This window comes from Micromonospora sp. NPDC057141, assembly GCF_042670805.1.
GTDB lineage: Bacteria > Actinomycetota > Actinomycetes > Mycobacteriales > Micromonosporaceae > Micromonospora.
In genome coordinates, this window is record NZ_JBHUVA010000008.1 from 55,995 (window position 1) to 111,962 (window position 55,968).

Sequence of the window (55,968 nt, forward strand, 5' to 3'; positions counted from 1 at the left end):
GCCGCCGCCCGGATGGCGCGGTTGGTGCGGACCAGGTCGGCGCGGATCTCGGCGACCGGCCGCCGGCCGAGGTCGATGTCGTGCCGCCAGCTGTGGTTGCAGAGCTGGTGCCCCTCGCGGGCGATCCGGCCGACCAGCTGCGGGTGCTTGCGCACCTGCGTGCCGACCACGCAGAAGGTGGCCTTCGCCCCGGCCGCCCGGAGCTGGTCGAGGATCTTCGGCGTCCACGTCGGGTCGGGCCCGTCGTCGAAGGTCAACGCCACGGCCTTGCCGCCCGTGGTCCGGCGCAGCCCGGCCGGGAGCGTGGTGGGGCGCGGGCGCAGCCGGGGCGGGGCGGCGCGGGTCGGCTTGGGCGCGACGGTCGGCTTGGGCGTCGACTCCGCCGGGGGCGCGGTCGGTGTCGCTGGGGAGGCGGCGGCTCCCGGACGCCGGTCGGCCGTCCGCTCGCCGCAGCCGGCCAGGAACAACGCCAGGCAGAGGCCGAACGCCAGTGCTCTCCGTGTGCTCATCGTCGCTCCGAGGGGTCGGGGGCCGTGGGCCACTCGACCGTAGTGGACGAAACGCGAACGGCGGCAGGGCGGTCAGCCCCCCGTCGACTGGTTCAGCGAGTCCCGCACGGCCAGGGCGAGCGAGAGCGCCTCGGCCAGGTCGACCGGGCGGACCACGCCGGCCGGCAGCGAGTCGGCCCGCCAGCCGGGGCCGGCGGCCAGCACCAGCAGCGGCCGGCGCGGGCTGGCCAGCAGCACGGTGAGCTGGGCCGGGTCGGCGGTGGCCCGGGTGTGCGACCAGACCACCACGGCCGCCGGGCCGGTGCGGTTGACCGCCTCGACCAGGGCCACCGCCGGCACCCGGGCGCCGAGCATCCGGTACGCGACGCCGGCCTCGGCCAGCGCGGCGGCGAGCGCCTCCAGCGGCAGGGTGTGCTGTTCCTCGTCGGCGCAGGAGAGCAGGATCCGGGCCGGGCCGGCGGCCGAACCGGCCCGCGCGACGGTGGCGAAGGCCTCCGACACGCACCGCGACACCAGGTGCTCCACCTCGATGAGGCCGGCCGTGGCGGCGTGCCGCTCGCCGATGCCGGCGAGCACCGGGCGCAGCAGCCCCTCCCAGGTGGCCACGACGCCGTCGGCGGCCAGGGCGTGCGCGATCGTCTCCCCGATCGCCACCGAGTCCAGCCGCATCGCGGCCCGGGCCAGCCCCCGGGCCGCCGGTCCGGCCCGGCCGACCGGGATGGTCTGCCCGCCACCGTCCCGCCCGCCGTTCGGCCGGACCCGGTCGGCGACGGTGCCGGACGGGGCCACGGTCGGCACCTGCCGGGCCCAGCGGGCCGCCTCGGCCGGGGTGACCCCCTCGGCGGTGAGCTTGCGCATGATCTCCAGGCGCGCGAGATCGGCCGGCGTGTACCGCCGGTGGTGACCTGGCAGGTGCTGGCTGGGGCCCAGCCCGTACCGCTGGTGCCAGGTGCGCAGCGTGGTGACCGCGACACCCAGCCGGCGCGCCACGGCCCCCGCGCTCAGCGCCTCATCGCCCACCCGACCGCTCCGCCGCGTCATCCGCCGGAGGATCGGCCGGGGCCGCGCCGGGGTCGGCGGCGACCGCCGGCGCGGACGGGCGCAGCAGGCGGTTCACCACCCCGCCCAGCCAGGGCGCGTACGCGCGGGGGTCGACGTCGAGGTCGGCCTCCAGCGCCGTCGGGTCGACCCAGCGCAGCTCGGCCACCTCGTCCGGGGCCGGCCGCACGGGCAGGTCGGCCGGGACATCGGCGCGCAGCACGTGGTCGTACTCGAACTCGACGCGGCCGGTGGCCGGGTCCTCGGCGTGGTAGACGTACACGCCGGCTTCTGTCAGCTCGACGGGCCCGACGCCCAGCTCCTCGCCCAGCCGGCGGTTCGCGGCCGTGACCAGCGACTCGCCCGGCGCGGGGTGGCCGCAGCAGGAGTTGGCCCAGCGCAGCGGGAACCGGGTCTTCACGGCGGCCCGGCGCTGGAGCAGCACCCGGCCGTCCGGGTCGACCAGCAGCACGGAGAAGGCCCGGTGCAGCCGGCCGGGCGGCTGGTGGGCGGCGGACACCGTCGCCTCGCCGCGCGGGCGGCCGCTGTCGTCGACCAGCTCGACCAGGTGTTCCTCGCGCTCGCTCACCGGTTGCCTCCCGTCACTCGGGCCGCCGCCAGCTTGCCGGAGATCAGGACCATGGGCACGCCCACGCCCGGCTGGGTGCCGGAGCCGACGAACACCACGTTGTCGAGCGTCCGGTGCAGGTTCGACGGGCGGAACGGGCCGGTCTGGAAGAGGCTGTGCGCGGATGCGAACGGCGTGCCGGCGGCCATTCCCTGCTCCGCCCACTCGGCCGGGGTGACCGCGCGCAGCACCTCGATGCCGGCGCCGAAGCCGACGTACCCGCGCTCCTGGAGCGTCCCGACGAGCTGGTCGGCGTACCGGCGGGTGAGGTCGCCACGCCACTCGAACGGGGCCCGGTCGAGGTTCGGCACGGGGGCGAGCACGTAGTAGGTGTGCCCGCCGGCCGGGGCGACCGACGGGTCGGTGCGGCTGGGGTTGGTGACCAGCAGCGACGGGTCGGTCATCAGCTCCCCCCGCCGGATCACCTCGTCGAACGTGCCCTTCCAGGATCGTCCGAAGTGGATGTTGTGGTGGGCGATCTTCTCATAGCCCTGCCGCGAGCCGACGTGCAGCACCACGCACGACGGCGAGTAGGTCAGCCGGCGTCGCCGGGTCGGCGGGAGCAGATCCCGGTAGGCGACCGGCAGGTCCGGGTTGAGCACCACCACGTCGGCGCCGACGAACTCGCCGTCGGCGGTGACCACCCCGGTCGCCCGGCCGTTCGCGGTCTCCACCCGGGCCACCGTGGTGCCGTAGCGGATCTGCACGCCGTGCTTCTCCGCCGCGTCGGCCATCCCCCGGGAGACCGCGTGGATGCCGCCGCGCGGGAAGTAGACCCCGGCCACCGAGTCGAGGTACGCGATCACCGCGTAGATGGCCAGCGCGTCGTGCGGGGCGAGCCCGGCGTACATGGCCTGGAAGGAGAAGATCCGCTGGGTACGCGGGTCGCGGAAGAACTGCTCGATCTTCGTCTGGAGCCGGCGGAACGCGCCGCCCGCCAGCAACTTCAGCAGGTTGCCGGTGAACAGGTCGGTGGGGGCGTCGAGGTTGCGCTCGATGAAGTCGGCCCGCTCCAGCCGCCACAGCTCGCGCGCGTAGTCGACGAAGCGCAGGTAGCCGTCGGCCTCCCGGGGCCCGCAGACCGAGGCGATCTCAGCGGCCATCCGGGTGGTGTCGGTGATGACGTCCAGCGTCGAGCCGTCCGGGTAGTACGCCCGATACGCCGGGTCCAGCGGCATCAGCTCGACCCAGTCGCGCAGCTCCTCGCCGACCGCGCCGAGCGCCTCGGCGATCAGGTCCGGCATGGTGAGCACGGTAGGGCCGGTGTCGAACTCGTACCCGTCGACGCCGAGTCGGCCGGCCCGGCCGCCCGGCACCGCCTCGCGTTCGAGCACGGTCACCTGTCGCCCACTGCCGGCCAGGTGCAGGGCGCAGGCCAGCCCTCCGAGTCCCGCGCCGACGACCACCACCCGGTCCGTACGTCCGGTCACGGTGCGCACGCGACCACCTCCCTCACGAAGTTGCCCATCATGCCCGCCGCGCGGTGGCGGTGGTGGCGAGGCCCGTCAGCGCGGTGCGCGCGGTCTCGTCGAGCGACGCGGTGTCGAGCGCGGCCAGCGCCTCGGCGACCCGGTCGGAGATCATTCGCTCGACCCGGGCGACCGCGCCGGTGTCGGCGACCAGCTCGGCCAGCCGGGCCACCTCGCGGGCGCCGGTGACCGCGCCGGCCCGCTCCAGCGCCCGGCGCTGGGCTGCGGTGGCGAGCTGCCGGGCGATCATCAGCAGCGCGGTCGGCTTGCCGGTGCGCAGGTCGTCACCGGCCGGCTTGCCGGTGGTCGCCGGGTCGCCGTAGACGCCGAGCAGGTCGTCGCGGAGCTGGAACGCCTCGCCGACGGCCAGGCCGTAGCGGTTGTACGCGACGGTCAGCGGCGCGTCGGCGTCGGCGTCGGCCAGGGCCGCGCCGAACAGCAGCGGACGCTGGACGGTGTAGCTGGCGGTCTTGTAGCGGGCGACCCGCAGGGCCCGGTCCAGCGACCAGTTGGCCGCATCGTTCTCTCCCAGGACGTCGAGGTACTGCCCGGCGACCGCCTCGACCCGCATCTGGTCGTAGCAGCGCCGGACGTCGAGCAGGCGGGCCGGCGGCACGGTGGCGTGCGCGAGCAGCCGGTCGGCCCAGACCATGCAGAGGTCGCCGACGAGCACGGCCACCGCCTCGCCGAACCGGTCGGGGTCGCCTGCGTGTCCGGCGGCGACGTGCCGGGCGGCGGCGGCCCGGTGCGCCGTGGGTCGGCCGCGCCGGGTGTCGGAGGCGTCCATCACGTCGTCGTGCACGAGGGCGAAGGTGTGCAGCAGCTCCAGGGCCGCGAGCGCCGGCAGCACCCCCGGCAGCGGCTCGGCCCCGCCGGCGACGCCCCGCCAGCCCCAGTACGCGAAGGTGGGCCGCACCCGTTTGCCGCCGGCCAGCACGCAGTCGCGCGCCGTCGCGGCGAATTCGCCCATCGCCGTGTCGATCTCGGTGAGCGTGGCGACCTCGGCGGCGAGGAAGGTCGCGAGAGTGTCGTCGACTCCCCTGACCAGGTCCTTCGTGAACGCAACCAGTACGCCGCGGACCGCCGACGCCGTGGCCGCCCCGACCGCAGCATCCAACCCGGGATCCTCCGTCGCTTCCGGCTGTGCCGGCGCGACGCGGAGCGCATCACCCGCAACTGCGTCGTTGGCCATGTCGGCGAGCGTACCCTAGGGTTACGAGTTGCGTCGATTGCTGCGTCGATTTCGAGGGAGGGCCGGTGAACGTCGACCTCACCGCTGCCTATGACCGCTGCCGCGAGCTGCACAGACGTCACGGCCGCACCTACTATCTCGCCACCCGCCTGCTCCCCGCTTGGAAACGGCGGCATGTGCACGCCTTGTACGGCTTCACCCGGTATGCCGACGAAATCGTCGACCGCACCGAGGACCTGCCGCCCGCAGGCCGGGCCGCCCGGCTCGACGACTGGTCGAGTCGCTTCCTGGCCGGGCTGGGCGGGGCCCCGGTCGACGACCCGCTGCTGCCCGCCGTGCTGCACACCATCGCCGTCTTCGACCTGGACCGGGCCGACTTCGCGTCGTTCCTGCGCAGCATGGCGATGGACCTGACCGTCACCGCGTACCCCACCTACGACGACCTGCTCGACTACATGGAGGGCTCCGCCGCCGTCATCGGCACCATGATGCTGCCGATCCTCGGCAGCTCCGACCCCGCCGCCGCCCGCGAGCCCGCCCGGCAGCTCGGCCTCGCCTTCCAGCTCACCAACTTCATCCGGGACGTCGCCGAGGACCTGGCGCGCGGCCGGACGTACCTGCCCGACGAGGACCTCGCCAAGTTCGACGTCACCCGCGAGGACCTGCTCACCGCCGCCGCCCGGGGCCGGGCCACCCCGAGGATCCGCGACCTCGTCGAGTACGAGGTGGGCCGCGCCCAGGCGCACTACGAGGCCGCCGCGCCGGGCGTGACCCTGCTCGCGCCCGCCTCCCAGGCGTGCATGCGCACCGCGTACGCCCTCTACGGCGGCATCCTCGACGAGGTCGCCGCCCAGGACTACGACGTGTTCACCCGGCGGGCGCTCGTGCCCCGGCGGCGGCGGATGGCGGTGGCCGGGCGGGCCCTGCTCACCCCGACCGGCACCCCCGTCGTGGTGCCCGGCCCGGCCCTGGCGCACGCCTGCCGATGACGCGTACCGCGATCGTGCTTCATGCCGTTCGCTACTGGCGGATGTGTGGTCAGCGGCGCGGCAGGGTCGCGAGGATCAGGTTCGGGTCCGTGGCGGTCTGGTAGGCCGCGCTGGTCACATACACGGTCCTTCCGTGTACGGCGACCGACGTCGGGCTCTGCAGGCCGTCGGCGGCGGTCAGCAGGGTCGTCGACCGGCCGGCTCCGTCGATGCCGGCAACGGTGTTCCGGCCGACGAGGGCGGCGATCACGTGGTCGGTGCCGTTGCCGGCGAAGCTGAAGTCGTCGATGCCGGTCAGGCCGCAGGCCCGGACCTCGACCTTCGCCGGCCTACCGTGGTCCACCGGGATCCGCAGGAGAGTTCCCTGGTCCAGGTTGGTGGCCCACACCGCGCCGTTGCGGAACTTGATGCCGTTGACGCCCAGGAACCCGGTCGCGGCGAGCTCAGGCGCGGAGGACCACACGGTCACTCGCCCGCCGGCCTGCCGCACGGTGGAGATGGTGCCGAGCACCGAGTCGGTGATGTAGAAGGTCCCGCTGTCCTCGTCGAAGGCCAGGCCGTTGGGCAGGCCGGCTGCCGGCAGCGAGGCGATGCGCCGCGGGGTTCCGCCGCTCCTGAGCCGGTACAGGCCGGTGGAGGCGGCATCGCCGCTGGCGTACAGGAAGTACAGCGTGCCGTCCCGGTGCCGCACGATGCCCGTGGTCAGGGCGAACTTGAGCACTGGCGTGTTGACGCCGCCGTCGGCGGGAACGGCCAGGGTCGCCAGGGTGCGGATTCCCCCGTCCCGGTCGATCGACGCGACCTGGCGGGCACCGGCGAAGGTGACGTACGCCGTGCCGTCCGGCGCCAACGCGATGTTCTCCGGCGTCTGCCCCCTGGCCAGGTCGAAGTGCAGGGCGATCCGCGAACGGAGCGCCGCCGGCGTGGCCGACTGATCCCGTACGGACGCGGCCGGCACCTCGACGGCGGGCGGCCCGGAAACGGCAGCCGAACCCGTGCCGGTGTTCCACACCGTCACCGCGACCAATCCGGCGACAGCGGCAGCGATGGGGGCAGTGATCATCCTCTTACGCATGTCTTTCCTCTTTCCCTGGGTGCCAGCGGCATCTTTTGGGCGCACGGAACCGTCACGCCTTCTCTGGGGACGCGATGAATGGCGGTGGACGCCTGACCGTCGCGATGCGCCTGTTCGGCGTGGATCGACGACGGAATGGTCGACGTGAGCTACTTACCGGCCGCCGCGTCGACGGTCGTCGCCTGATCAGCAGGTGCTGTCCGGGCGGTTGCGGTGCCGTGCATCAGGAGCGTCATGGCCGCGTGTGACGGTGAACCGAGCTCCGTGGTGGCGACAACGACGTTCTGGCCCTGCTCGGTACGAAGGCTCTGCTGGGTGACGCTCATCGTGCCGACCAGCGGATGCCGCATCTCGTACACCGGCTCGCCGCCGGACTTCACGCGGTGATCGGCCCACATGCGACTGAATTCCGGGCTCTTGACCGACAGCTCACCGATCAGCGCGGCCAGGGCCGGATCATCGGGATGCTGCCCGGACGCCAGGCGTAGGGTGCCGACCACGGCGCGGGCCTTCTCCGGCCAGTCGACGTAGAGCTCGCGGGTGTGCGGGTCGAGGAACACCAGACGGGCCATGTTCGGCCGGCTCTCCGGCAGTTGCGGAGTCGTGAAATCGACGTGACCGGCGAACAAGGCGTTTCCCGCACGATTCCAGGCCAGCACGTCGCTACGCCGCCCCAGCACCAGCACGGGAACGTCACCCATCGCCGCCATGAGCTGGCGCACCGCTGGGGTGACCCGCTCCGGCGCCGTCCGCCGGCCGCTGCTGCGGCGACGGGTTCCGGTGGCCAGAACGTGCAGGTGCCGGCGCTCCGCCTCGTCGAGCCGCAAAGCCGCGGCGATGGCGTCCAGGACCTCCGTGGAGGCATTCGAAGACTGCCCCTGTTCGAGCCTCGAATAGTAGGAGGAGCTGACCCCGGCGAGCAGCGCCAACTCCTCCCGGCGGAGCCCGGTCACCCGCCGCCGACCGGCGTAGGTGGTCAGGCCCACGTCCTCCGGCCTCAGCTGTGAACGGCGGGTCTGCAGGAACTCGCCGAGCTGTCGTTTCGCGTTCACGTCATGAAGTATTCGGCCTGCCAGGGCCGGTAACCACACCTTGCCAGGGTGGGCCTGGCGGATGCTGATCGGTGGCGTGCTCAGAGGCAGGAGTGCAGGGCCTCGACCAACTCGTCGACGCGGTCGTGGTCGGCCAGCCGCGCGGTCGCGTACGCGAAGACGTAGCCCCGCTGCGGGTCGGCCCAGGCGCTGCTGCCGCCGATCCCGCCCATGCCCCAGCTGCCGTCCGGCTCCCGCTGCATGCCCAGCGTCCAGCACGCCCGGCGGTCCAGCACCAGGTCCGGGCCGTCGTACTGGGCCCGGGTCGCCTCGGCGACCAGCTCCGGGCGCAGCAGCCGCACCCCGTCCAGGGTGCCCCCGGCGAGTAGGCCGGCGTAGCAGCGGGCCAGCCCGGCGGCCGTGGCGTGCAGGTTCACCGCCGGCACCTGCGCGCCCCGCCACAGGGCACCGTTCAGCACCGCCACGTCCAGGCCGCCCGCCGGGTTGCCCAGCGCCGCTGCCCGCAGCGACCCCGGCTCGCCGAGCGTGCGGACCGGCCAGCCCGGATCGGCGTACGACAGGTCGGCGCACCGCCGCTGGTCGGCCGCACCGAGCCCGAGGCCCAGGTCGAGCCGCCACGGGCCGGCGATCTCCTCGGCCAGGAACCGGCCCACCGGCCGCCCGTCCACCCGCCGCACCAGCTCGCCCACCAGGTGCCCGTACGTCCAGGCGTGCTCGCCCGCGACGGTCCCCGGCGTCCACTGCGGCTCGGCGGCGGCCAGGTCGGCGCAGAGCAGGTCCCAGTCCGCGACCGCGTCGGCCGGCCGGGGCACCGGGAACGCCGGCAGCCCGGCCGTGTGGCTGAGCACCTGGCGGACCGTGGCCGGCGCGCGGAACCCCGGCCAGTGGTCGGCAACCAGGTCGTCGAGGTCGAGCCGCCCCCGGTCGACGAGCAGGAGCAGGCAGAGCGCGGCCACCGGCTTGCCCACCGAGTAGACGTCGACCAGCGTGTCCGGCCGCCACGGGTCGAAGGCCCCCGTCGCGGGGACCGCCGTGCCGGGCGGGACGGCGGCGCGGGAGCCGGCGACGAGGTCGACGACCGGTGCGCCGCCGTACCAGATGGCGAGGCCGGCCCCGGTTTCCCGGCCGGCGGCGAACAGGTCGTGGAAGCAGTCCCGGACGGGGGCGAAGCGTGCGCGCATCCGGTCACGGTAGGGGCCCGGCGGCCTGGAGGCGCGGGAATTCCGGGAGGCGCGGTGGCCGGCGGTCCCCGGGTGCGGAATGCTGGTCCGATGGCGGAACCGGAACTGGTGGACGTGGTCGTGCTCGGGCTCGGGGTCGGCGGCGAGGAGGTGGCCGGTCGGCTCGCCGAGGCCGGCCTGAGCGTCGTCGGGATCGAGCGGAGGCTGGTCGGCGGCGAGTGCCCGTACTGGGGGTGCATCCCGAGCAAGATGATGATCCGGGCGGCGAACGCCGTCGCCGAGGCCCGGCGGGTCAACGAGTTCGCCGGCGAGGCCGAGGTCCGCCCCGACTGGGCCCCGGTGGCGAAGCGGATCCGCGAGGAGGCCACCGACACCTGGGACGACCGGGTCGCGGTGGAGCGGTTCACCGGCAAGGGCGGCCGGTTCGTGCGGGGCAGCGGGTCGCTCGCCGGACCCGGCCGGGTGCGCGTCGGTGACCGGGTCTTCCAGGCCCGGCACGGCATCGTGCTCGGCACCGGCACCCGGCCCTTCGTGCCGCCGCTGCCCGGGCTGGCCGACACGCCGTACTGGACGAACCGGCAGGCCATCGAGGTCGAGGAGCTGCCGGGGAGCCTGCTGGTGCTCGGCGGCGGCGCGATCGGGCTGGAGCTGGCCCAGGTCTTCGCCCGGTTCGGCGTCGAGGTGACCGTGTTGGAGGCGTCGGGCCGGGTGCTCGCCGTCGAGGAGCCCGAGTCCTCCGAGGTGGCCGCCGCCGCCCTGCGCGCCGACGGGGTGCGGATCGCCACCGACGTACGGGCGGAGCGGGTCGACCACGACGGGCGGGCGTTCACGCTGCGCGCGGCGGGCGGCGCCGAGTTCACCGCCGAGCGGCTGCTGGTGGTCACCGGCCGCCGGGCGCACCTCGACGAGCTGGGGCTCGACACCGTCGGCGTCGACCCGGGCCAACGGTTCCTCGCCGTGGACGACCGGCTGCGCGCCGCCGACGGGATCTGGGCCGTCGGCGACCTGACCGGGGAGGGCGCGTTCACCCACATCGCCATGTACCAGGCGGCCATCGTGGTCGCCGACGTGCTCGACCACGTCCGGCGGGCGCAGGCCGGCCCGGATGCGAGCGGCACCGCCAGCGCGGTCGGCGGCGCGGCGCGCACGGAGGGCACCGGGATCGCCGGCGGGGTGCCGCACGCCGACTACCGGGCGCTGCCCCGGGTCACCTTCACCGACCCCGAGGTCGGCGCGGTCGGGCTCACCGAACGGCAGGCCCGCGAGCGGGGCATCAACGTGCAGGTCGGGGTGAGCCGGCTCGACTCGTCCACCCGGGGCTGGATCCACCGGGGCGACGGGTTCGTCAAGCTGGTCGCCGACGCCGACCGTGGGGTGCTGGTCGGGGCCACCTCGGTCGGCCCGGCCGGCGGAGAGGTGCTGTCGGGCCTGGTGGTGGCGGTGCACGCGGAGGTCCCGCTGAGCCGGCTCCGGCACATGATCTACGCGTACCCGACGTTCCACCGCGCCATCGAGACCGCGCTGCGCGAACTGAAGTAGCCGACCGACCCGTCAGGCGGGGGTGCCGTGGCGGCCCGCGCCGGCCGCGAACCGGGCCGCCCCCGCCGCCGCGTCGGCCGCGAGGGACGCCGCGCCGTAGGCCAGCTCCACCGCGAGGGCGTCCGGCTCGGGCAGGTTCGCGCCGGCCAGGACCGCCGCGCGGTCGTTGCGCAGGCACGCCTGCGGGTGCCGGGCGACCTCGGCGGCCAGCCGCTCGGCCTCCGCGCGGGCCGTGCCCGGCGCGACCAGCCGGTTCACCAGCCCCATCGCGTACGCCTCCTCGGCCGGCACCGGCCGGCCCGTGAGGATCAGGTCCATCGCCCGGCTCTCGCCGATCAGCCTCGGCAGCCGGACCGTGCCGCCGTCGACCAGTGGCACGCCCCAGCGCCGGCAGAACACCCCGAGCACCGCGTCGGACTCGGCGATCCGCAGGTCGCACCAGAGCGCCAGCTCCAGCCCTCCGGCCACGGCGTACCCGGAGATCGCCGCGATCACCGGCTTGGCCAGCCGCAGCCGCGTCGGGCCCATCGGGCCGTCGCCGTCCGGCTCGACCCGGTTTCCGCTCGGCGTGCCGATCGCCTTGAGGTCCGCGCCCGCGCAGAACGTGCCGCCGGCCCCCCACAGCACGGCCACCGCCGCCGCCGGGTCGGCCTCGAAGGCGCGGAACGCGTCGGCCAGAGCCCGGGCGGTGGGCCCGTCGACGGCGTTGCGGGACGCCGGCCGGTCCAGGATCACCGTGGTCACCGCAGCGGCGTGTTCGACCCGTACCCCCATCGGGCCAGCATGCCCTCCCCGGGCGCCGACGCGCCAGCGGACGTGACCCGGTCCGGACGTGGCCTGGTCTGGACGGCCATCGGGTGTTCGTACTCCGTACATCGGCTTCGCGTGGCGGACAGTCCGGCACGTGGCGACTTCTCTCAGCTCCCGTCGTTGGCCAGAATGCGCGCTGAAGGGACACCGAAAGTGGCGGTGCGACTCCGGGCGGTGCGCGGCGTGCGCCGCCGGGAGCCCCGAGCGAGGTGAGGCGAGGGACGCCGGTCGGCGTCCCCGGCGGCGATGCGGGAGAGGCCGTGACAGCACGTACCGGGGCGGGACCGCTCGCGACGAAGCGCGTCGACCGCGGCGACGAGGTGCCCGCCGACCCGCCGGGGCCCTGGTCGCGGCTCGTCACGAACGACCCGGACGAGGCGCACCGCTGGCTGCTGGCCGCCTACCCGGACCACCGCCTCCGCGCATCCGACCGCCGTGGGGAGTTCGCCTTCCACGCCACCCACGCGCGGTTCGGCTCGGCCAGCCTCGCCCGGGTGCGGTACCCGATGAACGCGGACAACGAGGTGTTCACCCGGGACGTCGTCGGGGTGGTGGAGGTGCTCTCCGGCGGCTGGGGGGTCGACGCCGGGGCCGGGGAGGTGATGGCCGGCGCGGGTGACCTGCTGCTGGTGCCGCCCCGGCGGACCAGGGCGATCCTGCACCGGGACATGGAGGTCGTCGCCGTGGAACTGCCCCTCGCCGACGTGCGGCGGGTGGCGCAGGAGCGGTGCGGCCTCGCCCCGGTCGACCTGCGGTTCCAGGGACTGTCGCCGGTGTCCCCGTCCGCCGCGGAGCTCTGGCGCAACACCACGCGTTATCTCACCCGGGTGGTGCTGCCGGACACCGCGTTCGGAGCGAGCGCCCTGGTGCAGGCGGAGGCGACGGGCCTGCTGGTGGCCGTCGCGCTGGCCACGTTCCCCAACACGACGATGACCGGGGCGCCGTCGCGCGGCGCCGGTGCCGTCGCGCCGGCCGCGGTCCGTCGCGCGGTCGCCTACATCGAGGAGTACGCGGGCCAACCCCTGACCGTGACCGATGTGGCGGTCGCGGCCGGGCTGGGCGCGCGGGCGCTCCAGCAGGCCTTCCGGCGATACCTCGACACCACCCCGACGCGCTACCTGCGGCGGGTGCGCCTGGAGCGGGTGCACACCGAGCTTCAGGCCGCCGAGCCCGGCGTGGGCCTCACCGTGGCCGCCGTCGCCGCCCGGTGGGGCTTCGTCCACCTGGGCCGGTTCGCCACGGAGTACCGCCGGGCCTACGGGCGGCCGCCCAGCCAGACCCTGCGCGACGCGGGTTAGCATCGCCGGCGGCACGATCATGCGAGGTGCCCCGCGTGCGCGGGGGGAATCGGGAAGCCGGTGTGGCTGACCGACCGAACAGCCAATTCAGGTACGTCGATGCGGCGGTTAGGCTGGCGATCGCACTGAGTCACCAGTCCGCTACGCAAAGAGGAGTTCCATGCGTACCACCGTCAAGGTCCTGGCCGCGTCCGCCCTCGCCACCCTGGGCCTGGTCGCCGTCGCCACCCCGGCCCTCGCCGCCGCCCCGGCACCCTTCTGCGAGTCCGGCGCGTCGCAGTTCTACTGCGACGCCAGCAGCACCGGCACGACGACCTGGAGCATCACCTGGTACTCCGGCAGCGTCGGCACCTTCACGACGGCGGGGGCGACCCTCTTCGCCGCCTGCCCGGCCAGCAACATCGGCCGCCCGGTGCGGGCCAGCTACAGCTACTTCGACGGCAGCACGACCCAGTACAGCGGCACCACGCAGTTCATCTGCCGCAGCGGCAACTGGCAGTAGAGCCGTCCCGCGTCCGGCGTACGCGTGCACCACGCGTACGCCGGACAAGCTCGTCACCGCCGCCCGGTTTGCGACCGCTTCTGCCGGGAAGCCGGACGGAATGCGGGCACTCTTGGCGAGAATCGAACAGGCCTCGACCCTGGACCGGGCCGGCGACCGGTTGCAGCGCGCCGTCCAGGCCACCCTGCGCCCGCAGCGGGTCCGCGACCTGCTGCACGGCGTCTTCCTCGGCCATCCGCTGCACCCGGCGCTGGTGCAGGTGCCGGTCGGCTCCTGGATCAGCGCCGCCGTGCTCGACCTGATGCCCGGCCAGCGCCGGGCGGCCACCGCCCTGGTCGGGCTGGGCACCGTCAGCGCCGTCCCGGCGGCGATCGCCGGCCTGAACGACTGGGCGGCCCTCTCCCGGGACCAGCGCCGCGTCGGGCTGGTGCACGCCGCCGCCAATGCCGCCGGTCTGACCCTGTACGCAGGCTCGCTGGCGGCCCGGCTGCGCGGGAGGCACGGCACGGGGCGGGCCCTGGCGTACCTCGGGCTGAGCGCGGCGAGCGCGGGGGCGTACCTCGGCGGGCACCTCGCGTACAAGCAGGGGGCGCAGGTCAACCAGAGCATCTCCGAGCTGCACCGGATCGGCGAGGGCTGGCACCCGCTGGCGGACGTGGCCACCCTGCCCCAGCGGAAGCTGGTCACCCGCGAGGTGGACGACGTCTCGGTGATCCTCTACCGGCACGGCGACGAGGTCACGGTGATGCTAGAGCGCTGCCCGCACCAGAGCGGCCCGCTCGGCGAGGGCGAGGTCACCGAGATCGACGGGCACGCCTGCGTCGTCTGCCCGTGGCACGGGAGCGCGTTCCGGCTCAACGGGGGCGAGGTCATGCACGGGCCGTCCGGGAACGACCAACAGATCCTACCGACCCGGACGGTCGACGGGGTCCTGGAGGCGAGGCTGCCCTGAGGCCGGGCCTTCCTCGGCCTTCCTCGGCCTTCCTCGGCCTTCCTCGGCCTTCCTCGGCCTTCCTCGGCCTTCCTCGGCCGGCGACGCCGCCGGCCCCGGGGCGCGTCGGGCTCCGCCCGGGGCGCGCCGCCATGTCGGCGACATGGCGGTTTCCCCGGCGCCGGATGCCCCCATGTCGGCGACATGGAGTCGATCATGGACCTCCGTCCCGTCCCGGCGACCGACCGCCCGCCCGCCCGGCCCGGCCCTGCGCTCGCGCGCTGCGGGTCAGTCCCGGCGGTGCCGGCCGGTGACGAGGGCCCGCGCGCCACTGGCGGCCCTGGCGATCGCCGGCCGGCGGCGCAGCCCGAGGACGGCCCCGATCTGCGCCCCGACGATGCTGGCGACGGCGAGCACCGCCGAGACGGCGAGCGGCCGGTTCACCTGATCGCCCGCGCCCGCCCGGGATGCCCCGGCGGCCATCGCCGGCTGCGGCCCGGAGGGCGGCTGCGCGACCTGCTGGGTGCCATGCGACGAATCGACCGACGACGAACCGGCCGGCGGCTGGGCGGCGGAGGGGCCGGGGGCGGGGCGGGTGGCCCGTGGCGACGTGGGTGAGGGCGGCGTGGGCGACGGCTGCGTCGCACCCGGTGCCGCCGGCGCGTCGGCGGCGGGCGGGGTGACCGTACCGCCGGGGGCGGGCATCGTGGGCCGGACCACCAGCTTTCCGGTCGCGTGCCGGCGGGCCCCGGCGTCGTGGATGCCGTCGGGCAGCGTGATCAGCTGCCCCGGGCGGATGCGGTCCGGGTCGCCCAGGCGGTTCAGCTTCGCCACGTCCCGGTAGCTGTCGAAGTCGTCGAGGTAGCGTTCGGCGACCTCGCCCAGGTAGTCGCCCTTGGCCACCCGGTACACCACCGGTTCCGCTTCCTGCGGCAGGCCGGCCGCGGTGGCGGCCGTCGGCGTCGCGGCCCGGGCGTCGACCACCGGCATTGCGGCGACCGGGCGGGCCGCCGGGGCCGCGACGGCGGCGGGGTACGGGCCGGACAGCACGGTGGCCGCGCTGGCGGCGGCAGGGCTCGCCGCGATGATCAGGGCCACCGAGCCGACCAGTGCTGCGGCGGCGCGCTGCTGCCGGCTGATCCCGGGCAGCCGGGGTGCCGGTCGGCGCAGCGACTGCGCGCCCAGCTCCACGAGCACGGAGAAGGCGAAGGTGGCCCAGCCGAACCAGCCGACCAGGGCCAGCGCCCGCAGGAAGAGCTGACCGTCGTCCCGGCTGGTCAGCGTCTCGCCGATCTCGGCGAGGGCGGGCACATGGTCGGGCAGCGGGTTCCCGGCGAACGCGATCAGCGCCACCGGCCCCCCGACCAGCACGGCGATCAGCACGACCAGCGCGCCGAACCCGGTGAATACCTGCCCGACCCGCCGTACGGCGGAGCGACCCGGTGCGGCCATGGCGTGCCTTCCCTTCCTAGGGGCCCTCGGTGAGGGCGCGTGCGGTGGCCTCGCCGGAGACGGTGACGGCGTCACCGAAGCCGAAGAGGCCGAGCAGGTAGCGGTCGTAGGTGACGGTGACCTGGACGCGGATGAGCTTCTCCCCGTCGACGACGGGGAACTCGACGCTGTGGTCGGTGGCACCGGCGGCGGCGAGGTAACTAGTCACCGCCGCCCTGGCCGCCGCCTCGTCGATCTCCTTGCGGCCGCCCTGGATGGCCTTCGCCCGGTCGATGGACTGGCCGCCGGTGCGGGCAGCCTCGGCGGCCAGGTTGTCGGCCAGTTGCCGGGAGCGGAGCTGCCCGGCGCCGTCGAAGGCCAGACCGATGATCGCGAGGACGCCGATCATCGCCGCCGCCAGGAACAGGCTGACCCGGCCCTCGTCGCCACGCCACCGTCGCCCCGGCCCGCCGTCGGGGCCGGTGCCCACGGCCCCACCGAGAGCGCGGGCGGTCACGGCGCTGCGCTGGGCGCGGGCGGTCACGACCGGCTCCGGTAGCGGTCCAGAGGGGAGGTGAAGCTGGCCGAGATCGTCCGGCTGCCCGTCATGTCGGGCAGCAGCGCCAGGTCGATGTCGGTGAAGATGACCGTGCAGCTGACCTGCACCGTCACGGCGGCCGACGTGCCGGGGCCGCTGTCGAACGCCTCGGCGAAGCTGACCGGCGTTCCGCCCACCGACCCGCGCAGGGTGAGGGTGGGCTGGCCGGCGCAGTTGGCCCGTTGCCAGTCGAGTTGGCCCTGCGCGGCGGCCAGGGCCTGTTGGTGGGCCGTCCCGGCGTTCCGGGAGATGGACGCGGCGCGGGCGGCGTCGTGGGCCGCCGACTGGACCGCCTCCTGCGCGATCGCGGTACGCCCGGCGACGCCGGCCAGCACGATCAGCCCGATGAACGCCGGGGCGAGGACGGCCACCTCGACGGCGACCGACCCGCGCTCGGCTGCGGGGCGACGGTCGCGGCTCATCCCGTCGTCCACCGTTCGGCCGTGCCGTGGGCGGTCTGGTGCACCGGGAAGCTGACGCCGGGGATGACCGACAACGAGTCCCCGCTGACCGTGCAGGTCACCTCGGCCGCAGTGGTGACGCAGGCGGGGCCCGGCTGGTCCCAGCCGACCAGCCAGTCCCCGGCGGCGGTGAGGAAGTCGACCGCCCGCGCCTCGCCGGCCCCGGCGGGGGCCTGGTGCAGGCGCTGGGCGTTGACCGCGCTCTGGGCGGCGTTCAGTGCGGTGGCGCGGGCGACGAACCAGGCGGCGACCTGGATCGAGGCGAAGAGCAGCACGAGGATCGCCGGCATCACCACCGCCAGCTCCACCGGGTTGGCCCCGCGCTCCGCCCCGCCCCCGGCGAGCCGCCGCCGGGCCCGCCGACCGACCCGTACGACGGCGGTGAGCAGCCGCCGGGCCGCCCGACCGAGCCGTACGTTGGCGCGGGGCCGCCCCGGGCAGCGCAGGTCGGCGGACCGGTCGGCGGGTGCCGATCGGCTCCGGTCCACGCGGGTGGGGCGGTTCGTCATTACGGGGCCGTCGGGGCCTGGTGGTTCGGGATGGAGCTCATCCAGTCGTTGGCCTTGGTCAGGGCGAGGGCGGTGACGGCCATCGCGACGGCGACCAGCCCGAAGATGATCACCGCAGTCGGGACGGGGCTGTCGCCGCGTTCGCCGTCGCGGCGCAGCTCGGCCAGCCGTGTCGTCAGCGCGATGTGCAGATAGGCGATGAGGTGCATGACGTGCTCCTTCGGAGGGGGAGGGGTTCACAACCGGGCGAGGAAGGGGTAGACGGCGAAGCCGAGCAGCACGAAGACCAGCAGGGAACCCGGAATGTCCAGCCGGCTGGTGACGCCCTCGGCGCGGGCCAGGTTGTCGGTGCGGATCTGGTCCCGCAGGGAGTCGGCCCGGCTGCGCAGCGTCTCGTGCACCTGCGCGCCCTCGCTGCCCGACGAGCGCATGATCGCCCCGACGTCGCCCAGCTCCGGGATGCCGATCCGGTCGGCCAGCTCGCGCAACTCGTCCCACGGCGAGTGCATCTGCATCTGGGCGATCCGCAGCGACTCCCGGATCCGGTCGAACACCCAGCCGTCGCAGACCGCCGCGGCCCGCTCCAGGGCCTGCACCGGGCCGTGCGCGGCCGAGAGCTGCAACGCCACCAGGTCCAGGTAGGTGCAGACCGCCTGGCGGAACTCGTCCCGGGCGGCGTCCGCGCGGGTCAGCACGCTGCGATGCGCCACCAGGGCGGCGGCGAACGCCATGCCGAGGCTGCCCAGCAGCGGCACGGCCAGCGGCACGGACACGCCGCCGAGGAAGAGCACCGCACCGACGAAGGTCGGGGTGACGAGCCCCACCAGGGCGGAGAGCAGCAGGGACAGGGCGTACTGCTCGGGGGTGCGGTCGAGCAGGGCGAGCTGCCGGTGCGGCGGGCGCAGCCAGCGGGCGAACCCGCCGATCCAGTCGAGCCTGCGCCCCGTGGTGGCCCGGCCGGTGCCCGGCGGCTGGTGCAGCCGGCGCAGCGCGGGGCCGAGCGCCGGGGCGGCCGGCAGCGCCTCCCGGACCACCAGGAACAGCCCGAGGCCCACCGCCGCGCCGCCGACGACGGCGAGGGTGAGGTGCCAGTTGAGGATCACCCGATCACCTCCGCCGGATCGGGGGCGGGCAGGAAACGCGCCGGCCGGGGCGGCTGGCTCATCGCCCGCACCCAGGCCAGCAGCCCGACGAACGCCGCGCCGAGCACGAGCATCACGAGCTGCCCGACCGGCGTCCCGTACGGGCGGACGTAGTCGGTGTTGACCAGCCCGTAGGCGACGGTCAGCAGGGTCATCCCGGTGAGGAAGCGCACCGCGAAGCGCGGCTGGGTGCGCTTGGCCTCGATCTCCCGCCGGGTGGCGACCTCCGCGGCGGCGGCGCCCGCGATCGAGCCGAGGACGTCGCCGAGCCGCTCGCCCCGGTCGGACAGGTGCAGGATCAGCGCCGCCACCACCTGGTCGCACACCGGGTCGCCGATCTCGGCGGCGAACGCGAGCAGGGCGGACTTCGCCAGCCAGCCGGCCTGGAGGCGGGCGGCGAGCAGGCGTACCTCCTCCTCGATCTCCTCGGGGGCGGTGGCCAGCGTGCCGAGGATGGCCTGCTGGAGGCCCTGGCCGGTGGACGAGACGTCCTTGAGTCGGCGGGTCCACTCGCCGACCGCTTCGATCCGGGCGATGGCCCGCTGCTCGGCCCGGCCCACGGCGAACAGCCACGGCGCGCCGGGCACCGCCACGGCGACCAGCAGGCCGACCACCGGCAGCCCGGTGAGCAGGAACGCCAGGGCACCGGCCAGCACCGCCCCGCCGAGCAGGAACTGGTGGTTGCGCCGCTGGCGGGGCGTGCCGGAGCCGAGCCAGAGCCGGCTCAGCCCGCCGCCGGGCCCCGCGCCCGGGGCCGGGCCGGCCGGCCGGGTGGTGCCGACCAGCGCCACGACCGCCAGCACCAGGCCGGCCACGCACGCCGCCCCGGAGACAACCGCGACCAGCTCGATGTTGGCGGTCACCGGGCCACCGCCCGCGCCCCCAGCCGGGTGTGTCGGGGCCGCCGCCAGGCCCCGGCGCCGGCCTCGATCCACCGGCCCAGCAGCCGGGCGTCGTAGCCGACCCGCAGCAACTGGCTGCGGACGCGTTCCGGCAGGTGCCGGGGGACCGCCCGGCCGTCCGGGCCGGGCCCGAAGACCGTGGTGGTGGTGATCCGGCTGCCCTCGCCGACCCCGATGACCTCCTCGACGTGGGAGACGAAGCGGTACTTGCGCCCGCCGATCGCGGTCTCGTCCTCCACGGTGACGTAGACGATCAGGTCGAGGGCGTTGCCGGCCATCCGGCGGGCCTGGTCGACGGTCATCTCCCGGCCGTGGGAGAGCGCCAGCTCGACGATCCGCTCGCCCACCCCGCCCGGCGAGCGGGCGTGGATGGTGCACATCGACCCCCGGCTGGTGGTCATCGCCTGGAGCATCGGCACGATCTCCCGGGACCGCACCTCGCCGACGATGATCCGCAGCACGCCCATCCGCAGCGAGACGGGGATCAGGTCGGCGATGCTCACCTCGCCGGCCGGGCGGCCGTCCAGCCCGCGCTCGCCGTGCCCCTCCCGGGCCTCGAAGCTCATCACCGCCCGGTGCTTGTGCCCCCGGCGGGTGGGCAGCAACTCCCGGCTCTCCTCCAGCAGCACGTACGGCTCGTCGGCCGGGATCTCGTCCATCAGCGCCCGGATGACGGTGGTCTTGCCCGCCCCGGCCAGGCCGGCGACCATGATGTTCAGCCCGGCCCGCATGGACGCCCGGAGGAAGTCGCGCAGCAGCGGGTCGATCATCTCGTCCAGGTCGCCCCGCCCGCCGGCGATGTCGTCGAGGCTCACCTCAAGGGTGTTGTGCTTGCGGATCACCGCGTACGGGCGGTGGCTGACCAGGAACACCGCGGCCAGCCGGCTGCCGTCGGGCAACTGCAGGTCGAGGGTCGGCTTCGAGGTGGACAGCGACCGCTCGGTCGCCCCGGCCCGGCGGGCCGCCGCCTGGAGGATCTCCACCAGCTCGTCGTCGCTGTCGGCGATCGGGTCGGCCCAGTCGACCCCGCCACCGTGCCGGGTGATGCGCACCTGGTCGCAGCCGAGGATGTGCACCTCCTCGATGGTGTCGTCGACCAGCAGCGTCTGGAGCCGCCCCAGGCCGACCAGCTCGGCGGTCACCTGGTCGAGCAGCAGCCGCTCCTCCCCGGCGGCCATCGGGGTGCCGGCCCGGCGGACCGCGTCCGCGTACTCGGCGACCACCGCGACGGCGAGCCGGGCCCGCTCGACGTCCTCGGCGTCGGCGTCGAACTCCCGACCGCGCTGCCACAGGGTGAGCCGCTCGCTGAGCTCGCGGCGCAGCTCGCGTACCACCGCGAAGTCGACCCGGGGCCTGGGCGGTGCCGGCGCGACGGGCGGTGCCGGCGCGGCGCCCACCGGCGGCGCGGGCTGCTGCTGGCCGCCGCTCGGCGGGGTGTGCGGGTGGCCGCCGCCCGGCGCGGGGGCCAGCGGGGGCGCGATGGAGGTCGCGGCGGGCTGCCGCACCACCCGGGGATCGTGTGACACCGGCTCAAACCGCACCCGGCACCCCCTGGATGACGGGCCAGGCCAGCCGGGCCCGGCGGCGGTCCAGCAGCGCCCGGACCGGCACCTCCAGGGCGCCGGCCGCGCGCATCAGTGGCCGCCCGGCCCGCACGGTGCCGCCGAGGGTCAACACCTCCGCGGTACGCGGGTCGTCCGGCAGCCGCGCGATCACCGGAAGCCGCAGCGCCTTGCTGATCTCGCCCTGCCCGTGGCCGTCGCCGACCGGCAGCAGCCGCAGCGTGCCCGGCGGGACCCGGTGCTCGGTGAAGTCCCGCTCGATCGCCCGGACCATGGCCTGGGTGGCGGAGAGGTCAGGCAGCCTCGCCCGGGTGACCAGGAGAACCACGGCGGCGGCGCGCAGGATCGGCCACGGCGGGCCGGCGACCTGGAGCCGACCGCAGTCGACCAGCACGTCGTACGGGGGGTCGCCGCGTTCCAGGTCGAGGAAGAAGTCGGTGAACCGCTGCCAGAGCGGGGCGACGCTGCCGGCCTGGGCCGGGTCCACGACGCCGGGCAGCAGCAGCCGCTCCCGGCGCGGCGCGTCCAGGTCGACCAGCTGCGACCAGAACGCCGTCTCCAGGCTGCCGTCGCGCAGCTCCCCGACGGCCAGCTCGCCGATGCCCCGGGGGCCGTCCAGCGCCCCGCCGAGATAGCCCGCGAGGATCGAGCCGCCGGCCGGGTCGCACTCGGCGAGGATCAGCCGCCGGTGCCAGGTCAGGGCGCACGCGAGCGCGGACGCGGTGACGCCCGGCGAACCCTTGGCCGAGACCAGCGCGATGATCGCCATGGTCAGGCCGCCCGGGTCAGCACGACCGCGATCCGGCCCTGGGCGGCGAGCGCCACCACGGCGGGCACGTCCCGGGCGGTGAGCGCGACGTAGACCACCACGCTGCTGGTGCTCGGGGTGGCCGTGTCGATGACGGTCGCCTCGAACCGGGTGCTGGAGGCGGGCTGCCCGCCGGAGCTGCGGTCCGGGATGCTGACCAGCAACACCCGGTCGCCGGGGTGCAGCCGCTTCGCCGGCACCCGGCCCGGGGCGAGGTCGAGCGCGAGCTGCTGCTGACCGGGGCCGAGCAGCGGGTCGTCGGTGAGCTGCCCGAGGGTCAGCAGGGTGCCCGGGGTGAGGGCGACGGCCGCCCGCATGCCGACCACGTCGTCGAGCTGGGCCGCCGGCACCGGCCGCAGCCCCTGACCGCCGGCCACCTGCACGGTGACCAGGTCGTCCGCGCCCAGCGTCCGGCCCACCTCGACCGGGCGGGCGACCGCCAGGTAGCTGCCGGTGGCCCGGACGGAGGTGACCGCGAACGCCGCGCCGAGGCCGCCGAGGGCGATCAGCAGCACGGCGAGGCCGAGCAGGCCGGGCCGGACCCGCCGCTGCCGGACGACCCGGGGCGGGGTGACCGGAGCGTCCACCGGTTGCCCGGTCCCGTTGCGCGTAGCGAGACTCACCGCGTCACCACCTGAAGTTCGTCGATCTGGATCTGGACGGTGCCGCTGGTCCGGGTCTGCGGGATCTCGCCGCTCACGTCGTTGCTGGCCGACCAGCGCACGGTCCAGTGGGTCGTGGCGAAGATCTCGTACGTGTCGGCCTTCGCATAGCCGCCGTCGTAGCCGCAGTCCGGCGAGGGGCCGCCGGCGTTCGGGCCCTGCGGGTCGTACGGGGTGCCGGGACCGTGGCAGGTGACCTTGTCGCCGTTGCCCATGTCCCACACGATCTTGTCGACCTTCGCGGTGATGTTCACCGTCAGGCCCCGGTCGGAGGCCGACGCCTCCAGCTGGCCGAAGTAGTTGTCGCCCGGGCTCGCCCACATCCACACCGGCAGGCCGACCAGCCCGGGGCCGATGCTCTTGCGGGGGGCGACGGTCGCCCGGGGCGGCAGCAGCGAGATCGAGGCGAGCGCCCGGCGGGCCAGCTCCTCCGGGTCGGGCGGGGCGCCGTAGCCGGGCGGCGGGGCGTCCAGCAGGACCTCGCGCACGCTGCCGAGGTCGCCGCCGTTGCAGGTGGCCGTGTACCACTGCATGCCCTCGGGAGTGTCCTCCGGCTGCGGCTCCGACAGCTTGTAGTAGCAGCCGTCGCCGTTGTTGAACCAGCCGAGATCCTCGTCATAGCAGGGGAGGACCTTGCCCTTCCACTGGCACTTGCCGTTGCCGCCGTTCGACCCGTCGCCGTCGCCGGGGTTTCCGCCACCGGGGTTTCCGCCGCCGGGGGTGCCCGGGTCGTCGTCCCAGACGTCGCAGTCGTTCTGCCCGATGGGGCACTCGATCCCGCCCTCCCGGGCCGCCGCGACGGTGGCGGTCGGCGGGGCCGCCGCGACGGCGAGAGCGAGGACCAGGCCGATCGTGGCCAGCAGCCGCCCGGGGCGGGTGGCGCGCAGTCCGGGGTGGGCGGCGCGCAGTCGTCCCGGGCGGCTGGCGGAACCGGCCGCGCGGCGACCCCACCGGGTCAGCACGGCTGGTCCTCGTGGCCGGCACCGTAGTTGATCAGCCAGCGGCCGTCGTACCGGGTGGCCGTCGCGGTGGCCAGGTGCCGACCGCCGCCCGAGCCGGGCACCACCCGTTTGGTCTTGGCGTAGACCAGCCGGTAGTCGGTGGTGTCCAGGCAGTCCTGGATCTCCACGGTGGCCGGGACGGAGTCCAGGCTCACCGAGGTGACGGTGGGGTCGGAAACGAACGTTCCGGTACGCACGGCACCGTGCTCCTTCGCATCGCGAATTGCCAGTCGAACCCTGGTCAACAACGGATCGGCCAGGAATCTGGCCAGTTCCGGGTGGCGCGGATCGCTGCGCCGGCTCGCCGCCCGCGATGCCACGAGATATCCGGAATAGGCGGCGAGCGCCGCTTTTCGGGCCGCCCGTTCCTCGGCGGCGGTCGGGGTGGCGGCGGCGCTGGACCGGGCCGCCGGGTGGGGCCGCGCGGCGGCCTCGGGCTCCGCGCCGCAGGCGGCCACGGGTGCGGCGGTCAGGGCCGTGACCAGTAAGATCATCCATCGGCCGGGATGCCGTGTTCGCAACGCCGCGCCTCCTCGCTGGCGACCCAGGCAGGCGGTGCACCGACCGTCTCCGGGCGTGCGGCAGCGTGGCCGGATCAACCTATCCGGGCCTTTCGGTTCACCGCCGCATTTACCTATGCTGATCTTCTAGGAGCCGTGCACCGATGTCTTCTGTGGCCTCCGACGCCTCATGCTGGGGTTGCGCCGTACTCAAGGGGCGAGCATAAGCTGACGCCTGGCGATGCAACAGAGGCAATCCGCTTGAATACTCTGAGTGACGGATGGCGGTGATCACGGATGGCGGGCGTCGATGCCCCGAGCTGCGCCCCGCTGCTGCACGATGCCCCCCGTCGCCGTGGCGAGACGTTGTCGGCGGTCGGCCCGTTCGGTTCGGATGCTGGTCCGCTCCAGGCTGGTAGGCCCGAATTGCCCCCCGGTCGGCGGGAGGTCGTCGCCGGGCGGGCACCCCACCCGGCTGGCGGCCCGGCGGAACGGCCAGCCGCCGGATTCCGCACCATCCGCTACACGGCGGCCAACCGAGAACTACTCACCGTATCGCCCCGACCAGGGGTGCCCGGGCCTCGGACCCGGGTATGACCGGGGAACGGCTCCGGCAGCCGCCCGTCCCGGCCCCCACGCCGCCCACTCCGGAGCGGCCTTCCCGCGTACGCCTGACGGCCCTCCTGGCCGGCACGCCGCTGCTCCGCCTCGCCGTCGCCCGCTACGCCGTACCACCGGGGGAGCCGGACCGGGTTGCCTGCCCGCGCTGCGGCACGCTGTTCGGCCTCGCCCGGCCCTGGCCTGCGCTGGGCCCGACGGCGCGCTGCGGCGGCTGCCGGGCCCGGGTCGGCGCACCGGCCGGCACGGTCGAGCTGGCCGCGCTCGCGGCGCTGGCGGCGCTCGTGGCGGTGCCCGGCGCGCCGGCCGAGCGGGCGGCTTTCGCCTGGTGGCTCTGCTGCGCGGTGCCCCTGACCCTGATCGACGCGGCCGTGCACCGGCTGCCCGACCGGCTCACCTGGCCGGCCGCGGCCGGAGTCCTGGCGCTCCACGGCGTGGCCGCCGCGACCTCGGCGGGGGCCGGCCCCTGGCTGCGCGCCGCCGTCGCCGGGGCCGGGCTGGCGCTGGCCTTCGCCGCCACCACCCTGCTGCTCGGGCGGCGCGGCTTCGGCCTCGGCGACGCCAAGCTGGCGCTCGGGGTGGGCGCGCTGCTCGGTTGGTACGGCTGGCCCGTGCTCGTCCTCGGCCTGCTGGTGACGTTCACGCTGTCCGCGCTGACCAGCCTGGCGCTGCTGCTGGCGCGCCGGGTCCGCTGGTCCAGCCACCTGCCGTTCGGCCCGTTCCTCGCCCTCGGCACGGTCGCTGCCCTGCTGCTCACCCGCTGACCGTCCCGCCTTGCCGGCTCCCCGCGCGCTCGCGGTTCCCTACCTGCGCCGGCTCCCCCCGCGCTCGCCGCCTGCGCGCCGCCGTGCTTGCTCGGCTCGTGAGAAGGGGACCCTTCTATGCCGTAGGAGTCAACAAGGGGCCCCGCCTTTCACTGGGCGGGCCAGGCGGCGCAGGCGCTCAGCCGCCGGCCGGGCCAGTAGCGGGGCGCCGACGCCGGTGACCAGCGCGCCGAGCAGCAGGCCGGCGAGCACGTCGTGCGGGTAGTGCACCCCGACGAAGACGCGGGAGAACGCGGCGAGCCCGGCCAGCGGGATCGCGTACCAGGCGAGTCGGGGCGAGAGCAGCACGATCGCCGCCGCCAGCGCCCCGGCGATCGTGGAATGGTTGCTCGGGAAGGACCAGTCGCCGACGGGCGGGCACCGTTCGGCGAGGATCAACAGGTCGGTCGGGATGCGGCAGGGCCGGTCCTGGTCCACGACGGTTTTGAGCAGCTCGCTGCCGCCGTACGCGAGGACCGCGGTGACCGGCGCGGCCACGGCGAGGGCCAGGTTGCGCGGCCCCGCGCCCAGCCTGGGCAGGGCGACCGCCACGAGGAGCAGCCCGAGCAGGACGATCGACCACTCGGTGAAGTGCGCGACGAACCACTGGACCGGCTCGGGCGTGCCGTCCGCGAAGCCGACGACATCATGGTACAGATCAACGCTGAACGGTGGAATCGGCGACAAACCAGCATTGATCATGACTTACTCTACCAAAAGTTCATCTGCTGTTTACCCGACCCGCGCTGGGGAAGCGCATACGGTAGAGAAGGGTCCCCTGCTTACGCCTGAGGCGAGCCCAGGTGGGGCACGGGCTGCTGCACCACGCCGGACATCCGCTCGACGACGTCCTCCAGCGCCTCGAAGGCGTACGCCCAGTTGTGGCACTTGAAACTGCGCAGCCCGTCGATCGGAGTCCGGCAGTCGACGCAGTGCACCCCGGGGATCGCGTCCGGGACCTCGGTGTTGACGTACCGGCGCTCGCCGAGGATCACCCGGGCGATCATCGCGGGGTCGTGCACCCCGTGCAGGGCCGATGAGACGATGTCCAGCCAGTTCATCCGCCGGCCGCACTTCGGGCAGTCGGGCTCGTCGCCGCTGACCCACAGCGGTGCGCCGATGCTGCGCGCCGGCATGCCGAGCAGCTTCTCGATCCGGCGTACGTCGTGCTCCGGGGTGACCCAGCGGTGTCGGCCGGGCAGCGAGGCCGGTGAGTCGTACACGGCGCGGAACAGGACCGGATCGACCTCGACGGTCTCCCGCTGACGGGTCATGGCGACCTCCTCGACCTCGCGACGCCGGCCCGGCCGACGCCCGCAGCCCACCGTCGCCCGGGTGGCCGACGGACACAACCAGATCAACGACACGGCGGGTCTGCGGGCAGTCGCGCGGGGTGCTAGACATTCAGGGCGCGCTCACCGCGGGCTGCCGCGCAGTCGGGGCGCAGACCCGCTCCCGTGGAGGACACCGTGACCAGCGAGCCGGCACCGACCGCGACGGCCTTCGCCCCGACGACCCCCGCTGCGGGCGTCGGGACCAGGCCGAACGTCGCCCGGATGTACGACTACTACCTCGGCGGCTGCCACAACTTCGCCGTCGACCGGGCTGCCGCCCGCCAGGTCCTGGAGATATTCCCCGACACCGGCGTCGCCGCCCAGACCAACCGCGCGTTCCTGCGCCGCGCCGTGCGGTACGCCGCCGAGCAGGGCGTACGGCAGTTCCTCGACATCGGCGCGGGGCTGCCCACCCAGGGCAACGTGCACGAGGTGGTGCAGTCCGTGGCCCCCGACTCCCGGGTCGTCTACGTCGACCACGACGAGGTCGCCGTCGCGTACGCCCGGGGGCTGCTCGGCGACGCGGCCCGCACGGTCGTCGTCGAGGGCGACGTGCGTCGGCCCGACGAGCTGCTGGCCCACCCCGGCGTGACGGCGGCGATCGACTTCACCCGGCCGGTCGCGGTGCTCCTGGTGGCGGTGCTGCACTTCGTGCCCGACGCAGAGGACCCGTACGTGGCCGTCGCCCGGCTGCGCGACGCCACCGCCCCCGGCAGCCAGCTGCTGTTGTCCCACCTGACCCTCGACGGCGCCCCGCCGCTGCCCGCCCAGCAGGGGCGGGCCGTCTACCAGCAGAGCACCGCCCCGCTGGTGCCCCGCACCCGCGCCGACATCCTGCGCTTCTTCGACGGGTACGAGCTGGTGGAGCCGGGTCTGGCCTGGCTGGCCGACTGGCGTCCGGACGGCGAGCCGCAGGCGGGGGTGTCGCACGGCTTCGGCGGGGTGGGCGTACGCCGCTGAGCCGCCCGGTCCGGCTGGAGCGCAGGTGTCGGGTGGGGCCCGGCTCGTCGTCGGGCCCCACCCGGGCTCTCACAGTTCGCGGGGGCAGGTGGTGCGGTTCGTGGTGGAGTAGGCGGTGCGGATGCCGTACTCGAAGTCCTCGAGGCAGTTGCCGTACACGAGCATTCCGACCTGCACGGTCCTGCTGGCGTCCGAGTAGTAGACGATGGTGATGCTCTCGTTGTCCTTCGGATACGGGATGGCCTGGGCCGGGCTGGCCACCACCGCCGTGGTGCCGGCGACCGTCAGCAGGGTGGCCACGACGGCGTTCCGCACGAGCTTCTTCACTGAGGCGCCTCTCGATCGAGCAGGTTGGATGCGTCGATGATAGTCGTCGGTCGATCAATGGCACAGGTGCTCCGGCCTGTGCGACGCCGTTGCCCCGTCAGGGCGCCTACCGACCGGTCCTGGTACGGCGACGGCGGCTATCGTGCGGGCATGCCCAGGAAGGTCGAGCCGGTGACCGGGCCGCCGGCCGCCGCAGGACACGGAGGGGGCGAGGTGGACCGGGTGCCATGAGCGACGCAGACGACGAAGCACCGCTGGTCGCGGCCCTGTCCGACCGGCTCGCCGCCCTCACCTTCGTCGACCTCACCACTGAGCGGGTCACCGAACTCATCGTCGACACGGTCGCCGGCTGGGGCGCGGCCCGGGGTTGGCGGGTCTACCGACGGGCGGCCAGCGTCGTGCCGCTGCCGCCGCCGATGTCCGGGCAGCAGTCGGTCGTGGACGTGGCCTGCGCCCGGCCGGCCGCGCCGCCGGTGGTGATCGAGGTCGACCACACCGACCGACGCCGTACGGTCGAGAAGCTCCTCGCCGAAGCCGCCGCCGGGCGGGTGCCGATCTGGGTGCGGTGGGGCTCCCGTGGCTTCGCCGCACCACCGGAGCCGGTGCGGATGGTCACCCTTCCTGTCACCGCACGGCGCGGGGAGGCGGGCGTACGCCTGCATTCCCGCCAGCCGACGCGGCAGCTCCCGCCGCCGCCGGCGCACCACGCCGAGCCGGTCACGACCGGCCCGCCGGCACCCCTGTTCGACCCCACGGGCGTGAGCTGAGGCGGCGGCGCCGGGCCGGGGCCGCCGGTGGCGGGCCGCCCCGCACGTGGATCCGTCCGGCCCGGCGGGCGCGTGTGTCCAGCGCTGAAGCGCTTCCTGCGCACCGGATCGGTCGTTGGTGAAAGAAGGTGGAACCGTCGACGCCCGGGTGTGCCGTCCGAGCCCCCGGACCGGTGGTGTCGGCGGGCGACACCGGGGCGGCCTGCCGGACGGAGAGTTGACATGGTGCGTCAGGTCCACCGCACGAGGCAGAGCGTCTGCCTCACGACACTGATCGCGTGCGGCGTGCTGCTCGCCGGATGCGACGGGCAGACCGGCGAGGGGCCCGGGGATTCGGGGCCGTCTCCGACGGCCACCCGGGACCCGCGACCGCTGAAGCCGGAGGGCCTGATCGGCAACTGGACGCTCGCCGACGTCGACGAGCCCGGCGCCGGCACGGTGCTGCGCCTCGCCCCCCAGGAGTTGGACGTGGTCGGCAGCCGGTGCGGCACCCTGGGCGGAGCCTGGCGGGCCGACCCCGACGGTCTCTTCCTGGCGAGCATCCACTCCGCCTTCACCTATGCCGTCGAGGGCATCCCGGGCTGCGCGAGGGCCAGCCAGGACACCCCCGACTGGCTGCGGCGCGTGACGGCGTACCGCTTCGACGACGGGGGACGGCCCGTGCTCCTGGACGACCTGGCGCAGCCGGTCGCCCGGCTGATCCCCGGCGCCACACCGACCGCCGGGCCGGACATGTTGGACTCCGCGCTTGCGCCGCCGGTGGTCACCGACGAGGCCCGGCGGGACCTCGCAGCGACCCCCGCCCTGCCGGCGACGCTGACTCCCGTCGACCCGCACCGGCTGGCCCGTCACTGGGTGCCGGTCAGCGGGCACCGGGCGGCGTACGTGAAGTTCACCGCGGGCGGCGGGTGGCACGGCTCTGACGGCTGCAACGACAGCAGAGGCCGGTGGCTCACCGCGCCGGGCGGCGCGCTGCTCGCCACCGTCGGGGCCGTCACGCTGGTGGGCTGCGAAAGTGTGCCGGTGGACCACTGGCTCTCGACGGCCCGGCGGGCCGGCTTCGACGGCGCGGACCTGGTGCTGCTCGACGTCCGGGGCAGGGAGACGGGTCGGCTACGCGCCACCGGCTGAGGACATCCGGGCGCATTGGGCAGCGTTGCGTCCCCGGGTCAGGCCGCGCCTCGGTCGACCAGGCTGAACGTGGTGCCGATCGGGGCGTCGCCGAGAAGCTCCACGTAAATCTCCTTCTGGCTCGGGCTCCACTGCACCATCCCGTACTTCTCGCTGGCGATGGAGTAGGAGGGGCGCCCCTTGTCGTCCTTGCCCTCGAGGGTGAGCCCGAACAGGGTGGCATCGGTCGGGTGGCACTCGGCTCCCACCAGCGACGCGTACCCCGCAGAATCGATCTTGACGCCGAGGCACGGTTGGTGTGCGATGTCCGGGTTCAATGATTTGATCATGTAGTCGACGCCGACCGGTTCGAGCACGAAGAGGGCGTCCCGGCCGGTTCCGTCGCCGACGTGGACCTTGCCGTCGTACGGCAGCGAAAGGTCGCGGTCGATCTCCACGACGTGCAGCAGGATGCGCCGCTGGCCGGCCAACATTGCCCGGGTGCGGTCGGCCTCGGCGGACGACGGCGACCCGGTCGGCGTACCCGATCCGGGTGCCGGCGCGGTAGAAGCCGGCCCGGTCGTCCCCGGCCCGCCGGCCGCTGTCGATCCGGTGGGGCCCGGGTCGGAGCGGCCCAGCAGTCGCGGGCCGAACAGGAAGGCAGCCGCCAGCACCGCGACCACCGCCACGGTCGCGCCCAACCCGGTGAGCCAACCACGCCTGCTTGAGCCCGTGCGGCCGGCCGTCCCCAGCCCCGGCGGCATCGACCGCCCGCCCTGGTCGCCGCCGGCCGCCGGCAGCGCACCCGACGCTGAAGCCCCACCGGGGGTCTGGACGCCCCCCGAGGCCACCCCGACCCCCGGGCCCGCTGCGGTCAGCAACCCGTCGAGCAGTTCCCGGGCGGTGGGCCGGGCGACGGGGTCCTTCTCGAGCGCCCGGGAGACCAACTCCCGCAGCGGCCCGCCGAGTCCGGCCAGGTCCGGCGGTTGGGTGAGGATCCGCATCGCGATGGAGGTGGCAGAGTCACCCCCGAACGGGTTGCGGCCGGTCGCTGCATGGGCGACCAGGGCGCCCCACGCGAAGATGTCCGCAGCCGGACCGACCGGCCGGCCGGACGAGGTGTCGAACCGCTCCGGAGCCATGTACGAGACGGTCCCGACCATCTGGTTGGTCCGGGTGTGCTGGCTCGTCGCCTCGAACGCGCGGGCGATGCCGAAGTCGATGACCTTGATCCCGCCCGGTGCGACCAGGACGTTCGCCGGCTTCAGGTCCCGGTGGATCACCCCGGCGCCGTGGATCGCGGTGAGCGCGGTGGCCACCCCGACCGCGATGCTGTGCAGTTGCGCCGCCCCCAGCGGCCCCTGTTCCCGCAGCACCTGGGCCAGGCTGGGCCCCTCGACGTACTCCACCACCAGGTACGGCGGGTCGTGGCCCGGGTCGGCGTCCAGGACCTCGGCGGTGCAGAACGGCGGGACCTGGCGGGCCCGGTTGACCTCACTGCGGAACCGGGCCCGGAACTCGTCGTCGTGCGAGAGCTCCGGGCGGACCACCTTGACCGCCACCCGCCGCCCCTGCGGCGACCTGGCGAGGAAGACACTGCCCATGCCACCGTCGCCGAGCCGGCCGAGCAGGTCGTAATCGCCGAGTCGGGTCGGGTCGCCGGGACGCAGCCCGTCGTTCACGCCGGATGCCCGCAGGCCGCGACCAATTCGCGAACCGTTCTGCCAACCACCCGTTCCCCTTAGATCACTCGGACGCCGCCCGCAGCCTATCGTTCGCCGACCCGGCCCCGTCGATGCCGCCCGCGGCCGGGTGAGCCGCAGCGATGGAGATCCGCGGGACTTGATGCCGCAGGCGACCGGCGCGCCGGTGGACGCCGTCGCTGAGGCCCGGAAGGCTGGACGCTCTCAGGCCCGACGGCTGCGATTGGCCTGCTCGAAGATGTCGAGCAGCTCCAACATCGTCTTGCGCTGCTGTGCGGTGTAGAGCGGGTCCCGCAGGATCGCCTCGCGGGCGCTCACCCGGGGCTCGCCTTCCTCGCCAGGGTGGGCGGCCGGCGGAGCCGGCGTGCGACCGGCGAGCCGGTGCGCCTCGGTGGGGTCGATGTCGAGGGCGTCGGCGAGGGCGTTGACGACGCGGGCGGTGGGTGGCCGCTTGCCGGCCTGGAGGCGGTCGACCGTTGTACGGGCGACGCCGGTGCGGGCGCGCAGCTCCTCGTCTGTCCACCCGCGTGTGTCCTGTTCGGTGCGTACGCGCCACCAGAAGTCGTACGCCACGCCCCTTTCAGGCCCCTGAGTCACGTGCATGTTGTAGCACGACTGCACGATCCGGACACAGGCTCGACCAGGTCGGCGCTTTCCGCCCTCTTCCTTCTCGTATCGTCTTGCAGCGTTAACGTGCGCGGTCTATCATCGATGGCGCGCGGATGTGCTGCGATTCGATGCAAGGTGGCTGCTGGTGACGGAGCTGGACCCGGACCGCTTCCTGACCGTCCAAGAGGTTGCGGACGTCCTTCGGGTCTCCCGGTGGAGCGTCGGGCGCTACATTGAGGCCGGCGCGTTGGAGGCGATCAAGGGTGACGGGCCCAACGGCAGCGTCCGCATCCCACTGCGGAGCCTCCACGCCTACATCGAAGCCCGCACCGTCGGCAGCCCGGAAGCCAAGACGCGATGACCCGCTCTCATGGTCGGGGGTTTGCTCTGCGTCGTGCCCAATCGTTGGGCGGCCATGTTGTTCACAGTCAGATGTTTTCGCACGTCAGCGCGCATTTATTGGAGTGCCGCGTCGTTATTGCACGGTCCTCGTTGGATGCTGAGAATGGTGCGGGGCCGGCATGCGCCGGCCCCGCACCAGGGGCGGCTACCTCTGATCGTTGAACTTTGCGAGCGTGGCGATCAGGTGTAGCAGATGGGCGGTGGCCCTGGCTGCGTCAGCAGGGCCACCGCTTCCGTCGGCATCCAGCGCTATTGCTGCAAGCTCGAATGCGGCGGCCAACGCCTCCACTGCCCGGACCGTGCCGTCTCGGGGCGCTGGCTGCCTCCCGGGACGAGCGGGGCTTGTTTCGTTGGGGCCGTCAGGCCCGTCTTCTTCAATCACCGGTGACCTGAAGAAGGTCTACGCACTCCCCTCGCGTTCGACTCAACGCTCAGCAGGGGCGGGAGTGACGGACGTTGTGGCGGAAAGGCAGCCGCAGTCGCAGGAACGGTGAGTGGCCGTGACTGTTGCCTCACGGTCTTGCCGCACAGTTTGTGCGTCGACATCGGGCCGGATCCTGCTTCTCGCCTCTACAAAACGTCTCATATTGCCTGTAGCGGACATGCTTATTGAAAAGCAGCGGCGTGCCTATCGCTGGTTGCAATTTGCAGGATGCAAAGCCGTGTGACGTTTCGCACGATCGGAACAGCGTGCAGTGGCGGCGACCTGGGCGGAGTTGGGCTGTCGGAGTCGTGACCTTCGCCCGCAGGTGGCTGGCGTCCGGCCATCGATCGTGGCCGGTGCTGCGCGGGCGTCCCGGTGGTTTCAGTAGTCGGACGCCGTCTCTGCCATCGATCGGAAAGTCGGCCACGTCTGCCCTCGGCTGATCCAGACGGTGGCAGGCCGCTCCCGCGACAACACGCCGCCGGCGTTCGGGTCGCATGTGGTGAAGAGCCGACCACCGCGCTCAGTCGGCCGGATGTCACTCTCGACCCCCAAGAGCCCAGCACGCGTACGGCCCCTGGCGGCACCAAGCCCGGCCCTGGCCGGCGGCGACCTACCGCGCGCCTGCTGCCATCACCGAGCGGGGTGCTCGCTGCTGCTCGCACACCAAGGCCCAGAATCCGACAATGCTCGCGCAGGGGGCGGCGATGTGAAGTGATGACGGGCTATTTTCCCAGCTCAACGGTGGGCCGCCTGGGACCTGCTGTGCTGTCCAACCGCGTTCGCGCTGTTTCACGCAAGAGGTGCGCGGCGAGCCGTGGTGAACGGCGGGTGGTCGAGGCCGAAGTCCAGGATTCGCGTCGTGAATCCGTCCACGTCGGGAACATGCGAGCACCCGCGGAGCACCCGCTGGCCCACCGATGGGGGTTCTGGTGGTCGCGGGGACGTCCCGGTAGTTTCGGTGGTCGAACGCCGTTTCTGTCTTCGATCGGAAAGTCGGCTCCGTGTCGCACATCGAGAAGATCACCGGTGAGTTGCGTGCGCTGACGGCGGGCGTCGAGCGCGCGCAGGGTCTGGTCGCTGCTGCCCGCAACCAGGCGCAGGAGGTGGCGCTGCGGGCGGCGGGTGCCGGCTTCGCCGCGGTGGCGGCGGGAATGACCCGGGCCGGCAGCGCCATCGCGGAGATCCAGGGCGGCCTGGGCAGCCTTTCCGGATCGCTCGGGGAGGCGACGAAGGCCACTGCGGCCGTGCCGCACGAAGCCACCCCTGAGGAGACGATCGCCGGGCTGACTCCCGTGCAGGCCGCTGTGGACAGCGTGCGCGATGCTACGACCGGTGCCATCACCCAGGTCGGTGAGACACAGCAACTCGTCGCCATGATCCTCCAGGGTGGGCAGCCCGGTCCGCTGCTCCAGGCCCTGGACGGCGTCAAACAGGTCCTGGTTTTGGTAGTCCAGCGCACTGGCGCTGCCCGGCAGCACGTCGAAGCGGCGATCGCCGAGGCACGACAGCTCGGATCCTCGGGCGGGTAGCCCCGGCGCATTGCTGCGCCGGGGCCCCCTCAGAACCGTGCGTGCGACTTTCGCCGCACACGGCTAAAGCAAGCCCCGAGGGTCGGTCTTCACTTGCCCATCGCGGCGACCTTCGTAGCGGACCCCTGCGGCCTGTTCCATCCCGTGCAGGGAAATATTGAGCAACAGCGGACTGATCACCCCGCCTTGAGGTGTTCCCTCGTCGGTCGGGGCGAATCGACCTTGGTCAACCACACCGGCCCGCAGCCACCGCGGCGATCCGCGCCCGCGCCGGGAAGGTACCCAGCGCTGCCAGAAGGTGATCGTGGTTGATGCGGTCGAACGCCGCCGCCAAGTCCGCGTCGAGGGAAGCCTCGTCATCACCCCGTCCCCACGCGGTTGGCTGCTGACCGCGACCCTTGCCACCGCCCGGCTCCCAGGCGGTGGCCGGGTCGGACCATGGGCACCCGAGGTCTTCCGGCTCAGCGACGAGATCCTCGGCACCAACTTCGGCCACCTCGTACCGCCATTCGACACCAGGCCCAGCGCCTGTCTGCCGGAAGCACGGCTCAAACCCGAGCTGGCAAGCAGGTAGGCGGGCCGTGTACGGGAGTGGTCCGGGGGTGGTGGCTACATGCGGTCCGGGGTGGCGATGCCCAGCAGGTACAGGCCTCGGTGCAGGACCCGGGCGGTGAGGTCGCACAGGGCCAGCCGGCTGTCGCGCACCTCGCCGGCGGCGCGCAGGACCGGGCAGTGCTCGTAGAAGCCACTGAAGGTGGCCGCGAGGGTGTGCAGGTAGCCGGCGAGCCGGTGGAACTCCAGGGTCTGCTCGACGCCGGTGACGACGGCGCCGAAGTTGACGAGTTCGAGGGCGAGGGCGTGCTCGGCCGGGTGCGTGATCGAGATCGACGCCGCCGTGAGCTGCTCGATCCCGGCGCGGCGGAAGATGGACCGGATCCGGGCATGGGCGTACTGGAGGTACGGGGCGGTGTTGCCGTCGAGGGAGAGCATCCGCTGCCAGTCGAAGACGTAGTCCTTGATCCGGTCGGTGGACAGGTCGGCGTACTTGATGGCGCCGATGCCGACCGCGCGGGCGACGTCGGCGATGGCCGCCTCGGACAGGTCGGGGTTCTTCTGGCGGGCCAGCTCGGCGGCCCTGGTCACGGCCTCGTCGAGCAGTCCGACGAGCTTGATCGATCCGCCGGCCCGGCTGCGTAGCATCCTGCCGTCCGAGCCGAGGATCGAGCCGAAGCCGATGTGTTCGGCCACTGCGGGAGGGCTCAGCCACCCGGCCTGCCGGGCGACCGCGTACACCATCTCGAAGTGCTGACGTTGCGGCAGGCCCACCACGTAGAGCAGCCGGGTCGCGCCGAGGTCCCGGGTCCGGTGCCGGATCGCCGCGAGGTCGGTGGCCGCGTAGCCGTATCCGCCGTCGCGCTTGCGCACGATGACCGGCAACGGCTGCCCGTCGCGGCCGGTGAAGCCTTCCGGGAAGACGCAGGCTGCGTCATCGCTGTCCCGCAGCAACCCGAGCCGGTCCAGTTCCTCGGTCACCGGGGCGAGCATGTCGTTGTAGTAGCTCTCACCGTAGAAGTCCTTCTCGGTGAGCAGGACGCCGAGCTGGTCGTAGACGGTCAGGAAGTACTTCTCCGACTCGGCGACCAGCAGCCGCCACAACCGCAGGGTCAACTCGTCGCCGCCCTGTAGGGCGACGACCCGACGCCGGGCCCGTTCCTTGAACGTGTCGTCGGCGTCGAACTTCGCCCTGGCCGCCTTGTAGAACGAGTCCAGGTCACCGACGGACAGCTCGTGGGCGGCCTCCGACTCGCCCAGGTCGAGCAGGTGCTCGATGAGCATCCCGAAGGGGGTCCCCCAGTCGCCCAGGTGGTTGGCCTTGAACACCCGGTGACCGAGCCACTCCAGCAGCCGCACGGCGGCGTCGCCGATGACGGTCGACCGGAGGTGCCCGACGTGCATCTCCTTGGCGACGTTCGGCGCCGAGTAGTCGACGACCACCGTCTGGGGCTCGGCGCTCACCGCGACGCCGAGCCGGGGGTCCGTGGCCATCCTCGACAGCAGCGCGCCGAGGGCCGGGTCGGCGACCGTCAGGTTGATGAACCCCGGGCCGGACACCTCCACGGCCGAGCAGAGGTCCGCCAGCTCCACCCGGTCGAGGACCTCGGTGGCGATGTCCCGGGGCGGGCGGCCGAGCCGACGCGCCAGGGCAAAGGCGGCGTCGGACTGGTAGTCGGCGTGCTGCGACCGCCGCACGACCGGGTCGACCGGCCCGCCGGCCACGGCCGAGAACGCCTGCGCCAGCCGGTCGGCCAGCAACAATTCAAGATCCATGAAGGTACGCCAATCTCGCTCCGATCCGCCTCAAGCGGGAGGCGGATCTGCCGGGGAAATGCTCGGGAAGCGGATCGATCGACGACCAGGTTGACCGGCGGATCGATCCGCCGGTCGCGAAGAGGTCAGCTCAGGCGGTCGAGGGCGGCTCGCAGGCGAGCCACGGTTCGCTCACGTCCGAGGATCTCGATCGACTCGAACAGCGGCAGCCCGACGGTGCGGCCGGTCACCGCGACCCGTACCGGAGCCTGGGCCTTGCCGAGCTTGAGCCCCCGCTCGGCGCCGATCGCCTCCAGCGTCGACTTGAACACCTCGGTCCGCCACTCGCACGTCTCGTACGCCTCGACCACGGCGGCCAGCAGCGCCGGGGCATCGGCCTTCATGGCCCTCGCCCACGCAGCCTCATCGGTGACCGGCTCGTCGAGGAACAGGAAATCGACCATCGGCACGATCTCGGAGAGCACCGCGATCCGGGTCTGCGCCAGTTCGGCGACCGCGGCGACCGCCTTGGCGTCGTACGCCTCCGCCCGCCACGGCGTGGCCTCGGCGCTCAACCAGGGCTGACATGCCTCGACGAACGCCTCCACCGACAGTGCCCGGATGTAGTCCCCGTTGAAGGCCCGGAGCTTCTTGACGTCGAAGAACGCCGGCGAGGGGTTGACGTCCTCCAGCCGGAACTCCGCCACGATGTCGTCCCAGGGCAGGATCTCGCGGTCACCGGACGGCGCCCACCCGAGCAGCATCAGGTAGTTCCGCATCGCCCCGGCGAGGTACCCCTCGGCGCGGAAGTCCTCCAGGGCCACCCGGTCCCGGCGCTTGGACAGCTTCTGCCGCTTCTCGTTGACCAGGATCGGCGCGTGCACCCACACCGGGGGCTCAGCGCCCAGCGCCTCCCACAGCAGTTGCTGCTTCGGCGCGTTGGGGAGGTGCTCCTCCGCCCGGATCACGTGGGTGATGCCCATGACCATGTCGTCGACCACGTTCGCCAGCAGGAACACCGGCGACCCGTCGCCACGGGCGATCACGAAGTCCTCGATCAACTTGTTGTCGAAGGTCGGCTTTCCGCGTACGAGGTCGACGATCACCGTCGAGCCCTCGTCCGGCGTACGGAAGCGCAAAGCGCGACCGTCCCCGGCGGTCAGGCCCCGGTCCCGGCAGAAACCGTCGTAGCCCTTGTGTTCGCTGCCCGTCCGCGCGATGACCTGATCCCGGGCGCAGTCGCAGTAGTAGGCAAGTCCAGCGGCGAGGAGCTGGTCGATGGCCTCCCGGTGGTGCGGGGCGTAGTCGGACTGGAACAGCGGCCCCTCGTACTCACCCGGGCCGATGCCGAGCCACTCCATCGCGTCGAGGATGCCCTGGACCCACTCCGGGCGGTTCCGTGCCGCGTCCGTGTCCTCGATCCGCAGCACCATCGTCCCGCCCGACTGTCGGGCCAGCACCCAGTTGAACAGGACGGACCGGGCGTTGCCCACGTGGAACATGCCCGTCGGGGAGGGTGCGAAGCGAACGCGGAGATCGGAACCTGCCACGGACAGCAGGCTACCGAACAAGCGACGGTCAGCCTCACCGATATCCGCGCCCGGAGCTCCCGAGGCGAGACGTAGTGCCCCTACCTGCGCGAACCTGCCATAACCGGAATGCTGGACGCGGCGATGTCCGGGAGTCGTTCAACGCCATTCTCTACGTCAGCCGCACCGGGTGGCCGGCGTGTTCATGCTTGCCTGGCAGGCCGGGTAGAGCGAATTGGTGTGGTGCTGTTCGTCGGCGACGGTTCGCTCATGGACCCGGGGCCGAAGCCGGCCTGACGGGGTGCTGGCCAAGCTTCGCCGTGAGCTGCAAGCGTTCGCTCAGGGGCACCTCGGAGGACTTGGCACCGTTGAAGTCGTCGCCCACGTATCGCGGAATGATGTGCCAGTGGAGATGCGGGATGCCTTGAGCGGGAGGCCCCAGGTTGAGCCGCACCGTCGTCCCGCTGGCGCCGAACGCGGCCTTCACCGCCTGCGTCGTTGCCTGGAGCGCGGCCAGCATGGGGGCCGCCTTCTCGGTCGGCACGTCGGCGATGCCGCCGAGGTGCCCTGCCGGGACGAGGAGCATGTGACCCCGGTTGTTCGGCCGCTGGTGCAGGGCCGGAAAGACGACGAAGTCTTCGTTGACGGCAAGACAGACCCCAGGATCGGTAACTCCGGCCGTCACCGAGCAGAACACGCACGACGGATCCAAGATCGCGATCATCTCCCGGAGTGAAGTTTCGCGCCATCATCCCCGATGAGTTGACCTCCGCAGCGGATGGATGCGAGCGTCCTGGTGCCCGGCGGGTCAGACACGCTGGCCAACGTCGTTCTTGATCCCGATCGTGTGACCCTGGCGGGGCTTCCCGCCGGACCATCCAGCAAGCGATGTGACGGCTACGCCGTCCACTGGTAGTTGGGGGTTTCCTGGAGCGCGATCGTCATCACCTGCCGGACGATCCCTGAACGAGGGCAGCGCAGGGGGAGGCAGTCGTAGATCCTCCGGGCCGGTGCTCGCGAGCCGCTGTGGGCGATCGTCACGTAGGACCGGAGTCCGTCTACGGCCTCCAGCGCGGTTGGCCACACCGGGCCGCAGGGCTGCCCGCAGGCGGACCCGCCCCGGGGAAGGCACTCGGGTAATCTGTGGCTCAGCGGGCCGTTAGCTCAATGGCAGAGCTGAGGACTTTTAATCCTTAGGTTCTGGGTTCGAGTCCCAGGCGGCCCACCGACCGCACCATTGTGCGAACCGGTGGTTCATCGTGAGTGCCCCCGTCCGGGTCGGGCGGGGGCATCGTCGTGTCGGTGGGGATCTTGAACACGGGGACGATGCCCTGGTCGGTGAGTCGGACCTCGGCGATGAGGGTTTCGATGGCTGCCTTGCGTTCGGTGGGGGTGCCACTGGTCATGATCGTGGTGAGGTGGTCGCGGATCCGGGTGATGGTGCCGGGTGGTGGCGGTGTGGATTGGGTGGCGAGGTCGGCTTCGAGTTCGGCGTGCCGGGTGTGGAGTTGGGTCAGTCGTTGGCGGCGTTCGCGGATGCGGGGGCCGGCGGTGGCGTCGTCCATGGTGCCGTTCTCGAAAGCCGTGTGGTATCGGCTGATGGCGGCCTCGGTCGTGGTGATCTGGTGGGCGGTGGAGGTGAGTTCGGCGCGTCGGTCGTCGCGGGTGGTGTCTCGCTGGGCGTAGGCGCGTTCGATCATTGCGGTGAGGACGGGTTCGGCGGTGGTGTAGAAGGCGTGTAGGGCTTTGAGGACCATGTGGTCGAGGTCGTCGGCGGGGAGCCTTGGAGCGGTGCAGGTGGCGTGCTTGCCGTAGCGGGTGCGGGTGAAGCAGAGCAATAGTCAAGACTTGTGGATGAGAGATCTTGATCAGGCAGCCGTGGCCGTGCTCGTGACGGGCTCGGCGGTGGGTCGTTCGACGAGTTTGCCGCGTTCGAAGCGGGCGCTGGCGCGGACCAGGGCGACGAGGTGGGGTGCGTTGACGGCTCGCCATCGGTGCTGGGCGGCCTCGATGAGCTTGAACGCCATGGCGAGGCCGGCGGCCTTGGAGCCGGGGCCCTTGGTGACCTTGGTGTGGTGCCGGACGGTCGCGAAGGTCGACTCGATCGGATTGGTGGTGCGCAGATGCACCCAGTGCTCGGCGGGGAAGTCGTAGAAGGCCAGCAACTCGTCGAGGTCGTCGACGACCTTCGCGACAGCTTTGCCGAACTTCGCCCCGTAGGCGAGCTTGAACGCGGCCACCGCGCGGCGGGCGTGCTCGCGGTCCTCAGCGTTCCAGATCTCCGCGAGGGCCTTCTTCGCCCCGGGATGCGCGGACTTCGGCAGCGCGGCCAGGACGTTGCCGATCTTGTGGAACCAACAGCGCTGCTCCCGCGTCTGCGGGAACACCTCGCGCAGCGCGTTCCAGAACCCGAGCGCCCGTCACCGACGGCCAGGACCGGGGCGCGCATCCCCCGCCGCTTGCAGTCACGCAGCAGATCGGCCCACGACCCGGCCGAGGGCCGGTAGCCCTCGGCCAGGGCGACGAGCTCCTTACGGCCGTCGACGCGGACGCCGACGATCACCAGCAGGCACAGTTTCTCCTCGTCGAGACGCACGGTGAGATGCACGCCGTCGGCCCACACGTACACGTAGTCGGCCGTCGACAGGTCCCGACCGTGGAAGGCGCGGGCCTCGTCCTGCCACTGAACGGTCAGCCGGGTGATCGTCGCGGCGGACAACCCGGAACTCGTGCCGAGGAACTGCTCCAGGGCGGGCACGAAGTCCTGCGAGGACAGACCGTGCAGGTACAACAGCAGCAGCACCTCGCTGATCTGCGGGGACCTACGGCACCACGCCGGCAGGATCGCCGAGGCGAACCACCGCCGCTCACCCGTCTGCTCGTCAACGCGCCCGTCGTTGACCCGCGGCGTGGTCACCACGACCGCACCGGCGCTGGTGAGCACCTGCCGCGGCCGGGCATGACCGTTGCGCACCACCAACCGGCGGCCCTGCGCGTCGACCTTCTCGGCATGGGCGGCGATGTACGCGGCGACCTCGGCTTCGAGGGCCGCCGCGAGCATCCTACGGACACCGTCACGCACGATCTCGTCGATCAACGACCCGCCAGACACGGACACGGCCGGCTGCGGCACCGCCGACGGCGTGGGCTCATCAGGGTTGACTACGGTAAGCACGGGCGTACCTTCCCGGCCCGCGTTGGCCGCCGCATGATCAGCTGAGACCGTCTCCCTCGGTGGTTCGGCTGGGCTCGCTCTCTGTCGGAGGAGCGTCGATGGCCTCCACCAGACGTCGGACTTCCCCGTAGTCGTCCGGCTGCCACGGATGGCTCCACGCTCGGACACGGATCGTCAGTGGGTTGTCACCCCGGTGTCCACCGACGGCTTCCATTCGCCCGACGCGGCACATGCCGGATCAACGAGGCGAACGAGCCGTGGCCGTCGCAATGAGCAGTCGGATTGGCCATGATTCTGACCGGTCGTTAAAGTGGTTGGCATGGAGACCATTCCGATCACGGAAGCCAAGGCCCGGATCGCCGAACTCGCCGACCGGGTCGCCAGGGAGCATGATCACTTCACGATCACCCGTAACGGCCGGGCCGACGTGATGCTGATCTCGGTAGCCGAATACGAGTCGATGCGGGAAACGTTGGACCTGCTGTCCGACGACGAGACCCTCGCAGACCTGCGCCAGTCGCGGGAGGATTTCGCGGCCGGCGACACGTTCTCGGTGGACGAGGTTCGTTCCGAGCTGGAGCGGCGTCGAAGCAGGGCGGCCTGATGCCTCCAGGAGGCAGGCGGATGGACGACCACACAGACGAACCGCTCAGCCCGTACACGGTGATGTTCTCCCGTCAGGCTCGTCGCAACCTGCACGAGGACCTGCCGCTGGAGGTGGCGATCGCGGCGACGGAGACCATCCAGCGGGCGATCGCGATCAACCCGTACCGGGTGGGCAAGCCTCTCGACGAACCCTTCGACGGCTTCCACTCCGCCCGGCGTGGCACCTACCGGATCGTCTACCGGATCAACGAGGCGAAACGAGTCGTGGAGATCCACTCGATCCGCCACCGGCGCGACGCCTACCGTTGGTAGGACACCTTTCAGGAGCTGATGAGCGATTTCCACGACTGGGACGACATCCGCGCCGAGTTGCACGATGGGGACGACGACGCGCTCGATGCGGAGCGCGCCCGCACCGAGGCGTGGGTCAGCGCGTTCCATCTCGCCGAGGAGCGCAAGCGTCTCGGTCTCACCCAGCGGCAGGTGGCCGAGCTGATGGGAGTCACGCCCGGCCGGGTGAGCCAGATCGAAAACGGCGACCTGGACGCCAACGAGGTGGCGACCCTCAGCCGGTACGCACGAGCGTTGGGCGCCCGGATGCGGATCATCTTCGACTACGGCAGCGACCTTCGGCAGATCGCCTGATCTCCGCGAGCCTCAGCCGACATCGTGTACGGAGTGGCCAGTTGCTCCGGCGAACCGGGCCCATCGGCAAGTCGAGGTCATCGAGCATCGCCTGACGTCCGTGATCTGGGCAAACCTGGGCGCAGCGGGTCACCGGCGATGGCCGCCGTTTTGCCTGGTGGTGCCTCCGGCCCACCAGGCAAAACGCTAGATCACTGATTTTTCGTGGTGCTACGGTCTGTCCCCACGGGCACAGCGAACGGGCGTGCGGAGCGGCAACGAGGCGAGATACGACGACTCGAAGACCCGAGCTTCACCGGCCGTGCGGGGCTACCTCGGTCCCCGCCGAGACTGGGGAACGATCTTCTCTGCGTCGACCACGGTGAACGAGGCGTACGGGTCGACGCAGCCGCTGATGACCGCCTCGGCCTGCTGATCGTCCAGCAGCACCGAACGGAAGAACGCGGTGACGTATCCGGCGCTGACCTGGCGCTGTTCGGTCTCGGTCAGTTTGCGGGTCACGTGCGACCACTCGATCGGCGGCTCCGGGGTGCCGCTGTCCGGGTCCCAGTCCGGGAACGTCGGGGTGCCGCACCAGCCCGGCGCCGGGCCGAAGCCCTGGTCGTCGATTGCGCCGACCTGCCCGCTCTCGGGAGACCACTGGGTGTTGAGGAAGTTGTGGTTGGCGCCGCGGACATGCCAGGTGTAGATCGGCTTACGGGTGTGACCGGTTGCCAACGTCGCATAGTCGAGACCCTGCTCGCTGTCGCAGCCACCGACCCAGACCGCGAGCGGCGCCGAGGTCACCCGGTAGAGCTCGGCATCCGGGGAACCCGGGTTGGTGGCGGCGCCCGAGCCGGCGGCGGCGAGCGCGAGGACGCCGGCCACTCGTACGCCTGCGGGAAGGTCGGCGCGGTGGACGTCTGCGGCGTGCCAGGCCACCGCACGGCCGCCGCGTGAGTGGCCGAGTGTCCCCGTACGAGAAAAGTCGATCTTGTCCTTGAATTCCGGGGTCGGGCCGCTGAAATGGCCGGCCAGGGCGCCACCGCCGGTGCGGGCCAGTTCGGTCCAGAGCGCGAGATGCTTGTTGATGAGTTTCGAGCGGGCGTTGTCGGCCTCGGTGCCGATCTGGCCGGCGTTGATTCCGTTGGCGCTGATCGAGATGACGATCATGCCCTGGGCGGCGAGCTCTTGGGTGAGGTAGTCGTAGCCTCGGTAGCTGGGCAGCGCCGCGACACCGGGCGCACAGGGCCACTGCCAGAGCCGGTGGATGGCCTCCAACCAGCGTGGATCATCATAGTAGTCGTCTGGCGACTCCTTCTCGATACGAGCCGCCTCGGCGTCGGCAGCGCGGTCGGCGCACGTGCCCCAGTAGCCGTGCGAGAGCACCACCAGCGGAAACGGCCCGCTGCCCGTGGCCGGGTAGTGCACGTTGCCGGTCAGCTCGATCGGTGCCAGGGTCGGCGAGTCCGGGCCGTCGGTGTGGAAACCGGCGACCGTGAAAGCGCTGTCGCCGAGGGTGTAGTCGAGCGACCTGACCGGATAGGTGCGGTCCTTCGCCTGGGCGGGTGACGTGGGCGCAAGGCCGGCCGCGAGCAGAACCACCGCCGCCAGGCCTTTCAACAGTGACAACTTCTTCTCCTTTTCAGGGACCGGGCCTCCGTTGGAGCGAGCCGGGCGGCCCGGACAGCGGGATGGACGCCGGCGATCACACCGATGGCGAGTGCGCCCCCAGTCGGCGGCGGCCAGCAGGGCTACTTCTCGCCACTGAAGACCTCGAGCATGCAGCGGTCCTGGAGGGCCTCTTCGTCCTCGACGCCGAGGGCGGATCCCTGGCCGTCGTAGCTCCACTCACCGGGTTTGTCCGCGTGCACCCTCAGGCCGTTCCTACGCAGGCATCGGACCATCTCCTGCCACTGCGCGGGGTAGTTCGGGTTGGTCCGCTCGTCCAGTTCGACCGGGGGAAGCGGCTTCTTCGGCTGGCACTTCTCGTGAGCCTCGCGCGGCGAGTTCGCCACATCGAGCATCCGACGGCTGATGCCGATCTGGATGCCCAACTCGGCGGTGACGTCCTTGCCGCCGTTGGCGAACATGCAGGCCTTCCACTCCTCCCAGAAGCGGGCTTCCTCAGCGTCGCTCGTATCCAGCCGCAGCCGGATGCCGACGCTGCCCCCGCTGTCCGCGGTGCCCGCCGCCTTTGGCTGCGCCGTGGACGCCGGCTGCGCGGTGGACGCCGTGGACGCCGTGGCGCTCGGCAACGAGGCCACCGTCAGGGCCTCCTGCGGGGTGTGGCCGCAGGCCGCGAGGAACACCAAGGCGGCGAGCGGGACGAGTTTTCGGTATGCCATGGCCGGAGATCCTGGCGGCCACTTGTCAGAGACCTGTTGTGATCCGGTAGTGGCCCCGTTCTCGACCTGTTTCGATGCCCTGACGCCTCATAGACTCGCCGCCGTGAACGCGAACGTGCTGGTCGCCGAGGACGACCCCAAGCAGGCCGAACTGCTCCGGCGGTACTTGGAGCACGAGGGCCACCGGGTGTCGGTGGTCCACGACGGCCGGGCCGCCCTGGACGAGATCCGCCACTGCCCGCCGGACCTGCTGGTGCTGGACGTCATGATGCCGCGCGTCGACGGACTCGACGTGTGCCGCATCCTGCGTCGGGACTCGGAGGTGCCGGTGCTGATGGTCACCGCCCGCAGCACCGAGGACGACCTGCTGCTTGGCCTGGACCTGGGAGCCGACGACTACCTGACGAAGCCGTACAGCCCGCGGGAACTGGCGGCGCGGGTCCGCACCCTGCTCCGCCGGACCCGGTCCGCGGCTGCGCGGCCCGTCGCGCCGTCACTGCGGGTGGGTGACCTTCTCCTTGATCCGGTACGCCACGAGGTCACCGTCGCGGGTGCCCCGGTGGTGTGCACCCCGGGCGAGTTCGCCCTGTTGAGCGCGTTCGCGGCGGAGCCGGGTAGGGTTTTCAGCCGCGATCAGCTGCTTCGCCGGCTGCACGGGCACGATTCGTACATCACAGCCCGCACGGTCGACGTGCACGTGATGAACCTGCGCCGCAAGATCGAGGCGAATCCCCGACGCCCGGTACGGCTGCTCACCGTGTACGGCATTGGATACAAGCTCGCCGATGGCTGAGTGGCGCAGACGCGGCAGCCTCCTGGTCCGGCTGCTCGCCCTCAGCGTGGTGATCTCCGTACTCTCGATCTCGGCGACCGCCTGGCTCGCCGTACGCGACACGACCCGGGCACTCCAGCAGGAGCGCGGCCGGGCGCTCGCCGACGACGCGAGAATCTACGACGCGCTGCTCGGGCACGCCGCGACCCACCGGGACTGGACGGGCGTACTGCCGCTGGTGCGGTCCCTCGCGGCGGCCACCGAGCGACGAGTCGTCCTGACCGACCGTAACCGCACCCCGATCGCCGCGTCCAGTGAGGGAACCCTGCCGCAACGGGCCTCCGCCACCGTCGACCCGCTCGACGTCGACACCAACCTGGCTGGCACGGTGGGACGCGGCGGCATCGACGCGCGGGCGACCGGCCCGTACCAGCTACCGGGCACCGAACGCGCCGCGCTACGCAAGATGGCTGAAAGAGCACGGGACTGTCTGCGCGGCCCGGTCGAGGTCGCCACCCCAGTCCCGATGATCGCGGCGGAAGGGCTACTTCCGGCGTACGCCGACGCGGAGATCGTCGTCGACCCCAGCGGTCGGCCCCGCGTCGAGTCCCGAGGCGCCACCGTCACCGGCGACACCCGGTGTGCAAGGGAACTCGACGCGCTGGCTGGGCCGACCCCCACCGAGCGAAGAGCGCTGGGTCAGCTCGACGACCTGGTCAACACGTGCCTGGTCCGCCAGCGGATACCGGCGGTGCGAACCGACCTCGACGGACAGTGGACCCCGACCGGGGTCGGCCCGATCACCACCGAACAGCGCGACGACGTCTATGGCTGCGTCTCCGAGGCACGTCGTACCCAGATTGCCGATCACGTCGCGCCACCCGTGCTGCTGTTCGTCACCGACCCGGGTACCCCGGTGCCGGTCGGCGCCTTCGACCTCACCCCGGCCAACCGGTTGCGGATCTTCGGGGTGGCCGGGCTGGTGCTGCTCGTCGCGGTCGGTGTCACGGTGCTGGTGGGGGTACGCCTGGTCCGGCCGCTACACGCGTTGACCGCCGCGGCCGGGCGGATGCGCAACGGCGACACCACGGCACGGGTCCGGGTCTCCGGACGCGACGAGATCGCCCGGCTGGGCAACGCGTTCAACGAGATGGCCGAACAGCGGTGCCAGGTCGAGCAGCTGCGTCGCGACATGGTCGGCGACATCGCCCACGAGATGCGTACGCCGGTGACGAACATCCGCGGCTGGTTGGAGGCGGCCGAGGACGGGGTGGTCGAACTGAACGTGGACCTGGTCAGCTCGCTGCTGGACGAGGCACTGCTACTCCAGCACGTCATCGACGACCTCCAGGACCTCGCCGCAGCCGATGCGGGCGAGCTGAAACTGCACCGGCGACAGACCGAGGTGCCCGAACTGCTGCAGGAGGTCGCGGACGCCTTCGCCCCTGCCGCCGAGTCCGCCGGGGTCGCGCTGGTCGTCAATGCCGCACCCGGCACTCTCAGCGCCGATCCGTTCCGGCTCCGGCAGGCCATCGGCAACCTGGTCACCAACGCGATCCGGCACACGCCCGCCAACGGCCAGGTCACCCTCTCCGCACGGCATCATGCAGCGTACGCCGAGATCGTCGTGGCCGATACCGGGCCGGGAATTCCGGAAGAACAGCGTGACCTGGTTTTCGAACGGTTCTGGCGGGCCGAGAAATCCCGCAACCGGCGAACGGGCGGCAGCGGTCTCGGGCTCGCCATCGTCCGCAAGATCGCCGAGTCGCACGGCGGCACCGCAGAGGTCTCCGGCACCGCAGACGTCTCCGGCACCGCCGGGACGGGAGCGGTGTTCACTCTTCGCATTCCGGCCGCGTCCGGTCAGGCCGATCGGCCTCGCGGACCTGTCCCGCGCCCCGGCCGACCCTGATCCCGCGCCGCCGGTACCGCCTGCCACTGAACCCGGGGATGGCAGCGCCGTTCGGGTCGGGCCAGCCTTCGGGGACCCCGCTCATGGTGAGGGGCTCTCCTCGACCTGGTGTGTCGAGCAACCCGTCGGGCAACAGCGGTCCTGTCGGGTGACCCCGCACCCGGTACGGTTCTGTGGCAGACCGTGCCTGCTGGGCAGCGTTCGACGATGGCCGGATTCTCGCCGGCTGCCGGCCAAGGTCATGGGCCGGCATGAGGCGTGCAGGAGGAGGGGTGCGGGTGAGCAGGGATACCTACGGCGAACAACTCGACCGGCTCACCGGGCTCCTCGCGGTGATGAGCCGTGATGCTGCGGCGGCCATCCGGGGTGCCAGCAGCGCCTTGCTGCAGGTGGACCGCGACGCCGCGGAGGCGGTGCTGTGCGGTGACGCCCTGCTCGACGCCCGGCGTGCCGAGGTCGAGGAGATGATTCCGCTGCTGCTGGCACGGCACCAGCCCGTCGCCTCCGACCTGCGGCTGGTGCTGTGCGCGATGCGTATTGCCGGAGACCTTGAACGCATGGGTGATCTGGCGGTGCATATCGCCAAGATCGCGCTGATGCGTCATCCCGTTGCCGTCGTGCCGCCGTTGGCCTCGGCCGTGCTCACCACCCTGGCCGCCGCCGCCGCGCGTATCGCGGACAAGGCAGCCGTCGTCCTGGCCACCCGGGATTCGCTGGACGCGATGCAGCTGGGGCTCGACGACGACGAGGTCGACGCCGCCCACGCCAGCCTGCTGTCCCTGCTGGTGTCGGCGTGGCCCTACGGCATCGAGCCGGCGATCGATCTCGCTCTGGTGGGCCGCTACTACGAGCGCTTCGCCGACCATGCGGTCAACGTCGCGCGTCAGGTGGTGTACCTCGTGACCGGTGACATCCGCCTCTAGCGAGCGCCTCCGTTTCGGACATCCAGGCACGGGTCCGTCCTCACGTCACATTTCTGTCGCGGCGGGCCACCGTCCGCGCGGGGGAGTTCATTTTTCGTTCACCTACGTCCGGTGGGCCGGCTACCTGGTCCTCCTACCTTGACTCTCGTACGGCCCGGACGGGCTGATGCACCCCGATAGAGAGGCTTACCTGGTGAACCGCAACGTGCTTTCGCGGCGCGTCCTCGCCGGCGTCGCGCTCGCCGCGCTCGCGCTTACCGGCTGCAGCAATAACGCCGAGAACGACGACGCCGCTGGCGGCGAGACGAAGCTCTCCGGCGAGGTGAAGGTGGACGGGTCGAGCACCGTCGCTCCGCTGAGCGAGGCTGCCGCCACCCTGTACAAGGAGGACGGTGGGCAGCCCGGCGTCAACGTCTCGGTGGGCACCTCCGGCACCGGCGGCGGTTTCGAGAAGTTCTGCAAGGGTGAGACCGACATCTCTGACGCCTCCCGTCCGATCAAGGACAAGGAGAAGGCTGCCTGCGAGGCGGCCGGCATCAAGTACAAGGAGCTGATCGTCGCCAACGACGCGCTCACCGTGGTCGTCAGCAAGGACAACACCTGGGCCGACTGCCTCACCGTCGACCAGCTGAAGAAGCTCTGGGAGCCCAGTTCCAAGGTCAACAACTGGAACCAGATCGACCCGAAGTTCCCGAGCGAGCCGCTGAAGCTCTTCGGCCCGGGCACCGACTCCGGCACGTTCGACTACTTCACCGACGAGATCAACGGTGAGGAGGGTGCCAGCCGCACCGACTACACCGCGTCGGAGAACGACAACGTGATCGTGCAGGGTGTCGCCGGCACCAAGGGCGGCCTCGGCTACTTCGGCTTCACCTACTTCGAGGAGAACGCCAGCAAGCTCAAGGCGCTGAAGGTCGACGGCGGCGCCGGCTGCGTCGAGCCGAGCCTGAAGACCGCCCAGGACAACTCCTACAAGCCGCTGTCCCGGCCGCTGTTCATCTACGTCAGCGACGCCGCGGTGAAGAAGCCGCAGGTCGCCGACTTCGTCAACTACTACATCGAGAAGATCGACGGGGTCGTCGGGGAGGCGAAGTACGTCCCGCTGACCGAGCAGCAGAAGACTACGCTGAAGTCCGAGTTCGACGCCCTGAAGGCCGCGGTCTGACGTGACCGTCCGCGCCTCGAACGCCGGTTCCGCCGCAGGCAGCGCCCTGCGGCGGGGCCGGCGTCGCCCCGTCGACAGCACCGTCAGGGTGCTGCTTGTCGCTGCCGCACTGGTGTCGATCCTCACCACGATCGGCATCGTCATCGCGCTGGTCGAGCCGACCGTCGAGTTCTTCCAGCAGGTGAGCATCGTCGAGTTCCTCACCGGCACCAGTTGGACGCCCACCTTCGCCCAGAAGGCGTACGGGGTGCTGCCGCTGGTCGCCGCGACGCTGGTGGTGACCGCGATCTCGTTGGCCATCGCGGTGCCGATCGGTCTGGGTTCGGCGATCTACCTGTCCGAGTACGCCAAGCCGCGCACCCGCCGGCTGCTCAAGCCGATCATCGAGCTCCTGGCCGGCGTGCCGACCGTGGTCTACGGCTTCGTCGCGCTGTTCGCGCTCAACCCGCTGCTGCAGCGATGGTGGCCCACGGACAACGGGCCCGCGTTCCAGAACCTGCTCATCGCGGGCATCGCGATGGGCATCATGATCGTGCCGACGATCGCCAGCATCTCTGAGGACTCGATGGCCTCGGTGCCCCGCAGCCTCCGCGAGGGCGCCTACGCGCTGGCGTCGACGAAGATGCAGGTGTCCACCCGGGTCGTGGTGCCGGCCGCGATCTCCGGCATCGTCGCCGCGGTCGTGTTGGGCATCTCCCGTGCTGTCGGCGAGACGATGATCGTCACGATCGCCGGTGGTCTGGTCTCCGACCGGATCAACCTCAACCCCCTCGAGGGGGCTGCCACGATGACCGCCTTCGTCGCGAACGTCTCCTCCGGTGACATCCCGGTCGGCACCCTCGACTACGACTCGGTCTTCGCCGTCGGCGCGTTGTTGTTCCTGATCACCTTCGCGCTCAACGCGGTGTCGATCCGGATGGTCCGCCGTTTCAGAGAGGTCTACGAGTGAGCGCCCCCACCGTCACCACCGCGACCCGGCCGGAACCCTCCGCGCCGGGTGCTGCGCTGACCCAACGCCGCAGCCGTCCTGGCGAGACGGCTTTCCGGCTGGCGATGCAGGCGTGTCTGCTCATCGCCTTCGGCATGCTCGCCGCTCTGCTGGCCTGGGTGCTGATCAAGGCCTGGAACCGGTTGGACTCCCGGCTGTGGACCGAGATGCCCACCGGCCTGGTCAGCCGCCTGGACACCGCCGGTGTGCAGTCGGCGTTGGTCGGTACGCTGTGGATCATCGCGCTGGTCGCGGTGATCTGTCTGCCGATCGGCATCCTGTCCGCGATCTACCTTGAGGAGTACGCGGACAACAACCGCTGGTACAACCGGCTGCTGGAGCTGAACATCCAGAATCTCGCCGGTGTGCCGTCGATCATCTTCGGCATTCTCGGCCTGGGCATCATCGCCCGCGCGCTTGGCCTGGGGTTCACCGTGATCACGGCGGCGATCGTGCTGTCGCTGCTGGTGCTGCCGGTGGTCATCATTGCCACCCGGGAGGCTATCCGGGCGGTGCCACAGTCGATCCGGCAGGCGTCCTACGCCCTCGGCGCCACCAAGTGGCAGACCGTGTCGCGGCAGGTGCTGCCCTCGGCGGTGCCGGGTATCGCGACCGGGTCGATCCTGGCGCTGTCGCGGGCGATCGGGGAGGCCGCGCCGCTGATCGTTCTGGGCGCGGTCACGTTCATCACCTTCAACCCCGACGGTCTCGACAGCCGTTACACCGCGCTGCCGATCCAGATCTACACCTTCATCACGCGGTCGCAGGCCGAGTACACCGAACTGGCGGCGGGCGCGATCGTCCTGCTGCTGGCGATCGTGCTGGTCATGAACTCGATCGCGATCTTCGTGCGGAACCGGTTCGAGAAGCGCTGGTGAGCACACGTGACTATCAGCCCGCACCGCCGTCCCTGGAACGAGTCTGAGGTGACCACCGTGAACCCCGATACCACCAGCCGCCCTGCGGTCAACATCGCCGGCGTCGGCGTCCAGCCGGCAGCCGGGCACCAGGCCCGCCCGACCGCTCCGGTCATGGAGTTGTCCGGAGTCAGCGTGTACTACGGCGCCTACGAGGCCGTGCGCGGCACGTCGATGCCGATCCAGGAGAAGCAGATCACCGCGATGATCGGCCCGTCCGGGTGCGGCAAGTCGACGATCCTGCGGTCGTTGAACCGAATGAACGACCTGATCCCCGGTGCCCGCGTGACCGGCTCGGTGACGTACCACGGGCAGGACCTGTACGCCAAGGACATCGATCCGATCGAGGTACGGCGCCGCATCGGCATGGTCTTCCAGAAGCCGAACCCGTTCCCGAAGTCGATCTACGACAACGTGGCCTACGGGCCCCGGGTCACCGGCATGAAGGTCACCAACATGGATGACCTGGTGGAGAAGGCGCTGCGCGACGCCGCGCTGTGGGACGAGGTCAAGGACAAGCTGAAGAGCAGTGGCCTCTCCCTGTCCGGCGGCCAGCAGCAGCGGCTGTGCATCGCGCGCACCATCGCCGTCAAGCCCGAGATCATCCTCATGGACGAGCCCTGCTCGGCGCTCGACCCGATCGCCACGGCCAAGATCGAAGACTTGATGTTCGAGCTGTCGAACGACTACACCATCGTCATCGTCACCCACAACATGCAGCAGGCCGCCCGGGTCAGCCACTACACCTCGTTCTTCACCGCCGAGGTCGACGAGAAGCAGGAACGCCACGGCCGCCTGGTCGAGTTCAGCCCCACGGGCAAGCTGTTCACCAACCCTTCCGACAAGCGCACCGAGGACTACATCACCGGCCGGTTCGGCTGACGGGTCACCGTGTCGACGCCCAGCGGAGTCAGGCGGAGGTGCAGTCGGGAGATCGTGACCATCGTGGGGCTTCGCAGCTGTGGCGAAGCCCCACCATCTAGCCCGTGACCTGCAAGATGGGCTCGCGGGCCTTTGTCATTGCCGTGCGCGTGGGTCGCAGCACGGCGGACCGTCCTCAGCCCGCCGTGAGCCGGTGCTGAGGGCCTTGAGCTGAACCGGAGCCGGTGCCGATGAACTACCTCGTCGAGGCCACCAGGGGCGACCGACGTGCCGACGGTCGCTTCGTGCTGCTCGTGGTCGATGACGACGACGCGCTCGGCGGCGAGCTGGTCGATCAGCTGGCCGGGCACCGGATCCGCGGGCACCACTTCACACACGCCGCGGAGGCGCTGCTCGGGGCAGGGGCCCTGCAACCGGACGCGGCTCTGGTCGCGGCGGGACTCGCCACGATGCGCAGCACCGAGCTGGTGCGGCTGCTCGCCGGCCGGGCCGGCATCCCGACGGTCGTCGGGGTCGGCGACGACGACGGGCCGTTGGCCGCCGCCGTGCTCAAGGATGGGGCCACCGCGTGCGTACGGCGTCCGTACCGTACCGACGAGATCATCCCGATCCTGCGGGCCATCCGGCCGGACAGCGCCAGTTCCCTCGACCCGCCGATCGAGATCGGCGGGCTCAGAGCCGACCCGGCCACGCTGGAGGTGCACCTGCACGGTCGCCTCGTGGCGTTGCCGATGAAGGAGTTCCGGCTGCTGTACTTCTTCATGACCCACGCTGACCGCACCGTCACCCGTGAGCAGTTGCTGTCGGCGGTCTGGCACGGGTTGTCCGGGGACACCTCGAACACCCTCACGGTGCACATCAAGCGGCTGCGCAAGCGGCTGGGCCTGGACAGCGGCCAGCCACCCATGATCGTGACGGTCCGCGGGCTGGGCTACCGGTTCGTCCCTTCCACCGTGACGGTGTCTGCCCACCCGGCCCTGTCGTGACCACCGCTGGTGAACCGGCCGCACCCGCCCCGGCAGCGCCGACCGCACCGGCCACCGAGGAGGCGTACCCCACGCCTGAGCGACACGCGAATGTCGTCCTGGTCGCCGTGCCCGTCGCCTGCGTCCCCCACGTCGCGTGGTTGCTCGCCGAGCTCGACGCCGAGGCGATGGCGCGCCCGGCGCCACGGGGACCGATGCGTCCCAGAACACGACCGCAGACGAAACCGTGGCCGATCGAGGACCTTCGCCGACTCGGCAACGGACGCAGTGCCACCCATCGGACCTGTTGTGGCCGTTGGCCCTTGCCGCAGGCGCCTGGCAGGGCCGCCGGGAGCACCGGGCGAAAGTCGGCGAACTGTTCGCCACCACCGCCCGGCACCTGCCTTTGCTGAACTTCGTCGTCGTCACCGGGGTCGGTGTGCTGTCCCTGATCGCTGCGGCGTGGCTCGGGCTGGGGATCGGGCGGATGCTTCCCACCCTGGTGACCGCCCCGACGCTCGGGGTGGCCGGGGTACTGCTGGTCTTCTTCAGCACCATCGGGCCCCCGGACTGGGTGGCCGCCGCGATCTCTCCGGTCCATGGCTCGACTCCGTTCCACGACTACCAGACGATCGACAACCGGTCAGCGGTGCGCTCGCGATCTGGATGATCGGGTTCGACGAGGCCTGGCCAGCCACCCAGGGCGGTGTCGTCACGATCGAGATCCGGATCGACAAGCGTGGCGGGCTCGCCCACCCGGCCACCATGGTTCCCGAGGTCGTCAGAGGGCTGGGAGTCGCGTACGACGGAAAGTGCCGGAACCGCAACGAGGTGGTGGAACGTGCGGCGGCCTACTGGCTCCTGGACCGCGAGCCGCAGTCCGACGACGGAGTGGTTCCCGGGGTGATCCAGGAGGACCCTGAGATCAACGCCGAGGCGGTCACCGATGGCGGTCGTCCTCGTGGTCCTGCTCGCCACGTTGCACACCGGAGCCCGCTTCGGACCGGCCGCTCTGGTGGCCCGCGACGCCGCCGGCCTGCTCGGCCTGACGGCGCTGTGCGCGACGGTGCTCGGCGCCACCCGATCGTGGTTCGTGCCGCTGGGCTGGACCACCATCGCGGCCATGTACCCGCGGGAAGGCACCTGGGGAGCGACCGCGACGTGGCAGGGCCAGCCGACCGACAGCCGGGCCGTCACGCTGACGGCGGCGGTGCTCGCCATCGGTGGGCTGATCGCCTATTCGATCGCCGGTCCAGCCCGCAGAGATTCGTCTGAGTCGATGTCGTAGCCGGCGGCCACGTCGGCACACTCGACGGAGGTCACCTGGTCGGCCCACTGGCGCAGATACACCCGCGCGCCCTGGTCGCCCCGCGCGGTCGCGGCTGCCGCCGCCCAGTGGTCGCGGCCCAGCAGGACAGGATGGCCCGGCTCGCCGTCGTAGCAGGCGCGGGCCAGGCCGCCCGGGTGCGCGTGGGCCAGCAGCCGGGCCACCGCCGCCGCGGTGACTCCGGGCATGTCCACCAGGTGCACGCATACGGCCGAGACCCCGGGCAGGCCGGCGGCCGTGTCCATGCCGAGCCGCAACGACGAGGCCATCCCCCCGGCCCAGAACGGATTGTCGACGACGTGGACGCCTGCCAGGTCGACGGCCGCTCGGGTCTCGCGGGCTCCGGCGCCGAGGACCGCGACGAGTGGTTCGCACCCGCCGTCCCGGAGCGCGCGGAGCGCCTGCCCGAGGAACACGGGTGCCTTGGGGCCGCCGTAGCGGTGCCCCGCCCCGGCGGCCAGGACCAGCCCGGCGACGCGGTTCGCCGCGCTGCCGTCAGGCTTCATCCCGGCCCGTTGGCCGGCCGTCGCCCGTTCGGGCGGACAAGGCTGCGGGAATGGGTTCTCCGGTCGGCCGACGCGCAGCCGACCGGTGACCGGACGTCAACCATGGGTCGTCGTCGCCGTGTGGACGCCGATGGGAAGCCGCGAGTCGCGCAGCCGGCCTCCGGCCCGGCCGTTTCCCGCCGCGACGACCTCGGCGAGGATTGACAGGGCCGCTTCGGCGAGCGACGCGCCGCCCAGGTCCAGTCCGGCGGGACCGGCCAGCCGGTCCAGGCCGGGTGTGCCGGCGAGGCGTCGCAGGCGCTGGGCGTGGGTGGCCCGGCTGCCGAGCGCCGCGACGTGTCCCGCGCCGCCGGCCAGCGCTGCGCGGATCGCCCGGTCGTCGATGCGGGGGTCGTGGCTCAACGTGACCGCGGCGTCGCCGGGTCCGAGCGGGTGGCGGGTCAGCCATTCGTCCGGCCAGGCGCGCACCACCCGGGCGCTGGCCGGCAGTGCCCCGGATCCGACGTGGTCGGGGCGTGGGTCTATGACGGACACCGCCAGGTCCAGTGACTCCGCCAGCGTGGCCACCACCGCGGCCAGGTCGGTCGCTCCGGCGAGCACCAGCCGCCGTCGGCGCGGCAGTTCCTCGACGTACGCCGGCTGGC

Annotated in this window: 59 protein-coding genes, 1 tRNA gene and 1 pseudogene (2 of these 61 running past the window's edge); 25 read left to right on the forward strand and 36 right to left on the reverse strand. The window is 72.3% G+C overall.

The window, feature by feature from the left end:
- The 5 genes from ACFT41_RS07945 to ACFT41_RS07965 all read right to left on the reverse strand — a co-directional run.
- Positions 1-509 carry the 5' portion of a polysaccharide deacetylase family protein gene (locus tag ACFT41_RS07945; RefSeq protein ID WP_377583324.1) on the reverse strand. The gene continues 289 nt to the left of window position 1, outside the view, so the window shows 509 of its 798 coding nt (coding positions 1-509); its start codon is at positions 507-509; the stop codon falls past the left edge of the window.
- 72 nt (positions 510-581) lie between these two features.
- Complete coding sequence (locus ACFT41_RS07950) at positions 582-1,529, reverse strand: MerR family transcriptional regulator (RefSeq protein WP_377583386.1); 948 nt, start codon at positions 1,527-1,529, stop codon at positions 582-584.
- A complete protein-coding gene (idi, locus tag ACFT41_RS07955; RefSeq protein ID WP_377583326.1) occupies positions 1,519-2,136 on the reverse strand; it encodes an isopentenyl-diphosphate Delta-isomerase in 618 nt (205 codons plus the stop codon). The genes ACFT41_RS07950 and idi overlap by 11 nt, the downstream gene beginning before the upstream one ends.
- Positions 2,133-3,614, reverse strand: coding sequence for a phytoene desaturase family protein (crtI, locus tag ACFT41_RS07960; protein WP_377583328.1), 1,482 nt, complete (start codon positions 3,612-3,614; stop codon positions 2,133-2,135). Before crtI ends, idi begins: the two co-directional genes overlap by 4 nt.
- 28 nt (positions 3,615-3,642) lie before the next feature.
- Positions 3,643-4,836 (reverse strand): polyprenyl synthetase family protein, encoded by a 1,194-nt coding sequence (locus tag ACFT41_RS07965; protein WP_377583330.1) that lies wholly within the window; start codon positions 4,834-4,836, stop codon positions 3,643-3,645.
- 65 nt (positions 4,837-4,901) lie between these two features.
- Here ACFT41_RS07965 and ACFT41_RS07970 point away from each other — a divergent pair, with 65 nt between their 5' ends.
- Positions 4,902-5,825 (forward strand): phytoene/squalene synthase family protein, encoded by a 924-nt coding sequence (locus ACFT41_RS07970; protein ID WP_377583332.1) that lies wholly within the window; start codon positions 4,902-4,904, stop codon positions 5,823-5,825.
- 49 nt (positions 5,826-5,874) lie between these two features.
- On the opposite strand, the gene ACFT41_RS07975 is transcribed toward ACFT41_RS07970, so the two are convergent.
- The 3 genes from ACFT41_RS07975 to ACFT41_RS07985 all read right to left on the reverse strand — a co-directional run bounded on the left by ACFT41_RS07975 (position 5,875) and on the right by ACFT41_RS07985 (position 9,133).
- On the reverse strand, positions 5,875-6,900 hold the full coding sequence (locus ACFT41_RS07975) for an SMP-30/gluconolactonase/LRE family protein (protein ID WP_377583334.1): 1,026 nt from the start codon (positions 6,898-6,900) through the stop codon (positions 5,875-5,877).
- Between the two features lie 149 nt (positions 6,901-7,049).
- Positions 7,050-7,991, reverse strand: a complete 942-nt coding sequence (locus ACFT41_RS07980; RefSeq protein WP_377583336.1) for a helix-turn-helix transcriptional regulator — start codon at positions 7,989-7,991, stop codon at positions 7,050-7,052.
- Positions 7,992-8,032: 41 nt separating this feature from the next.
- Positions 8,033-9,133 (reverse strand): serine hydrolase domain-containing protein, encoded by a 1,101-nt coding sequence (locus ACFT41_RS07985; protein WP_377583338.1) that lies wholly within the window; start codon positions 9,131-9,133, stop codon positions 8,033-8,035.
- A gap of 90 nt (positions 9,134-9,223) precedes the next feature.
- Here ACFT41_RS07985 and ACFT41_RS07990 point away from each other — a divergent pair, with 90 nt between their 5' ends.
- The gene (locus ACFT41_RS07990; RefSeq protein ID WP_377583340.1) at positions 9,224-10,672 is read left to right on the forward strand and encodes a dihydrolipoyl dehydrogenase family protein; all 1,449 of its coding nucleotides are present in this window, start codon (positions 9,224-9,226) and stop codon (positions 10,670-10,672) included.
- A gap of 12 nt (positions 10,673-10,684) precedes the next feature.
- On the opposite strand, the gene ACFT41_RS07995 is transcribed toward ACFT41_RS07990, so the two are convergent.
- Positions 10,685-11,446, reverse strand: a complete 762-nt coding sequence (locus ACFT41_RS07995) for a crotonase/enoyl-CoA hydratase family protein (RefSeq protein ID WP_377583342.1) — start codon at positions 11,444-11,446, stop codon at positions 10,685-10,687.
- Between the two features lie 296 nt (positions 11,447-11,742).
- On the opposite strand from ACFT41_RS07995, the gene ACFT41_RS08000 reads away from it, so the two are divergent.
- The 3 genes from ACFT41_RS08000 (at position 11,743) to ACFT41_RS08010 (ending at position 14,234) form a co-directional block, all read left to right on the forward strand.
- Positions 11,743-12,780, forward strand: a complete 1,038-nt coding sequence (locus ACFT41_RS08000) for an AraC family transcriptional regulator (protein WP_377583344.1) — start codon at positions 11,743-11,745, stop codon at positions 12,778-12,780.
- 160 nt (positions 12,781-12,940) lie between these two features.
- Entirely contained in the window at positions 12,941-13,282 is a 342-nt protein-coding gene (locus ACFT41_RS08005) for a hypothetical protein (RefSeq protein ID WP_377583346.1), read from the forward strand.
- Between the two features lie 100 nt (positions 13,283-13,382).
- Complete coding sequence (locus tag ACFT41_RS08010; RefSeq protein ID WP_377583348.1) at positions 13,383-14,234, forward strand: Rieske 2Fe-2S domain-containing protein; 852 nt, start codon at positions 13,383-13,385, stop codon at positions 14,232-14,234.
- 267 nt (positions 14,235-14,501) lie between these two features.
- Here the strand turns inward: ACFT41_RS08010 and ACFT41_RS08015 are convergent, their stop codons facing one another.
- The 12 genes from ACFT41_RS08015 to ACFT41_RS08070 form a co-directional block, all read right to left on the reverse strand.
- The gene (locus tag ACFT41_RS08015) at positions 14,502-15,665 is read right to left on the reverse strand and encodes a LysM peptidoglycan-binding domain-containing protein (RefSeq protein ID WP_377583350.1); all 1,164 of its coding nucleotides are present in this window, start codon (positions 15,663-15,665) and stop codon (positions 14,502-14,504) included.
- 16 nt (positions 15,666-15,681) lie between these two features.
- The gene (locus tag ACFT41_RS08020) at positions 15,682-16,053 is read right to left on the reverse strand and encodes a hypothetical protein (RefSeq protein WP_377583388.1); all 372 of its coding nucleotides are present in this window, start codon (positions 16,051-16,053) and stop codon (positions 15,682-15,684) included.
- 131 nt (positions 16,054-16,184) lie between these two features.
- Positions 16,185-16,664, reverse strand: coding sequence for a TadE/TadG family type IV pilus assembly protein (locus ACFT41_RS08025; protein ID WP_377583352.1), 480 nt, complete (start codon positions 16,662-16,664; stop codon positions 16,185-16,187).
- A complete protein-coding gene (locus ACFT41_RS08030; protein ID WP_377583390.1) occupies positions 16,661-17,092 on the reverse strand; it encodes a TadE/TadG family type IV pilus assembly protein in 432 nt (143 codons plus the stop codon). The genes ACFT41_RS08025 and ACFT41_RS08030 overlap by 4 nt, the downstream gene beginning before the upstream one ends.
- Positions 17,093-17,211: 119 nt before the next feature.
- Positions 17,212-17,421, reverse strand: a complete 210-nt coding sequence (locus ACFT41_RS08035) for a hypothetical protein (RefSeq protein ID WP_377583354.1) — start codon at positions 17,419-17,421, stop codon at positions 17,212-17,214.
- A gap of 27 nt (positions 17,422-17,448) precedes the next feature.
- Positions 17,449-18,312 (reverse strand): type II secretion system F family protein, encoded by an 864-nt coding sequence (locus ACFT41_RS08040; protein WP_377583392.1) that lies wholly within the window; start codon positions 18,310-18,312, stop codon positions 17,449-17,451.
- The gene (locus ACFT41_RS08045; RefSeq protein WP_377583394.1) at positions 18,312-19,265 is read right to left on the reverse strand and encodes a type II secretion system F family protein; all 954 of its coding nucleotides are present in this window, start codon (positions 19,263-19,265) and stop codon (positions 18,312-18,314) included. The genes ACFT41_RS08040 and ACFT41_RS08045 overlap by 1 nt, the downstream gene beginning before the upstream one ends.
- Complete coding sequence (locus ACFT41_RS08050) at positions 19,214-20,797, reverse strand: CpaF family protein (protein ID WP_377583356.1); 1,584 nt, start codon at positions 20,795-20,797, stop codon at positions 19,214-19,216. The genes ACFT41_RS08045 and ACFT41_RS08050 overlap by 52 nt, the downstream gene beginning before the upstream one ends.
- Complete coding sequence (locus ACFT41_RS08055; RefSeq protein ID WP_377583358.1) at positions 20,787-21,587, reverse strand: ParA family protein; 801 nt, start codon at positions 21,585-21,587, stop codon at positions 20,787-20,789. The genes ACFT41_RS08050 and ACFT41_RS08055 overlap by 11 nt, the downstream gene beginning before the upstream one ends.
- 2 nt (positions 21,588-21,589) lie before the next feature.
- A complete protein-coding gene (locus ACFT41_RS08060; protein WP_377583360.1) occupies positions 21,590-22,249 on the reverse strand; it encodes an SAF domain-containing protein in 660 nt (219 codons plus the stop codon).
- Positions 22,246-23,196, reverse strand: a complete 951-nt coding sequence (locus ACFT41_RS08065; protein WP_377583396.1) for a hypothetical protein — start codon at positions 23,194-23,196, stop codon at positions 22,246-22,248. Before ACFT41_RS08065 ends, ACFT41_RS08060 begins: the two co-directional genes overlap by 4 nt.
- 47 nt (positions 23,197-23,243) lie before the next feature.
- Positions 23,244-23,783 (reverse strand): hypothetical protein, encoded by a 540-nt coding sequence (locus ACFT41_RS08070; RefSeq protein WP_377583362.1) that lies wholly within the window; start codon positions 23,781-23,783, stop codon positions 23,244-23,246.
- A gap of 599 nt (positions 23,784-24,382) precedes the next feature.
- Here ACFT41_RS08070 and ACFT41_RS08075 point away from each other — a divergent pair.
- Positions 24,383-25,171, forward strand: coding sequence for a prepilin peptidase (locus ACFT41_RS08075; protein WP_377583364.1), 789 nt, complete (start codon positions 24,383-24,385; stop codon positions 25,169-25,171).
- Positions 25,172-25,300: 129 nt separating this feature from the next.
- Here the strand turns inward: ACFT41_RS08075 and ACFT41_RS08080 are convergent, their stop codons facing one another.
- Both ACFT41_RS08080 and ACFT41_RS08085 read right to left on the reverse strand, forming a co-directional pair.
- Positions 25,301-25,912, reverse strand: a complete 612-nt coding sequence (locus ACFT41_RS08080; protein ID WP_377583366.1) for a phosphatase PAP2 family protein — start codon at positions 25,910-25,912, stop codon at positions 25,301-25,303.
- An 80-nt stretch (positions 25,913-25,992) separates the two neighbouring features.
- Positions 25,993-26,484 carry a hypothetical protein gene (locus tag ACFT41_RS08085; protein WP_377583368.1) on the reverse strand — a complete coding sequence of 164 codons (492 nt, stop codon included), beginning with the start codon at positions 26,482-26,484 and terminating at the stop codon, positions 25,993-25,995.
- A gap of 195 nt (positions 26,485-26,679) precedes the next feature.
- On the opposite strand from ACFT41_RS08085, the gene ACFT41_RS08090 reads away from it, so the two are divergent.
- Positions 26,680-27,504 carry an SAM-dependent methyltransferase gene (locus ACFT41_RS08090; protein WP_377583370.1) on the forward strand — a complete coding sequence of 275 codons (825 nt, stop codon included), beginning with the start codon at positions 26,680-26,682 and terminating at the stop codon, positions 27,502-27,504.
- A gap of 69 nt (positions 27,505-27,573) precedes the next feature.
- On the opposite strand, the gene ACFT41_RS08095 is transcribed toward ACFT41_RS08090, so the two are convergent.
- Positions 27,574-27,831, reverse strand: a complete 258-nt coding sequence (locus ACFT41_RS08095; protein WP_377583372.1) for a hypothetical protein — start codon at positions 27,829-27,831, stop codon at positions 27,574-27,576.
- 227 nt (positions 27,832-28,058) lie between these two features.
- Here ACFT41_RS08095 and ACFT41_RS08100 point away from each other — a divergent pair, with 227 nt between their 5' ends.
- Together ACFT41_RS08100 and ACFT41_RS08105 are read left to right on the forward strand one after the other, a co-directional pair.
- Positions 28,059-28,598: a hypothetical protein gene (locus ACFT41_RS08100; RefSeq protein WP_377583374.1), complete on the forward strand. Its 540-nt coding sequence runs from the start codon at positions 28,059-28,061 to the stop codon at positions 28,596-28,598.
- Between the two features lie 222 nt (positions 28,599-28,820).
- Entirely contained in the window at positions 28,821-29,729 is a 909-nt protein-coding gene (locus ACFT41_RS08105) for a hypothetical protein (RefSeq protein ID WP_377583376.1), read from the forward strand.
- Between the two features lie 38 nt (positions 29,730-29,767).
- Here the strand turns inward: ACFT41_RS08105 and ACFT41_RS08110 are convergent, their stop codons facing one another.
- On the reverse strand, positions 29,768-31,390 hold the full coding sequence (locus tag ACFT41_RS08110; RefSeq protein ID WP_377583378.1) for a serine/threonine protein kinase: 1,623 nt from the start codon (positions 31,388-31,390) through the stop codon (positions 29,768-29,770).
- Positions 31,391-31,615: 225 nt separating this feature from the next.
- The gene (locus ACFT41_RS08115; protein ID WP_377583380.1) at positions 31,616-32,008 is read right to left on the reverse strand and encodes a helix-turn-helix domain-containing protein; all 393 of its coding nucleotides are present in this window, start codon (positions 32,006-32,008) and stop codon (positions 31,616-31,618) included.
- 157 nt (positions 32,009-32,165) lie between these two features.
- Here ACFT41_RS08115 and ACFT41_RS08120 point away from each other — a divergent pair, with 157 nt between their 5' ends.
- Both ACFT41_RS08120 and ACFT41_RS08125 read left to right on the forward strand, forming a co-directional pair.
- Positions 32,166-32,381, forward strand: a complete 216-nt coding sequence (locus ACFT41_RS08120; protein WP_377583382.1) for a helix-turn-helix domain-containing protein — start codon at positions 32,166-32,168, stop codon at positions 32,379-32,381.
- A 1,469-nt stretch (positions 32,382-33,850) separates the two neighbouring features.
- Positions 33,851-34,378, forward strand: a complete 528-nt coding sequence (locus tag ACFT41_RS08125; protein ID WP_377582930.1) for a DUF6244 family protein — start codon at positions 33,851-33,853, stop codon at positions 34,376-34,378.
- Positions 34,379-34,604: 226 nt separating this feature from the next.
- Here ACFT41_RS08125 and ACFT41_RS08130 read toward each other — a convergent pair whose 3' ends face one another.
- The 4 genes from ACFT41_RS08130 to ACFT41_RS08145 all read right to left on the reverse strand — a co-directional run bounded on the left by ACFT41_RS08130 (position 34,605) and on the right by ACFT41_RS08145 (position 38,938).
- Positions 34,605-34,874: a hypothetical protein gene (locus ACFT41_RS08130; protein ID WP_377582928.1), complete on the reverse strand. Its 270-nt coding sequence runs from the start codon at positions 34,872-34,874 to the stop codon at positions 34,605-34,607.
- A gap of 113 nt (positions 34,875-34,987) precedes the next feature.
- The gene (gene argS, locus ACFT41_RS08135; RefSeq protein ID WP_377582926.1) at positions 34,988-36,706 is read right to left on the reverse strand and encodes an arginine--tRNA ligase; all 1,719 of its coding nucleotides are present in this window, start codon (positions 36,704-36,706) and stop codon (positions 34,988-34,990) included.
- 125 nt (positions 36,707-36,831) lie between these two features.
- Positions 36,832-38,235, reverse strand: a complete 1,404-nt coding sequence (gene gltX / locus ACFT41_RS08140; RefSeq protein ID WP_377582924.1) for a glutamate--tRNA ligase — start codon at positions 38,233-38,235, stop codon at positions 36,832-36,834.
- Between the two features lie 247 nt (positions 38,236-38,482).
- Positions 38,483-38,938: an HIT family protein gene (locus ACFT41_RS08145; protein ID WP_377582922.1), complete on the reverse strand. Its 456-nt coding sequence runs from the start codon at positions 38,936-38,938 to the stop codon at positions 38,483-38,485.
- A gap of 429 nt (positions 38,939-39,367) precedes the next feature.
- Here ACFT41_RS08145 and ACFT41_RS08150 point away from each other — a divergent pair.
- Positions 39,368-39,439 (forward strand) — tRNA-Lys (locus ACFT41_RS08150).
- Here the strand turns inward: ACFT41_RS08150 and ACFT41_RS08155 are convergent.
- A complete protein-coding gene (locus ACFT41_RS08155) occupies positions 39,408-40,052 on the reverse strand; it encodes a hypothetical protein (RefSeq protein ID WP_377582920.1) in 645 nt (214 codons plus the stop codon). The genes ACFT41_RS08150 and ACFT41_RS08155 overlap by 32 nt on opposite strands.
- A 30-nt stretch (positions 40,053-40,082) precedes the next feature.
- A pseudogene (locus tag ACFT41_RS08160) lies at positions 40,083-41,389 on the reverse strand (IS256 family transposase).
- Positions 41,390-41,708: 319 nt separating this feature from the next.
- On the opposite strand from ACFT41_RS08160, the gene ACFT41_RS08165 reads away from it, so the two are divergent.
- From ACFT41_RS08165 to ACFT41_RS08175, 3 genes are read left to right on the forward strand one after another with little or no spacing between them, the layout of a single operon-like run.
- A complete protein-coding gene (locus ACFT41_RS08165; RefSeq protein ID WP_377582918.1) occupies positions 41,709-41,993 on the forward strand; it encodes a type II toxin-antitoxin system Phd/YefM family antitoxin in 285 nt (94 codons plus the stop codon).
- Between the two features lie 20 nt (positions 41,994-42,013).
- A complete protein-coding gene (locus ACFT41_RS08170; protein ID WP_377582916.1) occupies positions 42,014-42,307 on the forward strand; it encodes a type II toxin-antitoxin system RelE/ParE family toxin in 294 nt (97 codons plus the stop codon).
- An 18-nt stretch (positions 42,308-42,325) separates the two neighbouring features.
- Entirely contained in the window at positions 42,326-42,640 is a 315-nt protein-coding gene (locus tag ACFT41_RS08175; RefSeq protein WP_282312898.1) for a transcriptional regulator, read from the forward strand.
- Between the two features lie 309 nt (positions 42,641-42,949).
- On the opposite strand, the gene ACFT41_RS08180 is transcribed toward ACFT41_RS08175, so the two are convergent.
- Positions 42,950-44,251: a hypothetical protein gene (locus ACFT41_RS08180; RefSeq protein ID WP_377582914.1), complete on the reverse strand. Its 1,302-nt coding sequence runs from the start codon at positions 44,249-44,251 to the stop codon at positions 42,950-42,952.
- 122 nt (positions 44,252-44,373) lie between these two features.
- On the reverse strand, positions 44,374-44,967 hold the full coding sequence (locus tag ACFT41_RS08185) for a hypothetical protein (RefSeq protein WP_377582912.1): 594 nt from the start codon (positions 44,965-44,967) through the stop codon (positions 44,374-44,376).
- A 103-nt stretch (positions 44,968-45,070) separates the two neighbouring features.
- On the opposite strand from ACFT41_RS08185, the gene ACFT41_RS08190 reads away from it, so the two are divergent.
- From ACFT41_RS08190 to ACFT41_RS08235, 10 genes are all read left to right on the forward strand, one after another.
- The gene (locus ACFT41_RS08190; protein ID WP_377582910.1) at positions 45,071-45,760 is read left to right on the forward strand and encodes a response regulator transcription factor; all 690 of its coding nucleotides are present in this window, start codon (positions 45,071-45,073) and stop codon (positions 45,758-45,760) included.
- Entirely contained in the window at positions 45,753-47,651 is a 1,899-nt protein-coding gene (locus ACFT41_RS08195) for a sensor histidine kinase (RefSeq protein WP_377582908.1), read from the forward strand. The genes ACFT41_RS08190 and ACFT41_RS08195 overlap by 8 nt, the downstream gene beginning before the upstream one ends.
- A gap of 251 nt (positions 47,652-47,902) precedes the next feature.
- A complete protein-coding gene (gene phoU / locus ACFT41_RS08200; protein WP_377613763.1) occupies positions 47,903-48,574 on the forward strand; it encodes a phosphate signaling complex protein PhoU in 672 nt (223 codons plus the stop codon).
- 193 nt (positions 48,575-48,767) lie between these two features.
- Positions 48,768-49,739 carry a PstS family phosphate ABC transporter substrate-binding protein gene (locus tag ACFT41_RS08205; protein ID WP_377582904.1) on the forward strand — a complete coding sequence of 324 codons (972 nt, stop codon included), beginning with the start codon at positions 48,768-48,770 and terminating at the stop codon, positions 49,737-49,739.
- Position 49,740: 1 nt separating this feature from the next.
- Positions 49,741-50,688, forward strand: a complete 948-nt coding sequence (gene pstC, locus ACFT41_RS08210) for a phosphate ABC transporter permease subunit PstC (protein WP_377582902.1) — start codon at positions 49,741-49,743, stop codon at positions 50,686-50,688.
- Positions 50,685-51,605 (forward strand): phosphate ABC transporter permease PstA, encoded by a 921-nt coding sequence (pstA, locus tag ACFT41_RS08215; protein ID WP_377582900.1) that lies wholly within the window; start codon positions 50,685-50,687, stop codon positions 51,603-51,605. Before pstC ends, pstA begins: the two co-directional genes overlap by 4 nt.
- 57 nt (positions 51,606-51,662) lie before the next feature.
- Positions 51,663-52,526, forward strand: coding sequence for a phosphate ABC transporter ATP-binding protein PstB (pstB, locus tag ACFT41_RS08220; protein WP_377582934.1), 864 nt, complete (start codon positions 51,663-51,665; stop codon positions 52,524-52,526).
- A gap of 230 nt (positions 52,527-52,756) precedes the next feature.
- Positions 52,757-53,512: a winged helix-turn-helix domain-containing protein gene (locus ACFT41_RS08225; protein WP_377582898.1), complete on the forward strand. Its 756-nt coding sequence runs from the start codon at positions 52,757-52,759 to the stop codon at positions 53,510-53,512.
- Between the two features lie 295 nt (positions 53,513-53,807).
- Positions 53,808-54,161 (forward strand): hypothetical protein, encoded by a 354-nt coding sequence (locus ACFT41_RS08230; protein ID WP_377582896.1) that lies wholly within the window; start codon positions 53,808-53,810, stop codon positions 54,159-54,161.
- A 276-nt stretch (positions 54,162-54,437) separates the two neighbouring features.
- The gene (locus ACFT41_RS08235; protein ID WP_377582894.1) at positions 54,438-54,779 is read left to right on the forward strand and encodes a hypothetical protein; all 342 of its coding nucleotides are present in this window, start codon (positions 54,438-54,440) and stop codon (positions 54,777-54,779) included.
- Here the strand turns inward: ACFT41_RS08235 and ACFT41_RS08240 are convergent.
- Together ACFT41_RS08240 and ACFT41_RS08245 are read right to left on the reverse strand one after the other, a co-directional pair.
- The gene (locus tag ACFT41_RS08240) at positions 54,728-55,324 is read right to left on the reverse strand and encodes an NTP transferase domain-containing protein (RefSeq protein WP_377582892.1); all 597 of its coding nucleotides are present in this window, start codon (positions 55,322-55,324) and stop codon (positions 54,728-54,730) included. The genes ACFT41_RS08235 and ACFT41_RS08240 overlap by 52 nt on opposite strands.
- Positions 55,325-55,420: 96 nt before the next feature.
- Positions 55,421-55,968 carry the 3' portion of an XdhC family protein gene (locus tag ACFT41_RS08245; protein ID WP_377582890.1) on the reverse strand. The gene runs 439 nt beyond the window's last position, so the window shows 548 of its 987 coding nt (coding positions 440-987); its start codon lies beyond the right edge, outside the window — the gene reads right to left on this strand; the stop codon is at positions 55,421-55,423.

Coding starts and splice junctions, on each gene's coding strand:
- ACFT41_RS07990 (WP_377583340.1), top strand. CDS start 9,224: ATGGCGGAACCGGAACTGGTGGACGTGGTCGTGCTCGGGCTCGGGGTC.
- ACFT41_RS08025 (WP_377583352.1), bottom strand. CDS start 16,664: ATGAGCCGCGACCGTCGCCCCGCAGCCGAGCGCGGGTCGGTCGCCGTC.
- ACFT41_RS08165 (WP_377582918.1), top strand. CDS start 41,709: ATGGAGACCATTCCGATCACGGAAGCCAAGGCCCGGATCGCCGAACTC.
- ACFT41_RS08015 (WP_377583350.1), bottom strand. CDS start 15,665: ATGGCCGCACCGGGTCGCTCCGCCGTACGGCGGGTCGGGCAGGTATTC.
- ACFT41_RS08100 (WP_377583374.1), top strand. CDS start 28,059: ATGAGCGACGCAGACGACGAAGCACCGCTGGTCGCGGCCCTGTCCGAC.
- argS (WP_377582926.1), bottom strand. CDS start 36,706: ATGGATCTTGAATTGTTGCTGGCCGACCGGCTGGCGCAGGCGTTCTCG.
- ACFT41_RS08175 (WP_282312898.1), top strand. CDS start 42,326: ATGAGCGATTTCCACGACTGGGACGACATCCGCGCCGAGTTGCACGAT.
- ACFT41_RS08195 (WP_377582908.1), top strand. CDS start 45,753: ATGGCTGAGTGGCGCAGACGCGGCAGCCTCCTGGTCCGGCTGCTCGCC.
- ACFT41_RS08070 (WP_377583362.1), bottom strand. CDS start 23,783: ATGATCTTACTGGTCACGGCCCTGACCGCCGCACCCGTGGCCGCCTGC.
- ACFT41_RS08055 (WP_377583358.1), bottom strand. CDS start 21,587: ATGGCGATCATCGCGCTGGTCTCGGCCAAGGGTTCGCCGGGCGTCACC.
- ACFT41_RS08010 (WP_377583348.1), top strand. CDS start 13,383: ATGCGGGCACTCTTGGCGAGAATCGAACAGGCCTCGACCCTGGACCGG.
- ACFT41_RS08085 (WP_377583368.1), bottom strand. CDS start 26,484: ATGACCCGTCAGCGGGAGACCGTCGAGGTCGATCCGGTCCTGTTCCGC.
- ACFT41_RS08005 (WP_377583346.1), top strand. CDS start 12,941: ATGCGTACCACCGTCAAGGTCCTGGCCGCGTCCGCCCTCGCCACCCTG.
- ACFT41_RS08145 (WP_377582922.1), bottom strand. CDS start 38,938: ATGATCGCGATCTTGGATCCGTCGTGCGTGTTCTGCTCGGTGACGGCC.
- ACFT41_RS07965 (WP_377583330.1), bottom strand. CDS start 4,836: ATGGCCAACGACGCAGTTGCGGGTGATGCGCTCCGCGTCGCGCCGGCA.
- ACFT41_RS07995 (WP_377583342.1), bottom strand. CDS start 11,446: ATGGGGGTACGGGTCGAACACGCCGCTGCGGTGACCACGGTGATCCTG.
- ACFT41_RS08235 (WP_377582894.1), top strand. CDS start 54,438: ATGGCGGTCGTCCTCGTGGTCCTGCTCGCCACGTTGCACACCGGAGCC.
- ACFT41_RS08080 (WP_377583366.1), bottom strand. CDS start 25,912: ATGATCAATGCTGGTTTGTCGCCGATTCCACCGTTCAGCGTTGATCTG.
- ACFT41_RS07975 (WP_377583334.1), bottom strand. CDS start 6,900: ATGCGTAAGAGGATGATCACTGCCCCCATCGCTGCCGCTGTCGCCGGA.
- ACFT41_RS07985 (WP_377583338.1), bottom strand. CDS start 9,133: ATGCGCGCACGCTTCGCCCCCGTCCGGGACTGCTTCCACGACCTGTTC.
- phoU (WP_377613763.1), top strand. CDS start 47,903: ATGAGGCGTGCAGGAGGAGGGGTGCGGGTGAGCAGGGATACCTACGGC.
- ACFT41_RS08075 (WP_377583364.1), top strand. CDS start 24,383: ATGACCGGGGAACGGCTCCGGCAGCCGCCCGTCCCGGCCCCCACGCCG.
- ACFT41_RS08225 (WP_377582898.1), top strand. CDS start 52,757: ATGAACTACCTCGTCGAGGCCACCAGGGGCGACCGACGTGCCGACGGT.
- ACFT41_RS08105 (WP_377583376.1), top strand. CDS start 28,821: ATGGTGCGTCAGGTCCACCGCACGAGGCAGAGCGTCTGCCTCACGACA.
- ACFT41_RS08035 (WP_377583354.1), bottom strand. CDS start 17,421: ATGCACCTCATCGCCTATCTGCACATCGCGCTGACGACACGGCTGGCC.
- ACFT41_RS08240 (WP_377582892.1), bottom strand. CDS start 55,324: ATGAAGCCTGACGGCAGCGCGGCGAACCGCGTCGCCGGGCTGGTCCTG.
- ACFT41_RS08170 (WP_377582916.1), top strand. CDS start 42,014: ATGGACGACCACACAGACGAACCGCTCAGCCCGTACACGGTGATGTTC.
- ACFT41_RS08185 (WP_377582912.1), bottom strand. CDS start 44,967: ATGGCATACCGAAAACTCGTCCCGCTCGCCGCCTTGGTGTTCCTCGCG.
- ACFT41_RS08020 (WP_377583388.1), bottom strand. CDS start 16,053: ATGATCGGCGTCCTCGCGATCATCGGTCTGGCCTTCGACGGCGCCGGG.